Origin of the sequence: Pantoea sp. GABEPS69 (assembly GCF_045780835.1) — a bacterium.
Classification (GTDB): Bacteria; Pseudomonadota; Gammaproteobacteria; order Enterobacterales; family Enterobacteriaceae; genus Pantoea; species Pantoea septica.
Genome location: NZ_CP118618.1, coordinates 2,150,967 through 2,207,393, shown reverse-complemented (window position 1 = coordinate 2,207,393; position 56,427 = coordinate 2,150,967). Strand labels below are relative to the sequence as shown.

Here is a 56,427-nt window from a genome sequence, read left to right as displayed (position 1 = left end):
CCGAAACTGCCAAGCTGCGGTTTCTCTGCGCAGGCGGTGCAGGCGCTCTCTGCCTGCGGTGAGCGCTTTGCTTACGTGGATATTCTGCAGAACCCTGATATTCGCGCCGAGCTGCCGAAATACGCCAACTGGCCGACCTTCCCGCAGCTGTGGGTAGACGGCGAGCTGGTCGGCGGCTGCGATATTATCGTCGAAATGTTTCAGCGCGGCGAACTGCAGTCGCTGATCAAAGAGACGGCGGAAAAGCACAAAGAAGCGGAATAAAAGCAGCGCAATAAAAAAGGCCGACGCAAGTCGGCCTTTTTTTACGCCTGTTCCGGCGTCGCTTCCGCGTCGTCGTCGCTCGCCGCCATCGGCAGCGGCCAGCCGCCCAGCCGTTTCCAGCGGTTCACCAGTTCGCAGAACAGCGTTGCCGTCTGCTCGGTATCGTAGAGCGCAGAGTGCGCCTGGGTGCTGTCAAAATCCATGCCTGCCGCTTTACAGGCTTTCGCCAGTACCGTTTGCCCCAGCACCAGCCCGCTCAGCGCAGCGGTGTCGAAGGTGGCAAACGGATGGAAAGGGTTGCGCTTCAGCCCGGCGCGCCCGGCGGCGGCCATCATAAAATTAAGGTCGAAGGTTGCGTTGTGCGCCACCATGATGGCGCGATTACAGTGGTGATCCTTGATGCCTTTGCGCACCATCTTGAAAATGGCGTGCAGCGCCTCATATTCGCTGATCGCGCCGCGCAGCGGGTTGCTGGGATCGATGCCGGTAAACGCCAGCGCCTCCGGATGAAGCAGCGCGCCTTCGAAAGGCTCGACGTGGAAATGCAGCGTCTGGTCGCGGTGCAGCCAGCCGTCTTCGTCCATTTTCAGCGTGGTGGCGGCGATCTCCAGCAGCGCATCGGTCTGCGCGTTAAAGCCTGCGGTCTCGACATCGATCACCACAGGATAGAAACCTCGGAAACGTTGATTCAGCGCGTTCAGGGAGTTCGTTTCAGACATCAGCATCTCATAGCAGAAAATAGGCAGCGCGCATTATGGCAAAAAAAAGAGGAGGGTGCAGCAGAAGGGAAAGCTTCAGCCTGCCGCAGCGTGCAGACTGAAGCGGCAAACTTAGTTGCCCAGGCCGTGACCGGCATGTTTATTTTCGATCAGCTCGATCTTGTAGCCGTCTGGATCTTCGACGAAGGCGATAATGGTGGAACCGCCTTTCACCGGACCCGCTTCGCGCGTGACCTTGCCGCCCGCGTTGCGGATGCGGTCGCAGGTGGCTGCCACGTCATCCACGCCCAGCGCGATATGGCCGTAGGCGTTGCCGAGATCGTAGCTGTCCACGCCCCAGTTGTAGGTCAGCTCGATGACTGCGCCTTCGCTCTCTTCGGTATAGCCAACGAATGCCAGCGTATATTTATACTCCGTGTTTTCGCTCTGACGCAGCACGCGCATGCCGAGAACGCGGGTGTAGAAGTCGATGGAACGTTGCAGATCGCCAACGCGCAGCATGGTGTGAAGTAAACGCATAACATCCTCTTTTATTAAATCGTCATCTTCTGATGACTCAAACGCTAAGTATAGCGGTGAAAATAGCAAAAAACGGCCGCTGGCGTAACCGTTGTCACGCCAGCGTCACGCTTAAAGCGTCGGGTAGTCGGTATAGCCTTCCGCGCCGCCGCCGTAGAAGCTCTCGGGGCGCTGCGGGTTGAGCGGGGCGTCCTGCTGCAGACGCGCCACCAGATCGGGGTTGGCGATAAAGTCGCGGCCAAAGGCCACGGCGTCGATCAGGCCGCGCGCAATCAGATCGTCCGCTTTCTCCACGGTATAGGCGCCCGCGCCGATAATCACGCCGGGGAAGATCGCGCGCACTTTTTCGCGGAAGGCGTCGCTGTAAGGCTTGCCGCCCGCCCAGTCCGGCTCGGAAAGGTGCAAATAGGCGATATTGCGTTTCGCCAGCTCGCCGATATACCACAGCGCGGCTTTCTCTTCTTCAGGGCCATTATCCAGGTTCTGGAAGCTGCCGATCGGCGAAACGCGAATGCCGACGCGATCGGCAGACCAGTTGGCGATGGCGGCGTCGACCACTTCGAGCGCGAAGCGGCCGCGTTTTTCAATGCTGCCGCCATATTCATCGGTACGACGGTTGGAGTCTGGCGCCAAAAACTGATGCATCAGATAGCCGTGCGCCGAGTGCAGCTCCAGCAGATCGAAGTCCGCCTCGCGCGCGTTGGCGGCCGCCTGGCCGAAGTCGGCCACAATCTGTTTGATCTCGGCGATGGTGAGCTCGCGCGGCGTCGAGGTCTCTTCGCGGTAGACGCTGCCGTCTTCCGCGCGCAGCGAGGTACGCGTGCCGGCGGCGATGGCGGAGGGCGCGACAGGCGCCTTGCCTTCCGGCTGCACGCTGTTATGCGAAATACGGCCGGTGTGCCACAGCTGAACGGCGCTGTGGCCGCCCGCCTCGTGAATGCCTGCGTTAATCGCTTTCCAGGCGGCAATCTGCGGCTGGGTATGCAGACCCGGCGCGCCGGCGTAGCCTTTCGCCTGGAAGGAGACCTGCGTCGCCTCGGTGATAATCAGGCCGGCGCTGGCGCGCTGACGATAATATTCGCCCATCAGCGGCGTCGGAATGTCGCCTGGCTCGATGCTGCGCAGACGCGTCAGCGGCGCCATAAATACGCGGTTCGGTACGGTAATCGCACCTACTTTAAGCGGGCTAAACAGCTGGGTACTTGCCATAACAACTCCTGTAGTAGACCGGTCTGCTATAAAACAACGTTTTTAAAATCAGTGGGTTTGCAGCCACTGTTCGAGAGTGCTCAATGCGAGGCGCAGCGGCTGCGGCTCGCGGGACAGCTTGCTCTGCAGGCTGGCGCCCAGCCACAGAATATAGATCACTTCCGCCATCTCGCGCGGCGCGTAGGGCAGCTTCATCGTCTCCTGCCGCAGCGCTGCTTCCAGCGTTTGCGTATAAGCCGCGATAATGCGGCTGGCGCCGCGCTGCAGGGCGTCGCGCATCGGCTCGGAGAGATCGCAGACTTCCGCGGAGAGCTTCACCGCCAGGCAGCCGACGATATGTCCCTGTTCGCTGAACAGCTGCTCGGCCTGGCGAAAGTGCGCCAGCAGACGCTCGCGCGGCGTGCCTTCGCCGTGCTGCAGCCGCGCCTCGACCTGCTGGTGCAGATGGAGAAAGTAGCGCTCCAGCAGCGCCACGCCAAACGCCTCTTTCGAGCGGAAATAGTAGTAGAAAGAGCCTTTCGGCACCTCCGCCAGCGTCAGCAGCTCGCTGAGTCCCATTCCGGTGAAACCGCGCTGCAGGCAGAGCTGCTCGCCGGTAGCGAGCAGATGTTCACGGGTTTCGGTACGTTGCAGCGTCTTGTTCATGGCGCTTAAGGTAGTAGACCGATCGGTCGGATGCAACCGCTAGCCCGCCTTACGGCACGTTCTGATCATGTCGAGCTGCGGCTGGTATTCGCGGGTCTGCACGTTGAACATCCCCAGCAGCGTATGGAACAGATTGTCCTGCGACACCTCCGCCGTCGGCGCCTGCTGGCGCAGGCAGGCCTGATTGATGCCGTAGGTCCTGGCGTAATCATCCGACATCCACAGCAGCAGGGGGATATGCGTCTGCTGAGACGGCGCAAACAGATAGGGCGCACCGTGCAGATACATGCCGTGTTCGCCGAGCGATTCGCCATGGTCGGAGAGATAGACCAGCGCCACGTTAAAGCGGTCGCTCAATCCCTTCAGCATATCGATGGTGCGGGCGATCATATCGTCGCTGTAAAGCAGCGTATTGTCGTAGGTATTCATCAGCGCCTGATGGTCGCAGTCCTGAATCTGATTGCTGTCGCAGGTCGGCTTAAACTGGCGGAACTGCGGCGGATAGCGACGATAGTAGGCGGGGCCGTGGCTGCCCATCTGATGCAGCACGATAATGCCGTCGTTATTCAGGCTGTGGGTATAGTTGTCCAGCCGATGCAGCAGCACGTCGTCGAGGCAAGATCCCGCCTGACACCAGGCGTCCAGCTTCCACAGCGTCATATCGGTATGCGGCACGCGATCGCAGGCGCCTTTGCAGCCGCCGTCGTTTTCACGCCACAGCACGCTGATGCCCGCATGGCCGAGGATATCCAGCACGCCATCCTGATGATGCGCCAGATCAGCGTCGTAGTGAGCGCGCGGCATATTAGAGAACATGCAGGGCACGGAGATGGCGGTTTCCGTGCCGCAGGAGGTCGCCTGCGGATAGTAAATGACATTCTGCTTTTTCAGCTGCGGGTTGGTTTCTCGCGGGTAACCGCCCAGCGAAAAGTTTTCTGCGCGCGCGGTTTCGCCGACGACCAGCACCACCAGCGTTTTTTTCTGCTCCGCGGCGATGGTGGGGCCTTTATGCGCATCCTGTCCGATATGCACCCAGGCCTGGCTGCCTTTCATCCAGCGATTATTAACGTAGTGGCCGGCGCCGCTGACGATGTTGGCTGGCGTGACCATTTTGACCAGCCCTTTGTTATTGCGGATCAGCGAGGCGTAATCTTTATAAAAAAGCAGCGCCATCAGCAGAATAACGCCCAGCGACGCCGCCATAAACAGCGCGCGCCACGCGAGATTCATCCACCAGCATTCGCGGCGTTTGAAGCGCGTCAGAAGTATGACGATGGTCGGCGCCACGCCCATCAGCAGCAGCCAGATAACGGCGTTACGGCTGAGCAGCGCGGTGGACTCCTGCAGATCGGTTTCAAAGACGTTCTGCACCATATTGGTATCGATAACGGTGCCGAAGCTAAACATAACGTAATTTGCCGCCGCGCTCGTCAGGATCAGCACCGCCAGCAGCGGCTTGCGCAGGTAAGGCCAGGCGATCAGATTAAAGATCAGGCCGAACGCCGCCGTCAGCACAAGGGGCAGGCTGGCGGCAAAGAAGTAGTCGTGCAGAGATGTATAAGGAATGCGTTCCCAGGCGCGGAACAGAAACAAACCGTTCAGGACCAGCGCGAAGAACAGGGAAACCGCCAGATTAAAGGTGTTTTCGTGACAGCGTAACTTTTTCAACTGCATGAGTATCCAGTAAAAAAACAAATGATAGCCAAAAGAGAATAAAGGTAATAACTTGGGAAAACCTTAACAAAGGCTCAACACTATGCGCGGAATTATCTGTTTAGCCAAACTAATTAGTTACATTTAGTGACGAGACGCGCGGGCCGCAGCGAGAAAGGCACGCACCTTAAGCTATCTTTAAAAGAGATAATCAGCGAGGTGGAGAGCCTGTGGCGGAGCAACTTGAGTTTTTCCCGGTACCCAGTCCCTGTCGTGGCATCTGCCAGGTGGATGCGCGCGGCTACTGCCTCGGCTGCCTGCGCAGCCGGGAAGAGCGCTTCAACTGGATGAAGTTCAGCGACGCGCAGAAGCGCGACGTGCTGCGTCTGTGCCATCAGCGCCGCCTGCGTCTGCTGCGCCAGCAGAAACCGGAAGACGATGCCGAACCGCAACAGCCATCCCTGTTCTGAGCGCTTTTCGTTATACTCCCTGACACTGACTGAAAGAGCAAACACAGGGATATCACTATGCTACAAGCGCAACAGATCTCGCCGCAGGGGCCCGCTTTCTCTCCGCTGATCATGGGTTACTGGCGCCTGATGGAGTGGGGAATGACCCCGCAGCAGCGCATCAGCTTTATCGAACATCATCTCTCGCTAGGCATCACCACGGTCGATCACGCCGATATCTATGGTGACTACCGCTGCGAAGCCGCCTTTGGCGAGGCGCTGAAGCTGTCGCCCGGCTTGCGCGATCGCCTGCAGATCGTCACCAAATGCGGCATCGCCACGCGCGCGAAGCCTGAACATCGCATTGGACATTACATCACCGACAAAGCGCATATCGTGCAGAGCGCGGAAAACTCGCTGCGCCATTTCGCCACCGACCGGCTCGACCTGCTGCTGATCCATCGTCCCGATCCGCTGATGAACGCCGATGCGGTGGCCGAGGCGTTTCTGGCGCTGCATCAGAGCGGTAAAGTGCTGCATTTCGGCGTGTCGAACTTCACGCCGTCGCAGTTCGCGCTGCTGCAGTCGCGTCTGCCCTTTACGCTGACCACCAATCAGGTAGAGATCTCGCCGATTCAGCAAAATGTTTTGCTGGACGGCACCCTCGACCAGTGTCAGCAGCTGCGCCTGCGGCCTATGGCGTGGTCCTGCCTGGGCGGCGGCGAGCTGCTTCAGGATCCGCATTATCAGCCGCTGCGCGACGAACTGGAGCAGGTGCGCCTCGAAACCGGCGCCGCCAGCCTGGCGCAGGTAGTCTACGCCTGGGTGCTGGCGCTGCCGAGCCAGCCGCTGCCGATCATCGGCTCCGGCAATCCTGAACGCGTCAGCGAAGCGGTGGCGGCGCTTGAGGTGACGCTGGATCGCCAGCAGTGGTTCCGCATTCGCAAAGCGGCGCTGGGTTACGATGTGCCCTGAAGCGTAAAGCTGTGTCAAGCAGCGGCGCAGATCGGAAATTGCGGCCAGGCTTATCACACCCTGTGGGAGATAAGAGGCAAGCGATAATGAAAAAATCGGTCTTAGCATGTCTGTTCGCGATAAGCGGCGGCCTGGCCGGCAACGCGCTGGCGCAAGAGGTCACACTGCATAAAGTGAGCGCCGAGGGCATCGGCGAGGCGATCGGCACGGTCGATATCGAACAGACGAATTACGGTCTGCTGTTTACACCGAAGCTGAACGGCCTGACGCCCGGCGTGCACGGCTTTCATGTTCACGCCAACGGCAGCTGCGAACCCGGCGTCTCTGAAGGCAAAACGGTGGCGGCGGGCGCGGCGGGCGGCCATCTCGATCCGCAAAAAACCGGCAAGCACCTCGGTCCCTACGGCGAGGGCCACCTCGGCGATCTGCCAGCGATCTACGTCAATGAGAAAGGCAGCGCCGACTATCCGGTGCTGGCGCCGCGGCTAAAATCTCTGGATGAGATCAAGGGCAAGGCGTTAATGGTGCATATCGGCGGCGACAACCACGCCGATCATCCGCAGCCGCTCGGCGGCGGCGGCGGGCGCTACGCCTGCGGCGTGATTTGATGGTTCGTTCACCGACGGCTCCTTATGGAGCCGTTTTATTATCGTTTAGTTTAGTTTCCAGCTATGTTCTCCTGATGATTTACCGCCTATGATACTGATTCTGGACACTTTCATCTGGTGCGATCAAAGGAGAAAAGGAATGAGGAAAACGGGCGCACTGCTGCTCTGTCTGCTGCTGGCGGGCTGCGATCAACCCAATGAAACCCAGCTCAGGACTGAAGCAGGACGTCAGCTACAGCGCACCATTGACGCCAGCCCGGCGCGCGCCGAGTGCGAGTCCATCGCGAAAGGGCGCGAGTGGCTGAGCCACAGCGCGCGCAAACGGCTTGAAGAGAAGGGCTGCCAGTATATCTTGCGCAGCGCCACCGAAACCAACTTCGAGCAAACGGCGATCTACCGCACCAGCATGACCATGGTGTGCGGCAGCATTATCGGCAAGAGCTTTACCGGCAGCGAAATTCGGCGGCGTTTCATCTACTCGCCGGAAGAGCGCGAGCTGGTGATTGAGCCGATGTCCGCCAACGATAAAACCCGTTTCGAGCAGCGTAAGACCCTGGCGCAGCTGCAGGCCGATTTCGACCGCCAGCAGCTGCAGTACTGCAAATAGCTATTCCGGCACCGCCTGTTTCAGCTGCGCCAGCGAACAGTGCAGCCGCCATAAAATACCCGCCAGCGTATTCGCCTCCGTATCGCCCTCCGCCACCAGCTGGCGGATGGTCTCCTCCAGCGTCGTCAGGGTCTGATCGAGCGAGCTGTGGCGCACGCCGCGCGCGCTGATGATGCGCTGCAAATCCTGCAGGCTCGCCTCGCGCATCTGCGCCAGCGCGGCTGACGCAGGCTGCCAGTCGCGCAGCTGCCAGACAATATGCGAACAGTTGAGCAGCACCACGCCCCAGCGCAGCAGCCAGACGCGCGCCTGCTCGTCGCGGCTGCTGCTCAGCTGGCTGATGCGATGGTAGATCTGCGATTCAAAGCGGCTTTCGCTCAGGCGCGGACGGCGGCGCAGCTGGTCGAGAAACGCCATGCGCAGCGCGCGGATATGGCGGCGGCTGCGGCGCGCGTCGGAGCTGGGACGCAGGACCTGAAACGCCAGCCAGGCGAGCATTACGCCGCACACTTTGGCGATATTGTCGTTGAGGAAATCGGCGTAATCCCAGCTCGGCGGGTTGGTCACCGCGATAAACGAGCCCATAAAGACAATAAACTGGCCCCAGAGGGCGGCGCGCTGCTTTTGCTGCAGCTTAAACAGCTGCAGCGTCAGCAGTAGCGGAAACAAAAACAGCAGAAACTGCCACAGCTGGGAGATCTGCACCATCAGGCCGAACTTCATCACAAAGCTGAACAGCGACAGCCAGAGCAGGGTTTTCAGCAGCAGCGTGACGCTGCCGCTGGGCGAGGGCGCAGACGAGTAGAGTACGCAGGCGATGGCGGTCAGGGTCAGCGCCGCCGCGCCGGCCGACCATTGCGTCGTGATCCAGAAGGCGCAGCCTCCCACGACGGCGCAAAAGGTGCGCAGCGCGCTCCAGCCCGCTTCGGCGCTGTCGGTTTCCCGCGCCAGCGCGGGCACGGGCGGCGGCTGAAAGCGGGTATCGGCGTCGGCGCGGGCCAACAGGCGGATCCAGCGGCTGACGTTGAGATACATCCAGCAGAAATAGCGCAGGCGCTGGCAAAAGGCGCGCTGGCGGTAATCGCCGTCGGCGGCGGGGGTGACGCTGCGCAGGATCTGCGCCAGCCGGTACTTGTCGCACTGCGCGCTCGCCAGCTCCTGCATTAGAGCGTCGATGGCGTGGTAGAGCGGCTGCGGCGCGTCGGGCCAGTTAAGCAGCATACGGCGCAGGCTGGAGAGCACGCTGGTCAGGCGCAGCTGCTGGTGCAGCACGTAGTTGAGCACGTTGTTCTGGCGGCGAAAGCGATAGTGGCTCCAGAACGCCTGAATCCGCAGCAGGTTCATGGTGAGAATCTGGCTGATCACCGCTTCATGGGCGGCGCGCACCTTATCGACCTCGGTAGGCTGCAGCAGCAGACCGGCGTGCTCCAGCAGGCGTGCATGCATCTTCTGCAACGAGGCGATCAGCGCCTCGCCGTCCGAGGTGCTCGGCAGCACCATCATCATAAACCCGGCGCACAGAATGCCTGAAATCACCTCGCAGACGCGCGCCTGCGTCAGATTCCAGAGATCCGTCGCATCGGTCAGGTCGACGCTGCTGAAAACGATAATCGCCGCGGTGTAGCCCGCCAGCGAAAAGGCGTAGGCCACATTGTTCTGATAGTGGTTGGCGATGCCGGTGCAGAACGCCAGCCAGCCGGCGATAAAAAAGGTGAATAGCCAGGGTTCGTTGAGGGTATGGCCGGCGATCAGCAGCGCGGCGCCTGCGCCCATCAGACTGCCGACGATGCGTCCGAGGCTTTTGCTTATCGCGCCGCCGACGGTGGGAAAGCTGATCACTGCTGCCGAGGTCATCGCCCAGTAGGGCTCATCCAGGTCGAGCGCATAGGCGATGCTGAGCGCCAGGCACATGGCGATGGCGTTGCGTAGCGCGTAACGCCACTGACTCGCGTCTGCCTTCACCCAGGGAAGCTGGTCCCACGCCAGCCAGTGCAGATTCATCGCGCGCTCACGGCTGAATGGCGATAGAGCAGGTGGTGCCCGCCACCAGCGGCACATTATCCGGTATCTGCGCCAGGCGAATGCGCACCGGCACGCGCTGCGCCAGCCGCACCCAGGGCACGTTCGGCTTGATATCGGGCACCAGGCCGCTGTCGCTGTCGATACTCTGGTCGTAGATGGCGCGGCCGATACTTTCCACCTCGCCCTGCAGGCGCGCGCCGTTGCTGTAGAGCACAATCTGCGCCGGCGCGCCAGGCCGAATATGGCGCAGCTTGGTCTCTTCGAAATAGCCCATCACGTAATACGAGTGACTGTCGACCAGCGCGAAGAGCGGCGTGCCCGCCGTGGCGTAGTCGCCGACGCGTAGCGTCAGGTTGCTGACCCAGCCGTCGGTCGGCGCCGTCACGGTGGTCTGCTGCAGGTTCCAGCGCGCCTGATCCAGCGCGGCCTGCGCCGCTTTGGCGCTGGCCGCCATCGACGCGGCGTTCAGCTGCGCGGCGTCGAGATCTTCGGCCGAAATCACGTTGCGCGGCAGGCTGGCGCGGCGTCTCGCTTCATGCTGCGCCTTCGCCAGGTCGGCCTGCGCCTTCGCCAGCTGTGCCTCGGCGTTGTCCAGCGCAATCTGCCAGGGCACGGTATCCAGCGTCAGCAGCGTCTGGCCCTGATGCACAAACTGATTATCTTTTACCGCCAGCGAGACGATGCGCGCCGAGATCTGGGGCGTAACCTGTGCCAGCTCGGCGCGGACTTTGCCGTCGCGCGTCCAGGGCGACTGCATGTAGTAGTTCCACATCCACCAGCCCGCCAGCAGGGCGGCCGCGAAGACGATCAGCGTGGAAAAATATTTCACTGCATTGAATTTCATGTTGAGTATCCCTGTCCCAGCAGAAAAAGCGCGGCGGCGACGCAAAGTACGAAAAGAGAGAGATCCAGCAGCGTCGGATGCCAGATATCCCCCGAATAGATCCAGCCGCGCAGCAGCGGATGAAGAATAAGCCAGAAGAAGAAGCCGAGCAGGACCGCTTTAAACAGCGGCGGAAAAAACAGCGAGGCGCCGAACACCAGGTCGGTTAGGGGTCCCGCCGCATGAAAGGGAAAAATAGCCACGCATCGTCCTTCTGATATCACCCTGGCACCGGTCTCAAAAAGCGTAGATGAACCGCTGGGGCTTCGCCCGGGGTTTGTAATTTGTCCTTTAAACTCGCAGAATAGTGTAAAATCTGGCTTGATAGCTAGCAAGCTAATTATAAGGAGATGAAATGGATACGCCCCTTGGAACGGATTTGTCTCGCCTGGTGCGCATCTGGCGCGCGTTGATCGATCAGCGACTGAAGCCGCTTGAGCTGACGCAGACGCACTGGGTCACGCTGCACAACATTCATCAGCTGCCGCCGGAACAGTCGCAGATTCAGCTGGCGAAGGCCATCGGCATTGAGCAACCGTCGCTGGTGCGCACGCTGGATCAGCTGGAAGAGAAAGGATTGATTACCCGCTCGACCTGCGCGAACGATCGCCGCGCGAAGCGCATCAAGCTGACGCGTCAGGCGGAGCCGATTATTGAACAGGTTGAAAGCGTTATCGACGCGACGCGCGACGATATTCTCGCCGGCATCAGCCGCGAAGAGATCAACCAGATGGTGACCCTTATCGCCCGTCTGGAGAAAAACATTCTCGAGCTGCAGCATCGGGAAAAATAAAAAAACCGACGCCGCGGCGTCGGTTTTTTTTTGGCTAAGGCGATCAGCGCGGCGAAACGGTGATCTGGCTGCCGTTGGAGGCCAGCGCGACGCGCTGCCCGACAGAGTAACGGCTGGCCGCCTGCTTCTGCACCACCATGATGGTATTGCCGTCATCCTTACGGATTTCCAGCTCGACGCCGTCGGTTTTATTCACTGCGCCCTGAACGCCCTGGCCTGCCAGGCCGCCAGCGATCGCGCCGCCTGCGGTGGCCAGGCTGCGTCCGGTGCCGCCGCCGATGGTATTGCCGAGGAAGCCGCCCAGCACCGCGCCGCCGATAGCGCCGATCACGTTGTTGTCATCGCCGCCCTGAATCTTAACCGGACGGACCGAGACCAGCGTGCCGTAAGACACGCTCTGAACCTGTTTGGCCTCACTGGCACTGTAGGTATCGCCTGACAGAGTACTGGTATTTGTGCAGCCAGCCAGCGTAATGCCAGCCAGTGCGACAGCAACGAAACGCTTGATCATTTGTAACTCCTTTCTTAAGCAATGCGCCATGTGTATCGCGAAATCCTGCAAACAGTATAAGACACAAAGCAAATTAATCTTAGTCTGAGTAAAACATGGTGAAGCCAAGCATAGACTATTGGCGATCAACAAAAATTCAACCAGGCGAGAAAAAAAGTTGCGCAATGTTATTTGTTGCATAAAGTCGGGGAAAACATCAGGTAATCGTCGAATCAGGCGCGAGAATTTGCCAGACTGAAGGGCGTTGAATTGCACTTTCGCCACCCAGTAAGGAACAGGAATGAAATCAGGACGTTATATCGGCGTTATGTCAGGCACCAGTCTGGACGGCGTTGACGTGGTGCTGGCCGCCATCGATGAGCATATGGTGGCACAGCAGGCGAGCTACTGCCATCCGATGCCGGGCGAGCTGCGTCAGCAGATCCTGGCGGTCAGCCAGGGCCAGCAGCTGACGCTTTCGCAGCTCGGCCAGCTCGATACGCGCCTTGGCCGGCTGTTCGCCGACGCGGTCAATACCCTGATGCGGCGCGAGGCGCTGGAGCCGAGCGATATCGTCGCCATCGGCTGTCACGGGCAGACCGTCTGGCACGAACCGCAAAGCGACGCGCCGAACACACTGCAAATCGGCGATAATAATCAGATTGTCGCCGCCACCGGCATCACCGTGGTCGGCGACTTCCGCCGCCGCGATATGGCGCTGGGCGGGCAGGGCGCGCCGCTGGTGCCCGCTTTTCATCAGGCGCTGCTGATGGATGCGGTCGAGCGCCGTATGGTGCTCAATATCGGCGGCATCGCCAATCTTTCGCTGCTGATCCCCGGCCAGCCGGTGCGCGGCTTCGATACCGGTCCCGGCAATATGCTGATCGACGCGTGGATCTGGCGCCACCAGGGCAAGCCCTTTGACCAGGATGCCAGCTGGGCGCGCAGCGGCAGCGTGGTGCCCGCGCTGCTGGAGCAGATGTTGCGCGATCCCTGGTTCGCGCTGCCGCCGCCGAAAAGCACCGGTCGCGAATATTTCAATCTGGGCTGGGTGGAGCGTCAGCTGCAAACTTTCCCCGGCCTGACGCCGCAGGACGTGCAGGCGACGCTGACCGAACTGAGCGCCGTCACCATCGCCCATCAGGTGCGGCTCAACGACGGTTGCGACCGGCTGCTGGTGTGCGGCGGCGGCGGCCGCAATCCGCTGCTGATGGCGCGCCTCGCCGCGCTGCTGGCGGGAACCGAAGTGACCACCACCGACGCCGCTGGCATTCGCGGCGACGACATGGAGGCGCTGGCGTTCGCCTGGCTTGCCAGCCGCACGCTCTCCGGTTTGCCCGGCAATCTGCCCGCGGTGACCGGCGCGGCGGCAAAAAGCGTGCTCGGCGCTATCTATCCAGCTAATCCGCTCTACTGACAGTAAGGAGAATCACGATGAAACAGGGGTTAACGCTTGCCGCCGCGCTGCTGCTGAGCGGCTGCGGTCTGCTGCACAAACAGGCTGAAGCGCCGCAAACGCTGCACTACCGCTGCGGCACCCTGCCGCTGACCGTCACGCTCGACAACGCCAGAGAGCAGGTCAGCTTTATCATGGACGGTCAGCCGTTAACGCTGAAGCGGGCGATCTCCGCCTCAGGCGCGCGCTACAGCGACGGAAAATATGTATTCTGGAGCAAAGGTGACACCGCCTTTATCGAACGCGACGATAAAATCGTCGTTAACGACTGTGAATTGCAGCCTGCCAGCCAGCCTGTTCATTTCGAGTAACCCGTATGAGCACGAATTTCACTCTGCAAGATATCGCCAGCCTGCGCCGCGAATATACGCGCGGCGGGCTGCGTCGCAAGGATCTGCCGGACCAGCCGCTGGCGCTGTTTGAAACCTGGCTGCGGCAGGCGTGCGAGGCGCAGCTGCCCGATCCTACCGCCATGACCGTGGCGACGGTGGACGATCAGGGTCAGCCTTACCAGCGCATCGTGCTGCTCAAGCACTATGACGACAGCGGCCTGGTGTTCTATACCAATCTCGGCAGCCGCAAGGCGCAGCAGCTGGCCAACAATCCGCGCATTTCGCTGCACTTTCCCTGGCACTTTCTGGAGCGCCAGGTGATGGTGCTCGGCGACGTCGAGAAGCTGTCGCCGCTCGAGGTGCTGAAATATTTCCATAGCCGCCCGCGCGACAGCCAAATCGGCGCCTGGGTATCGCGTCAGTCGAGCCGGATATCGGCGCGCGGCGTGCTGGAGGGAAAATTCCTCGAGCTGAAGCAGAAGTTTCAGCAGGGCGAGGTGCCGCTGCCGAGCTTCTGGGGCGGATACCGCGTCAAATTTCACACCATGGAGTTCTGGCAGGGCGGCGAACATCGCCTGCATGACCGTTTCCTCTACCAGCGCGACGACAACGGCTGGAAAATCGACCGCTTAGCCCCGTAAAACAGCGTTTTTCTCCTCTCTCAGCGCTGGCACAGAAGTCGCCAGCGCTTTATGCTATAGCCCTCTTTTTTTTCTTCCGCACTCAGCGGAAAGCTGTGTACCAGCATAGGTGCAGTCTGATCAATTTGGAGTCAGTGATGACCAGCAGTAACCTGATACAACAATTGCAGGAACGAGGCTTAATCGCCCAGGTAACGGACGAGGAAGCGTTAGCAGAGCGACTGGCGCAAGGGCCGATTGCCCTCTATTGCGGCTTCGATCCGACCGCTGACAGCTTGCATTTGGGCCATCTGGTGCCGCTGCTCTGCCTGAAACGTTTTCAGGATGCCGGACACAAGCCGGTCGCGCTGGTGGGCGGTGCCACCGGTCTGATCGGCGATCCCAGCTTTAAAGCAGCAGAACGTAAACTTAACACCAGCGAAACCGTAGGCGAGTGGGTGGAGAAGATCCGCCGTCAGGTCGCGCCGTTCCTCGATTTCGACTGCGGCGACAACAGCGCTATCGCCGCCAACAACTACGACTGGTTCGGCGGCATGAACGTGCTGACCTTCCTGCGCGATATCGGCAAGCACTTCTCTGTGAATCAGATGATTAACAAAGAAGCGGTGAAACAGCGCCTGAACCGCGACGATCAGGGGATCTCCTTTACCGAGTTCTCCTACAATCTGCTGCAGGGCTACGACTTCGCCGAGCTGAACAACCGTCACGGCGTGTCGCTGCAGATTGGCGGCTCCGATCAGTGGGGCAACATTACCTCCGGCATCGACCTGACGCGTCGTCTCTATCAGAACCAGGTCTTTGGCCTGACGGTGCCGCTGATCACTAAATCGGACGGCACCAAATTCGGTAAAACCGAAGGCGGCGCGGTGTGGCTCGATGCGAAGAAAACCAGCCCCTATAAGTTCTACCAGTTCTGGATCAATACCGCGGACGCTGACGTCTACCGCTTCCTGAAGTTCTTCACCTTCCTCAGCCTTGACGAGATCAATGCGCTGGAAGAGGAAGACAAAAACAGCGGCAAGGCGCCGCGCGCGCAGTACGTGCTCGCCGAGAGCGTCACGCGGCTGGTGCACGGCGAAGCGGGCCTGGCGGCGGCGAAGCGCATTACCGAGAGCCTTTTCTCCGGCGCGCTGAGCGACATGACCGAAGCGGACTTCGAACAGCTGGCGCAGGACGGTATGCCGACCGTGCAGCTCGGTGCGGAAGACGATCTGCAGCAGGCGCTGGTAAATGCCGAGCTGGTGCCGTCACGCGGTCAGGCGCGCACCATGATCGGCTCCAACGCCGTCGCTATCAACGGCGAGAAGCAGTCAGACGCGGAGTACCGCTTCAGCGAGAGCGATAAGCTGTTTGGCCGCTACACGCTGCTGCGTCGCGGAAAAAAACATTACTGCCTGATCGTCTGGCAGTAAGCGTTCAGGGCCGGTTTCCGGCCCTTTTTTATGGCAGGCAAGGGCAAGGCAGTTCACAACATAATGAAAAATATTCTCGCAATTCAGTCGCATGTGGTATTCGGCCACGCCGGCAACGCCGCCGCCGAATTTCCGATGCGGCGCATGGGGGCCAACGTCTGGCCGCTCAACACCGTACAGTTCTCTAACCACACGCAGTACGGCCACTGGACGGGCACGGTCATGCCCGCGACGCACCTGACGGAGATCGTCAAAGGCATCAGCGATATCGACCGGCTGAAAACCTGCGATGCGGTGCTGAGCGGCTATCTGGGCTCGGCTGAACAGGGCGAACAGATCCTGGAGATCGTGCGCATGGTGAAAGCCGCCAACCCGGACGCCTGGTTCTTTTGCGATCCGGTAATGGGGCATCCGGAAAAAGGGTGCATCGTGGCGCCTGGCGTGGCGGAATACCACTGCAAATACGCCATGCCCGCCAGCGACATTATCGCGCCGAATCTGCTGGAGCTAGAGATGCTCAGCGAGCGCAGCGTCACCAGCGTAGAAGAGGCGACCGCGGCGGCGCGCGCGCTGATTGCCCAGGGTCCGCGCGTGGTGCTGGTGAAACATCTGGCGCGCGCCGGGCGCCGCAGCGATCGTTTCGAGATGCTGCTGGTCACAGCGGAAGAGGCCTGGCATATCAGCCGTCCGCTGGTGGATTTCGGCGTGCGCCAGCCGGTCGGCGTGGGCGACCTCACCAGCGGCCTGCTGCTGGTCAATCTGCTGCACGGCAAGGATCTGAAGCAGGCGCTGGAGCACGTTACCGCCGCCGTGTACGAAGTGATGCTGACGACGCACGCTATGGGCGAATATGAGCTGCAGCTGGTAGCGGCGCAGGACGCTATCGCCCAGCCGACCCAGCACTTCGCCGCCGAAGCGCTGTAAACCTGCAGGGTCGGTATCGCACCGGCCCCGCTCGTCAGGCGGCGCCTTCCGCCTTCAGCGCCGCCTGCACCGCAGGCCGCTGCGACGTTCGCTGAAACCAGGCGTCCAGCGCCGACAGCCCTTCTAGCTCCAGCTTCAGCGCATGCGCCCAGCGCACCATCACATAAAGATAAGCATCCGCCACGCTGAAGCGCAGCCCCATCAACCACTGCTTGTCCTGCAGCGCCTTGTCGACGAAGCGAAACTGCTGCTCCAGCCGGGCGCGCAGCAGAGGCTTGTAGCTGTCGGGCGTATCGGACTTAAACAGCGGCGTGAAGGTTTTATGCAGTTCGCTGCTGATAAAGCTGAGCCACTCCAGCGTATGGTAGCGCGTCAGGCTGCCGACCGGCGCCAGCAGCTGGCGATCGGGCTTCAGATCCGCCAGATACTGCACAATCGCCACCCCTTCGGTCAGGAGAGTACCGTCATCCAGCTCCAGCGCCGGCACCTGGCCTTTTGGATTGATTTGCCAGTAATCTTCGCTGCATTCGGTGACTTTTTTCATCAGATCGACATTAACCTGCGTGAAGTCGAGCCCGCACTCACGCAGCACGATATGCGGCGAAAGCGAGCAGGCGCCAGCCTTACAGAACAGTTTCATCACGAACCTCCGGATTGCGACAGGATCATTGCAGCTTAATGCCTCGTCGCCGAATTGCCAGTGACCGCGATCATGCGTTGCCCCTGGTCCGGAAAAGGATAAAAAAAAGCCGGGCGCATGGCCCGGCTGCATGTCACCTGACTTATCAGGCCTGCGCTTTTTTCAGCTCTTCTTGCGGCGTCTGCGCCATGCGGTTCAGCAGCGGCGCGGTCAGCAGCATCAGCACGGCGATCACGCCGGTGACGATGCCTATCTGCTGGAAGACGCTGCTATAGACGTTCAGCGAGGCGAGCGGATCGGTCACGTTCTCCGGCACGGCCATCAGGCCCGCCACTTTACCGGCGATCATCGCCGCGCCAGCGGTGGTGAGGAACCAGGAGCCCATAATAAAGCCCATCAGGCGTTGCGGCACCAGCTGCGCCACCATCGCCAGACCGAGACCGGAGATCATCAGCTCGCCGATGCTCTGCAGCGCATAGCTGAGGATCAGCCAGTTAACCGATACGATACCGGCATCCGAGGCGAACTTCGCGCCCAGCGGCAGCACCAGGAAGGCGGCCGAGCAGAGCACCATGCCGATAGCAAATTTAAACGGCATCGGCAGACGGTCGCCCAGCTTGTTATAGACCGCCGCCAGCAGCGGGCTCGCCAGCATAATCCAGAACGGGTTGAGCGCCTGGAACTGCTCGGGTTCGAAGGTAATCCCCAGAATGGTGTGCTCGACGTTGCGAATCGCAAAGAAGTTAAGCGAGGTCGGCATCTGCATATAAAGCACGAAGAAGACAATCGCTTCGACCATCAGCAGAAACGCCACGATCATTTTGCGACGCGCCGTGCCGTGCAGCGAGAAGGCCTCTTTGGCGAAGATCAAGATAATGCCCAGCGCGACCACGCCCAGGGTAATGCGCGCGATAGTCTGGTTATGCAGCAGCCAGGTTGCGATAGCGACCAGCACCACCACGCCCACCAGCGTCATCAGCAGCTTGCTGACGTTAAGCGGCGCGAAGTCCGGCTTCGAACCGTAGTTTTTCACCAGGCCTTTGCAGAACAGGAAGTTGAGCAGGGTGATCACCAGGCCGACGACCGACAGAGAAAACGCTACGCTCCAGCCATATTTCGCCGCCAGCCAGGGGGTCAGCATCATTGAGAAGAGCGAGCCGACGTTGATTGACATGTAGAACATGGTGAAGGCGCCGTCGAGACGCGGGTCATCTTTCTCGTAGCAGGTAGAGAGCAGCGAAGAGGGGTTCGCTTTAAACAGCCCGCTGCCTACCGCGATGGTCGCCATGCCGACATAGACCATGCCGACGTCGTGGCCGGAGAAGGCCACCAGCGCGTAACCCAGCGCCAGCACGATGACGCCCAGCACGATAACGCGCTTGGTGCCCAGCACTTTATCACCCAGCCAGCCGCCGATAGCCACCAGGCCATAAACCAGCGCGCTAAAAGAGGCGAACAGAGTAATAGAAGCCGCTTCCGACATGCCCAGCTGTTTAACCAGGTAAACAGCCATAATGGCCTGCAGGCCGTAGAAACCGAAGCGCTCCCACAACTCGATCGAGAAGATCAGGTAGAAGGCCTTCGGCTGTTTGAACGCATTGAGGCTAACGGCCTCATCGGTGTGTTTGTTTGCAGTTGACACGTGTACCTCAGTTTTTCGCGTACCCTGTTTTACGACAGGAAATAAGTCCGCGTCATGTCAGGATTCCATGCGCGACATTGTTATTAGTAGGGAAAAGCGGCGCCTAATGTGGCTGATAACGCGCATCAGGGCAAGAATTTTTTGAATGCTGAAAAGCCCAGGCTATGTAAGGGATAAAAACCGAACTGACTTTGTTAAATGGGTTTTAATTTCAGCAGAGATAATTCTACCAGAATAAACGTTTGTTTTTCACGGTGAGAGGATAACAATAACCATATAAGCTGCTTGCGGATAATTTAACAGGCAAAGGTATCGCCGTTCGATAATTAACCGGTTTATTATGCCAGAGACGGCGTATTTATCAGCTAATTTGAACAACAAATCAGCAAAATAGCTTCCAGTAATGAGAACGAATGGATAAAAGTTGATCCTTCGCACAGAATCGCCAATTAATTCATCAAGTAAAAGAAGAAAGCGTTTGCGTAGGGAGTCAGAGACAGAAAAATGCGATTTTTACCGTCTCGACATCAAAATAGCGATCGGCTAACCTCGGCATTTCCATTTACAGGACGTATTCATGGCAGCTTTAGTAAACCTGGCGCTGGTGGGCGATTACCGCGCCAGCGCCGTTGCGCATCAGGCTATTCCTCTGGCTATCGATCGTGCCGCCGCGCATCTGGGCGTCGCCGTCAGCTTTCGCTGGCTCTCTACTGACCAGCTCGGCGATCTGGGCGCCGTGAAAGAGAGCGACGCCATCTGGGTCGTGCCGGGCAGCCCCTATAAAAACGATGAGGCGGTGTTTGAAACCATTCGCTGGGCGCGAGAACAGCAGCACCCGTTTCTCGGCTCCTGCGGCGGTTTTCAGTATGCGGTGATTGAGTATGCCCGCAACGTGCTGGGCTGGCAGGATGCGAATCACGCCGAGACCGACGAGGGCGGCCGCATGGTTATCGCGCCGCTCAGCTGTTCGCTGGTGGAGCAGCGGGGCGAAGTCAGGTTCGCGCCAGGTTCGCGCATCGCCGAGGCCTATGGCGCGCAGTCAAGCGATGAGGGCTACCACTGTAATTTCGGCGTCAATCCCGCCTTTAGCGAGGCGCTGGAAGGGGAGAATTTACGTATCACCTCCTGGGACGCCGCAGGAGATGTGCGCGGCATTGAACTGACCGATCACCCTTTCTTCGTCGCGACCCTGTTCCAGTCGGAACGGGCGGCGCTGCAGGGGAAAGTTTCGCCGCTGGCGATTGCCTGGCTACAGGCAGCGCTGGCAGGACGCTGAGGCACGACGGGCGCGGCGCGCCCGTCAGATTTCCGTCTTGTCGGGAAACTCGCACAGATCTTCAATCAGGCAGGCGCCGCAGCGCGGCTTGCGCGCGACGCAGGTGTAGCGGCCATGCAAGATCAGCCAGTGGTGGCAATCCACCTTAAACTCGGCGGGCACCACTTTCAGCAGCTTCGCCTCGACCTCTTCCACGTTCTTGCCGGGCGCGAAGCGAGTGCGATTGCTGACGCGGAAAATATGGGTATCCACGGCGATAGTCGGCCAGCCGAAAGCGGTGTTCAGCACCACATTAGCGGTTTTGCGCCCGACGCCTGGCAGCGCCTCCAGCGCGGCGCGATCTTCCGGCACCTCGCCGCCGTGCTGCTCCAGCAGAATACGGCAGGTCTTGATCACATTCTCAGCTTTGCTGTTATACAGGCCGATCGTCTTGATATGCTCCTTCACGCCCTCTACGCCCAGCGCCAGCATTGCGGCGGGAGTATTGGCCACCGGATAGAGTTTCGCGGTCGCCTTATTGACGCTGACGTCGGTCGCCTGCGCCGACAGCAGCACGGCGATCAGCAGCTCGAACGGCGAAGTAAAATTGAGTTCGGTGGTGGGATGCGGGTTGTTATCCCGCAGCCGGGTAAGGATTTCTCTGCGTTTCGCCTGATTCACACCGCTTTCCCTGCAGGCGCGTGCGGTTCGGCCGCCGCGGCTTCAGCGTCGCGGCGAGCGGCGCGCTGTTTCAGTTTCTGATCGATCAGATATTTCGCGGCCAGCAGCATGCCGAGGCCGATAAAAGCGCCTGGCGGCAGCATCGCCAGCAGCATCGGCGAGTCGAAGTGCACCACCTCGATGCGCAGCGCCCTGGCCCAGGGGCCGAGCAGCTGATCCGCGCCGTTAAACAGCGTGCCGCTGCCGATCAGCTCGCGAATCGAGCCGAGGGTGACCATGGCGCAGGTGGCGCCCATGCCGATGGCGAAGCCATCCAGCGCGGCGAGGGGGATGCTGCTCTTCGAGGCGACCGCTTCGGCGCGGCCGACCACGATGCAGTTGGTGACGATCAGCGGAATAAAGATGCCGAGCGACTCATAAAGGCCATAGGCGTAGGCGTTGATCAGCATCTGCACGCAGCTCACCACCGAGGCGATGATCATCACGTAGATGGGGATGCGGATTTCCGACGGCACCCAGCGGCGCGAGGCGGAAATGGCGCTGTTGGTTATGGTCAGCACCAGCGTGGTCGCCAGACCGAGTCCCAGCGCGTTGGTCGCCGTCGAGGTGACGGCTAGCAGCGGGCAGAGCCCCAGCAGCTGCACCAGCGCCGAGTTGTTTTTCCACAGGCCGCCTACCAGCAGGTTTTTGGCTTCACTCATTTGCGTCTCCACATTCGGGCAGCGACGAGACGTTGCCGCTCAGCGTTTCAATCAGTAGCGCGGCGCGCTTAGTGGCGTTAACCACGGCGCGCGGCGTAATGGTGGCGCCGGTAAACTGGTCGAACTCGCCGCCATCTTTCTTTACCGCAAAGGCTTTGTCATCGGCGCCGTGCACCACTTTGCCGTTAAAGCTGTTAATCCAGTCTGAAATCCTTAGCTCGATCTTGTCGCCAAGGCCGGGGGTTTCGTGATGTTCGATAACGCGTACGCCCAGCACCTTGCCGTGAAAATCGGCACCGACCAGCATCTGTATCGCACCAGAATAGCCATCCGGCGCGGTGGTCTCAAGCGCGGCCGCCACCGGCGCATCCCCTTTGCGCGCCAGATAGAGGTGGTGCGGCGCGGCGTTGCCCAGCGCGGCATTGGTGACAAGGTAACATTCGCGCTGAATCTGATTATCGTACAGATCAACCGGCACCACCTGATCCAGCAGGTTTTTCTGATTCAGCGCCGTCTGATGGGCAATGGTCGGTTTGGTTACGTAGTTCACCACGGCGGTCAAACCGGTAGTGAACACCGCGAACAGCGCCAGGGTAACGGCGTTTTTACGGATAGTCTCAAGCATCGATCACTCCTTGCGATGGCCGTAGACGCGCGGCTGCGTGTAGTAATCGATGAGCGGCACGCAGATATTCGCCAGCAGCACGGCAAAGGCGACGCCGTCGGGATAGCCGCCGAAGCTGCGGATCAGCCATACCAGCAGACCAATCAGCGCGCCGTAAAGCAGACGCCCGCGGTTGGTGGTAGAGGCGGTCACCGGATCGGTGGCGATGAAAAACGCGCCGAGCATGGTGGCGCCGGAAAAGAGGTGGATCAGCGGGGTGTTAAGGCTCTCCGGCGAGATCAGCCAGCCCAGCGTGGCGCAGAACGCCAGCGACAGCAGCATCGCCGCCGGAATATGCCAGCGAATAGCGTTTTTCCACAGCAGGAACAGGCCGCCCGCCAGATAGCCGAGGTTGATCCACTGCCAGCCGAGTCCGGCCAGCACGCCGGTATAGATCGGCTGCGCCAGCAGCTGCTCCGCGCTGTGACCGGCGCGCAGGCCGGTTTTAAACGTATCCAGCGGCGTCGCCTGGCTGACGCCGTCGACGCCGAGCTGCAGCTGCTGCATGGTATCGCCCGCCAGCGTATGGCCGGTAAAGATCATGCTCAGCGAATCGAGCAGGCCCGGTTTCACCGCCTGCAGCGCATCGGGCGGTAGCCAGCTGGTCATCTGCACCGGGAAGGAGATCAGCAGCACCACGTAGCCGACCATCGCCGGATTGAAAGGGTTTTGTCCGAGACCGCCATAGAGCTGCTTGGCGATCACGATAGCGAACAGGGTGCCGATCACCACCAGCCACCAGGGCGCAAGCGGCGGCAGGCTGATGCCGATAAGCACGGCGGTCAGCAGCGCGGAGTTATCCGCCAGGCTGGGAGCGATCGGCGCCTTGCGCAGCCGCAGAATGGCCGCTTCCGCCAGCCACGCGGTCAGGACCGCCAGCAGCACCTGCAGCACGCTGCCGTAGCCAAAGAAATACCACTGCGCGGCGAAGCCGGGGACGGCCGCCAGCACCACCAGCAACATAATGTTGCCGGTGCTGCGACGGTTATGGGTATAAGGGGAGCTTGCGATACGAAAAGCCATTTATTCCTCAAACGTCGACGGCGGCTGCGCTTTACGCGCTTTCGCCCGGGCGATAGCGGCAGCGACGGCTGCCTTGCGCGCGTCTTCCGACGGACGCGCATCACTGTTTGCAACGTCGAGGGTCACGACGTCCTTTTCTGATGCCTGCGCGGCAGCGGCTTTCTTCGCTTTGGCGCGGGCGATAGCGGCTTCAACTGCCGCCTTGCGCGGATCGACCGGCGGCACATCCTCGACCGGCTGCACCTCTTCGGTCAGCGTGCCGGCGGCGGCCTGGGCCGCTTCAGCTTTTTTCGCTTTGGCGCGGGCAATAGCGGCTTCAACTGCCGCCTTGCGCGGATCGACCGGCGGCACATCCTCGACCGGCTGCACCTCTTCGGTCAGCGTACCGGCCGCGGCCTGGGCCGCTTCAGCTTTTTTCGCTTTGGCGCGGGCGATAGCGGCTTCGACCGCCGCCTTGCGCGGATCGACCGCTGGCACGTCGTCGACCGGCTGCTGCGCCTCGTCGGTCGGCGTGCCGGCGGCGGCCTGGGCCGCTTCAGCTTTCTTCGCTTCGGCGCGGGCGATGGCGGCTTCGACCGCCGCCTTGCGCGGATCGACCGCTGGCGCATCGTCGACCGGCTGCTGCACCTTATCGGTCGACGTACCAGCGGCGGCCTGGGCCGCTTCAGCTTTCTTCGCTTTGGCGCGGGCGATAGCGGCTTCGACCGCCGCCTTGCGCGGATCGACCGCCTCAGTCTGGGGTTCTTCCGCCGCTTCCGGCTGCGCGACTTTCTTCGCTTTGGCGCGGGCGATGGCGGCTTCCACCGCCGCCTTGCGCGGATCTTCCGTCTGGCGGGTCACCGGCTGGGTTTCCGCCTGCGCTTCCGCCTGACGCAGATGCGCCTGCGCATGACGCGCCTGACGCTGCGCTTCCTCTACCGCCGGATCGACGACGCCCGCCGCCTGGCGTTTCGCCATCACGCGTTCGCGGGCGGCAGCCAGTTCGCCTTCGTCGCTGCGCGCTACGCGCTGCTTCGCCTGTTCATGCTTCGCTTCGCGCGCCAGCTTCTCACGCTCCAGACGCGCCTGACGCGCCTCGAAGCGCGCTTTCGCCTCGGCGGTGCGCTTCGCCTCAAGATCGATAGCGCGCAGTTCCGCCTTCTCCTGGCGGTAGTACTGCACCAGCGGAATATTGCTCGGGCAGACATAGGCGCAGGCGCCGCACTCGATGCAGTCGTCGATATGGTGGGCGCGCGCTTTATCGTGATCGCCGCCCTGGCTGTACCAGTAAAGCTGCTGCGGCAGCAGTTTCGCCGGGCAGGCGTCGGCGCAGGCGGAGCAGCGAATACAGGATTGCTCTTCGTCGTTGTTACCCATTTCGCTGGCGGAGGGCGCGAGAATGCAGTTGGTGATCTTTACCACCGGTACGTCGAGCGACGGCAGGGTAAAGCCCATCAGCGGGCCGCCCATAATCACCATCTGACGCGGCGCGGGCGTAAAGCCGACCTGATGCAGCAGATGGCTGATGGGGGTGCCGATGCGGCTCCAGACGTTGCGCGGCTGCGCAATCGCCTCGCCGGTCAGCGTCACTACGCGCTCGGTGAGCGGCTCGCCGTCGATCACCGCGCGCTTCACCGCCCAGGCGGTGCCGATGTTCTGCATCAGCACGCCGATATCGGTAGAGCGTCCGCCGTGCGGCACTTCCAGCCCGGTCAGAATTTTGGTGAGCTGCTTCGCGCCGCCGGAAGGATATTTGGTGGGAATCACGCGGATCTGCAGATCGCGTTCGCCGCCCAGCGCCTGCTTCAGCGCGGCAATCGCTTCCGGCTTGTTGTCTTCGATGCCGATCAGCACGCGCTCGGCCTGCAGCACCCAGGCGAGGATACGGCTGCCTTCCAGCACTTCGGCGGCATAATCCTGCATCAGGCGATCGTCGGCGGTGATGTAAGGCTCGCACTCGGCGGCGTTAATAATCAGGGTTTTCACCCCGCGCAGGCCGCCGCGCAGCTTGGTGCCGGTGGGAAAGCCTGCGCCACCGAGACCGGCGACGCCCGCGTCGTGAATGCGCTGCACGATGGCGGCGCGCTCGCGCTGGCGGTAGTCCGCCATCGGCTCAAGCAGCGTCCAGCGATCTTCGCCGTCCGGCGACATAAAAATGCACAGCTCCGACAGCCCGGAGGGGTGCGCGGTCATATGCTGGCCAATGGCGTCGATGGTGCCGGAGGTCGGCGCGTGCACCGGCAGCATCCGGCCGCTGCCGAAAGTCAGCGGCTGGCCGCGCAGCACGCGATCGCCCGGCGCGACGCAAATCTCGCCCTCATGGCCGATATGCTGCTTCAGCGGGATAATAAAGCGGTCCGGCAGCGGCAGCTGGCTCAGCGGCGTGCCGTTCGACTGGGTTTTCATTTCCGGCGGATGAATGCCGCCCTCGAAATCCCACAGCTTCTCTTTACGAAAGATATTCAACAGATTAAGCATGACTTTCTACCGGGATCACCCGTACAGGAATGGTTTCAAGATCCCACTTCCAGTTAGCGGTGGTGGTCGCCACAGGACGCATCTCGATGCAGTCGGTGGGACAGGGGGCAACGCAGAGGTCGCAGCCGGTGCAGACGTCGCTCAGCACGGTATGCATGGCGCGCGTTGCGCCGACAATGGCGTCGACCGGGCAGGCCTGGATGCATTTGGTGCAGCCGATGCAGTTCGCTTCATCGATCCAGGCGACGGTACGCACCGGCTCTTTCGCCGTTTCGTCGCCGTCAATCGGCTGCGGGTCGACGTTCAGCAGCGCCGCCAGCTTGAGCATGGTCTGCTCGCCGCCCGGCGCGCATTTATTGATCGCCTCGCCGTTATTGCCCACTGCGTCGGCATAGGGACGGCAGCCGGGATAGCCGCACTGGCCGCACTGGCTTTGCGGCAGCAGTTCGTCGATCTGCTCGACGATAGGATCTTCCTCGACTTCGAAGCGGCGCGAGGCGTAGCCCAGCAGGGCGCCGAACACCAGGCTCAGCGCGCTCAGAACGATAATGGCAATCCAGATCGCGCTCATCAGAATTTCACCAGACCGGTAAAGCCCATAAACGCCAGCGCCATCAGGCCGGCGGTCACCAGCGCGATAGAGGAGCCTTTAAAGGGCGCAGGCACGTTCGCCAGCACCAGGCGTTCGCGCATGCCGGCGAACAGCACCATCACCAGTGAAAAGCCGAGCGAGGCGCTGAAGCCGTAAAGCGCCGCCTGCAGAAAGGTATGATTAAGGTTGACGCTGAGCAGCGGCACGCCGAGCACCGCGCAGTTGGTGGTAATCAGCGGCAGAAAGATGCCGAGCAGCCGGTAGAGCGACGGGCTGGTTTTACGCACCACCATTTCGGTGAACTGCACTACGACGGCGATCACCAGGATATAGGCCATAGTGCGCAAGTAGACGAGGTCGAGCGGCACCAGTATCAGGTGGTTCACCAGCCAGGCGCAAATCGACGCCAGGGTAATGACGAACGTGGTCGCCAGGCCCATGCCGATCGCCGTTTCCAGTTTTTTGGAAACGCCCATAAAGGGGCAGAGGCCAAGAAATTTCACCAGAACGAAGTTGTTCACCAGCACAGTGCCTACAAACAGCAGCAGATAATCGGTCATTTTTTCGCCATTGATTCGGAAAGCGGCCCATTATCTGTGATCTGTGACGCTATCTCAACCACTGCGCGAAACGCAGCGCGCTGTTTCGCACTCAGAATTAAATTGTTGACGAAACTCACGGCGTTACGGCTGGATAAAGGTCGATTTCACCCGCTGAGAGCGTTTGAAATAGGGCACAAACACCGCCGCGGCCAGCAGCGCCAGCAGCAGAGTCTGGGCGGCCTTGCCGTCGGAAACCGGCGTAAACGCGAAGGTCTTCAGCGCCAGCAGCAGCGTGACCAGTAGCCAGATAATGTAGTGGCGCGGCAGACGGCGCGAGCGTTTGCAGAAAATCCAGCAGACCCACAGGCTGTAGAGCCAGACGGCAAGCGCGGTCAGCAGGGAGATCGCCCAGTTGGTCACCAGCATGCCGCCGTGCGAAAACAGCGTGGCGCGCCATACCGGATTAAACAGCGGGCTAAGGTACATCGCCAGCACCATCGCGCTGGTGAGCATCATCATAATCAGCCAGGCGAGCGGCACAAGCAGCCAGCCGCCCAGACGCGGCGCGGTTACCGATTCATTCATGGAGGAGATCCTGTTGCGACAAGGAAAGCGAGGAGAATAACACGTTCAGACAGGGCCTGCCTGCGCAGAGGTGGCGTCTCGCCGGCAGGCCTGATACCTCTTAATCAGACCACGTAGCGCCACACCGTTTTCGGCACGCGGCCCAGGTCGTAGAGTCGCCCGCCGGACGCCAGCTCAGCGCGACGGTGATCCGCCGCGCGGTACATGCTGATAATCTCGTTGTCATCGGTAAGCGAGTAGTTAAGGTGATCGTAGAGTTTTTCCAGACTTTCCAGATTATTCACTTTGCGGAATTTGAGCAGGTAATCTTGCGCAGTCATGATTGCCATAATTAGAGAGAACAGAGAAGCGGTCAGTATAGGGGGCAGGCGCGGGCTGTCCAGCGACTTATTCTGGAAAAAAGACAAATTCTTAATTTTTGTTTATCAATGCGCTAAAAAAGCCACTTTTTATCATCCGCGCATCAGTAAAGCGAAACGGTAAAAACCCGGGAGGCCGCTTTTGGCGCCGCGTTGCTGTGCTAACCGGCGTCTGAGCAGGGCGCGCGCGTTACTGCCGCTTTCTCAGGTAAAAACCGCTTCGCTTAGGGCGTGAAAGCATCATGAATTACGCGCCCTGACGCGCTGGCTGGATTAAGGCAGATAATTGAGACAGGGTTCTCTTTATCCGCTGCGCTAAGCCGCTTAACGCGCGCCACTGTGCGGGAAATCACAAAATTGTTATCTCGCCTGCACGACAGGCGGTGACCAAAGTTTACGTATTATTGTAATCGTTTTCAGAGGAAGATTTCATAAGCGATTCTGTTTATTACATTTATTTAACCAGCACGTTTAAATAACTCAGTCGTTTTGTCCATGAACGCTAGCGCGCCAGACTGCCATACCTGCACGTAACCCCTTTAATTTGAACTGATTTGTGAGGCGCGTCGCCCTTATTCACGCCGATTTACGCCAGGCTAAACGGGCTCTTTACCCTTACTCGCAAAAGCCCTTCAGAGGAATGCAAACTATGTGGAAACGTTTACTTTTGACCAGTCTGGTCAGCGCCGCACTCGCTGCGCCGGTAATGGCGGCAGACCTGACGGTCGGCTTCTCTCAGGTCGGCTCCGAATCGGGCTGGCGCGCAGCAGAAACCAGCGTGGCGAAAAGCGAAGCGGCGAAACGCGGCATCACGCTGAAAATTGCCGACGGTCAGCAGAAACAAGAGAACCAGATCAAGGCGGTACGTTCGTTCATCGCTCAGGGCGTCGACGCGATTTTTATCGCGCCGGTGGTGCAGACCGGCTGGGAGCCGGTGCTGGAAGAAGCTAAAGACGCCAAAATCCCGGTCTTCCTGCTCGACCGTGCCATCGTGGTGAAAGATAAATCGCTCTATATGACGGTGGTTACCGCCGACAACGTGCTGGAAGGCAAGCTGATTGGCGACTGGCTGGCGAAAACCGTCGGCGACAAGCCGTGCAACGTGGTCGAACTGCAGGGCACCGTGGGCGCCAGCGTCGCCATCGACCGCAAGAAAGGCTTTGCCGAGGCGATCGCCGGGCATCCCAATATCAAGGTGGTGCGCTCGCAGTCGGGCGACTTTACCCGCAGCAAGGGTAAAGAGGTCATGGAGAGCTTTATCAAGGCGGAAAACAACGGCAAGAACATCTGCATGGTTTACGCCCATAACGACGATATGGCGATCGGCGCGATTCAGGCGATCAAAGAGGCCGGGCTCAAGCCTGGCAAAGACATCCTCACCGGCTCAATCGACGGCGTACCCGATATCTATAAGGCGATGCTGGCGGGCGAGGCCAATGCCAACGTCGAGCTGACGCCAAATATGGCAGGCCCGGCGTTCGACGCGCTGGAGAAGTTCAAAAAAGACGGCACGCTGCCGCCGAAGATCACCAAAACCGAAACCCGGCTCTTTTTGCCAGCCGATGCGCAGGCGCAGCTGGATTTGAAAAAAGGCATGGGTTACTGAGCCGCGAGCCGCTCTCCGGAGCGGCTTTTTATCTGTTGAGGCGGGGCTGACAAGATGATTAGGCACAATGACGATGCGCTGCTCACCATCAGCGGCGTCAGCAAAGGGTTTCCCGGCGTGAAGGCGCTGGATAACGTGTCGTTTAGCGTGCGCAAAGGCGAGATCATGGCGCTGCTGGGCGAAAACGGCGCAGGCAAGTCGACGCTGATTAAGGTGCTGACCGGGGTCTACAGCCGCGACGCGGGCACGCTGACGCTGAACGGGCAGACCATTGCGCCGCGCAGCACCGCCGATGCGCAAAAGATGGGCATCGGCACCGTTTACCAGGAGGTCAATCTGCTGCCGAATATGTCGGTGGCCGACAACCTGTTTATCGGGCGCGAGCCGCGCCGCTTCGGCATGGTGGACCGCCGCAGGATGGTGCGCGATGCCGACGCGCTGATGCGCAATTACGGTTTTATTCTCGACGTAACGCGTCCGCTGGGGCACTACTCGGTGGCGATGCAGCAGATTATCGCCATCTGCCGCGCGGTCGATCTCTCGGCGCAGGTGCTGATCCTCGACGAGCCGACCGCCAGCCTCGACGCCAGCGAAGTGGAGATGCTTTTTACCCTGATGGCGCAGCTGCGCGCCAAAGGGATGAGCCTGATCTTCGTCACTCACTTTCTCGATCAGGTCTACCGCATCACCGACCGCATTACGGTGCTGCGCAACGGCCAGTTTATCGCCACGCGCGATACCGCGACGCTGCCGCAGATTGAGCTGATCAAGCTGATGCTGGGGCGCGATCTGCTGGAGACCGCGCTGCAGCGCCAGGGCAGCACGCTGCGCAGCAATCAGCCGGTGGCGTCGTTCCGCGACTACGGCAAGAAGGGCACCATCGAGCCTTTCGACCTTGAGGTGCGTCCAGGGGAAGTGGTGGGCCTGGCTGGGCTGCTCGGCTCCGGCCGCACCGAGACCGCCGAGGTGCTGTTCGGCATTCGCCGGCCCGATCGCGGCACCGCGACTATTAAAGGCAAACCTCAGACGATCCGCTCGCCAGCGCAGGCGTCGCGGCTCGGCATCGGGTTTTGTCCAGAGGATCGCAAGACCGACGGCATTATCGGCGCCGCCTCGGTGCGCGAAAATATTATCCTGGCGCTGCAGGCGCAGCGCGGCTGGCTGCGGCCGATCAAGCGGCGCGAGCAGCAAGAGATTGCCGAGCGCTTTATCAAGAGCCTCGGCATCCGCACGCCGCATGCCGATCAGCCGGTGGAGCTGCTTTCCGGCGGCAATCAGCAGAAGGTGCTGCTGTCGCGCTGGCTGGTGACCAAACCGCAGTTTCTGATCCTGGACGAACCCACGCGCGGCATCGACGTCGGCGCCCACGCCGAGATTATTCGCCTGATCGAATCTCTGTGCGCCGATGGCCTGGCTCTGCTGGTGATCTCTTCCGAGCTGGAGGAGCTGGTGGGCTACGCCGATCGCGTGGTGATTATGCGCGACCTGAAACAGGTGGCGGAGATCCCGCTTGAGCAGCTTTCGGTGACGTCGATTGTTAACGCCATCGCGGACGGAGGGGCACAACATGCTTGAATCCCATATGACGAAGCCAGAACGCCGTAAGTTTCGCCTGCCGCCGGGTCTGCCGCAGATCGCCGCGCTAATTCTGGTGCTGCTGGTGGATAGCCTGGTAGCGAATAATTTTTTTGCCGTGCATCTGCAGGACGGCCGTCTGTTCGGCAGCCCGATCGATATTCTTAACCGCGCCGCGCCGGTGGCGCTGCTGGCGATCGGCATGACGCTGGTGATCGCTACCGGCGGTATCGATCTGTCGGTCGGCGCGGTGATGGCGATTGCGGGCGCGACCGCCGCTACCCTGACGGTTTCGGGCCATGGCCTCACGACGGTGATTTTTTCCGCGCTGGGCGCCGGGCTGCTGTGCGGGCTCTGGAACGGTGTGCTGGTGGCGCTGCTGCGCATCCAGCCTTTTGTCGCCACGCTGATTTTGATGGTGGCGGGGCGCGGCATCGCGCAGCTGATTACCCAAGGTCAGATCGTGACTTTCGACAGCGCGACGCTCGGGTGGCTGGGCAGCGGGTCGCTGTGGCTGCTGCCGGTGCCGGTGTGGATTACCCTCGCGGCGGCAGTGCTGGTCTGGCTGCTGACGCGTAAGACCGCGCTCGGGCTGTTTATCGAGGCGGTGGGGATTAATCTGCGCGCCGCGCGCAACGCGGGCGTGACCGGCTGGATGGTGGTGATGTCTACCTATGTGATCAGCGGGCTGTGCGCGGCGGTAGCGGGCCTGATCGTGACCGCCGATATTCGCGGCGCGGACGCCAATAACGCCGGCCTGTGGCTGGAGCTGGATGCGATTCTCGCGGTGGTGATTGGCGGCGCCTCGCTGATGGGCGGCCGTTTTAGTTTGGTGCTGTCGCTGATCGGCGCGCTGATTATTCAGGCGATGAATACCGGCATTTTGCTTTCCGGTTTTCCGCCGGAGCTGAATCAGGTGGTGAAGGCGGTGGTGGTGATGGGCGTGCTGCTGCTGCAGTCGCCGCGCTTTCTGGCGATGTTGAAACGGAGACGGCCTCAATGATTAAACGTCATCTTCCCCTGATGATTACCCTGCTGGTGTTCGTCGCCGGCTATCTGTTCTGTCTGAGCCAGTTTCCCGGCTTCGCCTCGACGCGCGTGATCTGCAATATTCTGACCGATAACGCTTTTTTGGGCATTATCGCCGTCGGCATGACGTTTGTGATCCTCTCCGGCGGCATCGATCTGTCGGTGGGCGCGGTGATCGCTTTTACCGGCGTGTTTCTGGCGCGCGCCATCGGCGATTTGCATATTCATCCGCTGCTGGCGTTCGCCATTATTCTGGCGGCCGGCGCGCTGTTCGGCGCCATGATGGGCTGGCTGATCGACGCGCTGAAGATCCCGGCGTTTATTATTACCCTGGCGGGGATGTTTTTTCTGCGCGGCTGTAGCTATCTGGTGTCGGAGAATTCGATTCCCATCGATCATCCGCTGTACGCCACGCTCTCCAGCCTGGCGTGGAAGGTGCCGGGCGGCGGTCGTCTGAGTTTGCTGGCGCTGGTGATGCTGCTGGTAGTGGCGGGCGGCATTTTGCTGGCGCACCGTACGCGCTTCGGCAATCAGGTTTATGCGGTCGGCGGCAACGTGACCTCGGCGCAGCTGATGGGTATCTCCACGCGTGCTACTACGATTCGCATTTATATGCTGTCGACCACGCTGGCGACGCTGGCGGGTATCGTTTTCTCGATTTATACCTCAGCGGGCTATGCGCTGGCGGGGCTGGGCGTCGAGCTGGATGCTATCGCCTCGGTGGTGATCGGCGGCACGCTGCTCTCCGGCGGCGTCGGGACGGTGCTGGGCACGCTGTTTGGCGTGCTGATTCAGGGGCTGATTCAGACCTGGATTAATTTCGACGGCACATTGAGCTCCTGGTGGACCAAGATCGCCATCGGTATTTTGCTGTTCGCCTTTATCGCGCTGCAGCGTCTGCTGACGGTGATGTGGGATCGGCAGAAGAATGCGCCGGTGAAGCGCATAGCGACCTGACTGGTCGGAATCGAGTTAAGCCGCCTGCGGGCGGCTTTTTCTTTGGTTGTGATTGGGGCGGAGGATGAGGCGGCGTGGCGGCGAGAATGTCATGCGGTGAAGTGGTGAAGAGGTGAGGTAAGGCGATAAGACGGTGTGGCTGTGAGAACGTGCGGCGTGAAAGGGGGTTCTGCCCGATCGCAAAGGATTCCCGCATCCATGCGGATCGGCCTGGCCATCCTGGCTCGGACGCTTTGCTCTCCGGGCAGAACCCCCTTCCACGTAAGGACATTTTTATGGCTGTTTAAACCACCGTATTCATGCCGGTCGGGCTCGCCCACAAATGGGTCAATGCTACGCGCTGTTGAAAACGCTCCCGGCGTTTTTGTCCATGTCTCGGACGCTTTGCTCCTGGAACTGAATTTACCTACAGGAATTAGCCTTTTCATGGCTATTTAAACAAACCGCACAGAGTTTCATAAAGGAGGGAGGATGGGCAGTGGAGTGAAGCGTCCGAGCCAGGGATGGCGAGGCCGAGGCTCCAGGGATGGATTTACGCCGTCTTCACGGAACTGCCCATCTTCCCGACTGGGCAGCACGGTCTTTCTTAAACAACAGCGCCGACTTTAAAAAGTCGGCGCTGATTTCTATCAAACCACAACCTACGGCCTAGCGCTTCGAACGGTAATACACCTCATTCCAGCGCAGCGCGTCTTTAAAGGCCGGCAGTCGCGTATGCTCATCGATCACCAGCACTTCGATGTCGTTCATCTCGCCGTAGAGATACATATCCTCCAGCGTCAGCGCCTGGCTGAACACCGTATGATGCGCGCCGCCGCCCAGAATCCAGGCCTCCGACGCGGTGGCCAGCGACGGCTGGACACGCCACAGCGCGCGCGCGACCGGCAGCTTCGGCAGCGGCTTTGGCTGCTCAATCGCGTCTACCACGTTCACCAGCAGGCGGAAACGGTCACCCATATCGATCACGCTGGCGTTGACCGCGCGGCCGGCCGGGGTAGAGAAGATCAGGCGCGCCGGATCGGCTTTGCCGCCGATGCCGAGGAACTGCACGTCGATCAGCGGCTTCTCCTCTTTGGCGATAGAGGGGCAGACTTCCAGCATATGCGAGCCTAATACCAGATCGTTGCCGGGCGAGAAGTGATAGGTGTAATCCTCCATAAAGGAGGTGCCGCCGGGACGGTCGCCCGCCAGCACTTTGAAAATGCGCAGCAGCGCGGCGGTTTTCCAGTCGCCTTCGCCAGCGAAACCGTAGCCCTGGCCCATCAGGCGCTGCACCGCCAGACCGGGAAGCTGCGTCATGCCGTGCAGCGTCTGGAAATTGGTGGTGAAGGCTTTGCAGCCCTCGTCGTCGAGGAAGCGCTTGATGCCGATCTCGATACGCGCCGCGTCAAGCACGTTCTGGCGCTTCTCGCCGCCGCTGGCCGCCACGTCGCTGAAGCGATAGAGGCTTTCATACTCGTCGATCAGCGCGTTGACCTCGCCGTCGCTTACCTGATTAATCACCTCGACCAGATCGCCGACACCCCAGCCGTTGACCGCGTAGCCGAACTGGATCTGCGCCGCGACTTTATCCCCTTCGGTAACCGCCACTTCGCGCATATTGTCGCCAAAGCGCGCCACTTTCAGCTGCTGGCTGCTCTGCTTCGCAAAGGCGGCGCGCATCCAGTTGCCGATGCGCTGTTGGCTCGCCGCATCCTGCCAGTGGCCGGTGATCACGCTGTGCTGCAGCCCCATGCGCGCGCCGATAAAGCCGAACTCGCGGCCGCCGTGCGCGGTCTGGTTCAGGTTCATAAAGTCCATATCCATGCTGTCCCACGGGATCTCCGCGTTGAACTGGGTATGGAACTGCAGCAGCGGCTTGTTCAGCACGCTGAGCCCGCCGATCCACATTTTGGCGGGCGAGAAGGTGTGCAGCCAGGTGATGATGCCGACGCAGCTGTCGTCGTGGCAGGCGTCGCGGCAGAGCGCCAGCGCTTCATCCGGCGATTTTACCAGTGGCTTAATCACCAGCTTCAGCGGCAAGGCGGAAGAGGCGTTGAGGCCGTCGACCACCTGGCGCGCGTGCTCTTCTACCTGACGGAGGGTTTCCGCGCCGTAAAGATGCTGGGTGCCAATCACAAACCATACGCTGTGCGCGTTGTACTGATCCATAAAACCACTCCTTAATTAGCGTTGGCGGGGCGCGACGCATACTGCGGCTCAGCCGCCGCGCACCAGAGTTGATAACGTTCGTAAAGCTGCTGATAGCGCGCGACTCGCGCGGCGTCGGGCTGTAGCGTGACGGCAATCGGGCTGGCCATCGCTTTCTGCGCCTCGGGCACCGAGGCGTAAACGCCCGCGGCGACGGCGGCGAAGATCGCCGCGCCCAGCGCACAGCACTCGTCGGAGGCGACGATATCCAGCGGACGGTTCATTACGTCGCAGCACGCCTGCATGATGGCGGGGGATTTGCGCGCGATGCCGCCCAGCGTCAGGATGTTCTCGACCGGGATCTGCTGCTGTTCGAAGCACTCCATAATGGCGCGCGCGCCGAAGGCGGTGGCGGCGATCAGGCCGCCGAACAGCGCGGGTGCGTCGGTGCCGAGATTCAGATCGGTGATGACCCCTTTCAGGCGCTGGTTGGCGTTGGGGGTGCGGCGACCGTTGAACCAGTCGAGCACCACCGGCAGATGATCCAGCTGCGGATCGGCAGCCCAAGCTTCGGTCAGCTGGCGGATCAGGTTGCGCTGCAGCTCAGCCAGCTGCGGCTGAAGTTCAGGGTGCTGCGCCGCCGCCTGCTGCAGCGGCCAGCCGAGCAGGCGGCTGAACCAGGCGTAAATATCGCCGAACGCCGACTGGCCCGCTTCGCAGCCGATGGCGCCCGGCATGACGCTGCCGTCGACCTGGCCGCAGATGCCTCTAATGGCGCGATCGCCGACCTGTTCTGCATCGGCGATCAGGATGTCGCAGGTAGAGGTGCCGATCACTTTCACCAGCGTATAGGGCTGCGCGCCTGCGCCGACGGCGCCCATATGGCAGTCGAACGCGCCGCCGGCGATGGTGACGGTCTGCTTCAGGCCGAGCCGCTGCGCCCAGTCGGCGCTCAGCGTGCCGACCGGAACATCGGCGGTCCAGGTGTCGTGGAACAGCGGCGAGTCGAGCTGCTGGGTCAGCAGCGGGTCGAGCGCGTTAAGAAAGTCGGGGTCGGGCAGTCCCTGCCAGTCGGGATGCCACAGCGCCTTATGTCCGGCGGCGCAGCGGCTGCGGCGCAGGCTGGCCGGGGCGGTGGTGCCGCTCAGCAGCGCCGGCACCCAGTCGCACAGCTCAACCCATGACACGGCGGCATCGCGCACTGCGGCGTCGGCGCGCGAGACGTGCAGAATTTTCGCCCAGAACCACTCAGACGAGTAGATGCCGCCAATATAGCGGCTGTAGTCGGTAAAGCGCCCGCTGCGGCAGAGCTGGTTAATCGCTTCCGCCTCTTCAATCGCCGTGTGGTCTTTCCACAGCACAAACATGGCGTTGGGGTTATCGGCAAAGTCGGGACGCAGCGCCAGCACGTTGCCGTCGCGGTCGATGGGAGCAGGCGTCGAACCGGTGGTATCGACGCCGATTCCCGTGACGCTGTCACGTTGCGCAGGCGTCAGCGCGTCAAGCACGCCCAGCAGCGCCTTTTCCATCGCCTCGATGTAGTCCAGCGGATGGTGGCGGAAGCGGTTGGTATGAGGATCGCTGTACAGTCCCTGCTGCCAGCGCGAGTAGTTTACGACGGCGGTTTTCAGCTCGCTGCCGCTGTCGCAGTCTACCGCCAGCGCACGCACCGAATCACTGCCAAAGTCGAGGCCCAGAGTGATGGCTCCAGCACGCATCGGAAATCTCCTGTTATGAATAATCGACTCTTATCCTGTGGCGGCGGCGCAGGAAACGTTATTCCCCAATCGCTGAGAATATGCACTTTTCTGTCATGGGCAGCAGTTTTGTGATCGCCGACAAAAGTTACCGGTCGGTTAAAATTGCTGAATATATGGAACATTTTGTCGTGATTTCAGGGTGTGATACCGCTCTACATTTTTCATCGCCTTTCCCGCTACAACTAGCCCAGCGTTTGCACAGGCTTTACTCATTCGCCCGTCTAACGCGCTGATTTTCATCTGTACCCAAAAAAGAAAATTGACTGGTAGCGTTTACACCGATTCGTTAACAGCAGGGAAAAACACCCTGGCTCCGGAGAGCATCATGCATAAATTCACTAAAGCGTTCGCGGCCATCGGCCTGGCAGCGGTTATGTCACATTCCGCTATCGCCGAAACCATGAAGCTGGGTTTTCTCGTTAAGCAGCCTGAAGAACCCTGGTTCCAGACCGAATGGAAATTCGCGGACAAAGCCGGTAAGGATTTAGGCTTTGAAGTGATCAAAATCGCCATTCCCGACGGCGAGAAGACCCTGAACGCCATCGACAGCCTGGCCGCCAGCGGCGCGAAGGGCTTCGTCATCTGTACCCCCGATCCTAAACTCGGCTCCGCTATCGTCGCCAAGGCGCGCGGCTACGATCTGAAGGTGATCGCCGTCGACGACCAGTTCGTCAACGCCAAAGGCAAGCCGATGGACAGCGTGCCGCTGGTGATGATGGCCGCCACCAAAATCGGCGAGCGTCAGGGGCAGGAACTCTATAAAGAGATGCAGAAGCGCGGCTGGAACGCCAAAGAAACTGGCGTGATGGCGATTACCGCCAACGAGCTCGATACCGCGCGCCGCCGCACCGGCGGATCGATGGATGCGCTGAAAGCGGCCGGCTTCCCGGCGGCGCAGATCTATCAGGTGCCGACCAAATCCAACGATATTCCTGGCGCGTTTGACGCCGGCAACTCGCTGCTGGTGCAGCATCCGGAAGTGAAACACTGGCTGATCGTCGGCATGAACGACAACACCGTGCTGGGCGGCGTGCGCGCCACCGAAGGCCAGGGCTTTAAGGCGGCGGACGTGATTGGCATCGGCATCAACGGCGTCGACGCCATCAGCGAACTGTCGAAAGACAAAGCGACCGGCTTCTACGGCTCGCTGCTGCCCAGCCCGGACGTACACGGCTACAAGAGCAGCCAGATGCTTTATGAGTGGGTGAGCAAAGGGGCGGAGCCGCCGAAATTCACCGAAGTCACCGACGTGGTGCTGATTACCCGCGACAACTTCAAAAACGAACTGGCGAAGAAAGGGTTGATGTAAACCCGCGTACCGTGCCGCCGCCTGCGCGGCGGCACCTTTACGGTAAACCAGAGGAGTTACCATGAATAGCGAGCCAACCTTTCTGTCGTTTCATGGCATCAGCAAGACGTTTCCCGGCGTTAAGGCGCTGCAGGATATCTCGTTCGACTGTCGCGGCGGCGAAGTGCACGCCCTGATGGGCGAGAACGGCGCGGGCAAATCGACGCTGCTGAAAATTCTCAGCGGCAGCTATCAGCCCAGCGGCGGCGAAATCCGCATTAAAGGCGAGCCGGTTAGTTTTCAACATACCAGCGAGGCGCTGGATGCCGGCGTCGCCATTATCTACCAGGAGCTGCATCTGGTGCCGGAGATGAGCGTGGCGGAGAACATCTACCTCGGTCAGATCCCGCACAAGCGCGGCCTGGTGAACCGCAAGGTGCTGCGCTACGAAGCGGGCCTGCAGCTGAAAAACCTCGGCATGGATATCGATCCCGATATGCCGCTGAAATATCTCTCCCTCGGCCAGTGGCAGATGGTGGAGATTGCCAAGGCGCTGGCGCGCAACGCGCGCATTATCGCCTTTGACGAGCCAACCAGCTCGCTGTCGGCGCGCGAAATCGAAAACCTGTTCCGCGTGATCCGCCAGCTGCGCGCGGAAGGGCGCGTGGTGCTCTACGTCTCGCACCGCATGGAGGAGATCTTTGCCCTCAGCGACGCCATTACCGTATTTAAAGATGGCCGCTACGTGCGCACCTTTACCGATATGGCCAACACCCATCATGACGATCTGGTGCAGGCGATGGTGGGACGCAACCTTGGCGATATCTACGGCTATACGCCGCGTCCGCACGGGCCGGTGCGCCTGGTGCTGGAGAAGGTCGAGGCGAAGGGCGTGCGCGAGCCTGTCTCGCTTGAAGTGCGCGCCGGTGAAATCGTCGGCCTGTTCGGGCTGGTGGGCGCCGGACGCAGCGAACTGATGAAGGGCATCTTCGGCGCGACCCGGCTGCGCGGCGGCCGCATTCTGCTGGACGGCGAGGTGCTGAAGCTGCGCGAGCCGATCGACGCGATCCGCGCCGGCGTAATGCTTTGTCCCGAAGATCGCAAAGCCGAAGGGATCATCCCGGTGCACTCGGTGCGCGACAACATCAATATCAGCGCGCGACGTCACAACCTGACCGCCGGCTGCCTGATTAAAAATCAGTGGGAGACCCGCAACGCCGACAGCCATATTCGCTCGCTCAATATCAAAACGCCTCACGCCGAGCAGCTGATCATGAATCTCTCCGGCGGCAACCAGCAGAAGGCGATTCTCGGCCGCTGGCTGTCGGAAGAGATGAAGGTGATCCTGCTGGACGAGCCGACGCGCGGCATCGACGTCGGCGCCAAGCATGAGATCTATAACCTGATCTATCAGCTGGCGAGCAAAGGCATCGCGGTGCTGTTCGCCTCCAGCGATCTGCCGGAAGTGATGGGCCTGGCCGACCGCATCGTGGTGATGCGCGAAGGCGCCATCGCCGGCGAACTGCTGCATGACGCCGCCACGGAGCAGCAGACGCTGAGCCTGGCGATGCCTAAAACCACCCAAGCGGCCGCTGTGGCCTGACAGAGGAAAATATTATGTCTTCATCCACAACTTCAGGTACGCCGCCGGTGCAGCAGCGCAGCGGCATGCGCTTCGGGCGTATCTGGGATAACTTCGGCATGCTGGTGGTGTTCGCGCTGCTGTTCGTCGCCTGCGCCGTGTTCGTGCCTAACTTCGGCTCCTTTATCAATATGAAAGGGCTGGGCCTGGCGATGTCGATGTCGGGCATGGTGGCGTGCGGCATGCTGTTCTGCCTCGCCTCCGGCGATTTCGACCTGTCGGTCGCCTCGGTGATCGCCTGCGCGGGCGTGGTCGCCGCGGTGGTGATCAACATGACAGAGAGCCTGTGGATCGGCGTCTTCGCCGGTCTGCTGATCGGCGTCGCCACCGGCTTTGTTAACGGCTTTGTGATTGCGCGTCTGAAAATCAACGCCCTGATCACCACGCTGGCGACCATGCAGATCGTGCGCGGCCTGGCCTATATCTTCTCCGACGGCAAGGCGGTCGGCATCGAAGATGAACGTTTCTTTACCCTCGGCTTCGCCAACTGGCTCGGCGTGCCTGCGCCGATCTGGCTCACCATCGCCACCATGCTGATTTTCGGCTTCCTGCTCAACAAAACCACCTTTGGCCGCAACACGCTGGCGATCGGCGGCAATGAAGAGGCGGCGCGGCTGGCGGGCGTGCCGGTGGTGCGCACCCGCATCATCATCTTTATTCTCTCCGGGCTGGTGTCGGCGGCGGCGGGCATTATTCTCGCCTCGCGCATGACCAGCGGCCAGCCGATGACCTCGCTGGGCTATGAGCTGGTGGTGATCTCCGCCTGCGTGCTGGGCGGCGTCTCGCTGAAGGGCGGCATCGGCAAAATCTCCTATGTGGTGGCGGGCGTGCTGATCCTCGGCACCGTTGAAAATGCGATGAATTTACTGAATATCTCGCCATTCTCACAGTACGTGGTGCGTGGTCTGATACTGTTAGCGGCGGTGATTTTCGACCGCTACAAACAAAAGCATAAAGCCTGACGGCATAAAGAGGCGGCGCCCCGGCGCCGCGCTCTGTTTAACCCTGACTGAGTGAGGACGTTATGTACCACCGTGAATCCACAGCGGCGCAGCAAAATCCTCTGTTGCCCGGTTATCCCTTCAATGCCTGGCTGGTCGCCGGGCTGACGCCGATTGCGGCCGACGGTCCGCTCGATTTTTTTATTGACCGTCCGCACGGCATGAAAGGCTTCATTCTTAACCTCACGATTAAAGGCAAGGGCCGGGTGTTCGACGGCGAAAACGGCTTTGACTGCCTGCCGGGCGATATGCTGCTGTTTCAGCCGAAAACGCCGCACTACTACGGGCGCGCCTCGGACAGCCCGGAGTGGCATCACCGCTGGGTCTACTTCCGCCCGCGCGCCTACTGGAACGACTGGCTGCAGTGGCAGGACGCGCGTGAAGGCGTCGGGCGACTGCATCTTAATGAAACGCTGCGCACCGAGTTCGACCGCCTGTTCGCCAGCATCGAGCAAACCCACAACTCCGGCCGCCGCTTCGCCGAAGAGCTGGCGATGAATCTGCTGGAGCGCCTGCTGCTGCGTGCGGTAGAGGAAGATCCGCGCAGCCATCAGCAGGTGCGCGACCCGCGCATCATCGAAGCCTGCCAGTACGTCACCAACCATCTTGCCAGCGAGGTGAAGATAGAAGAGGTAGCGCGCCACGTCTGCCTGTCCCCGTCGCGCCTGGCGCACCTGTTCCGCGAACAGATGGGCGTTAATCTGCTGCGCTGGCGCGAAGACCAGCGCGTCATCCGCGCCAAGCTGCTGCTGCAAACCACGCAGGAGCCGATCGCCAGCGTCGGGCGCGAAGTAGGCTATGACGACCAGCTCTACTTTTCACGCGTGTTCCGCAAACGGGTCGGCGTCAGCCCCAGCGATTTTCGTCGTCGCAATCAGGATGCGCAGGATACCTTGCTCGCGGAAACGCCCTGGCCGATGGCGCAGAGTGCTATCTCCTGATTTTTCGGGGGATTCCTGCTTGTTCTAACCGACGCTATGGTCTTAAATCAGTCGGGTATGCGAATAAGAGGAGTGATAATGAGCGACAAACTTCGTGTTGGACTGATAGGGTACGGCTTCGCGAGCAAGACGTTTCACGCGCCGCTGATTGCGGGCACGCCGGACGTCGAGCTGGCCGCCATCTCCAGTAGCGACGAAGGGAAAGTGCACGCTGACTGGCAGCAGGTAAAAGTGGTGGCCGATCCTCAGGCGCTGTTAGAGGACCCGTCGCTGCAGCTGATCGTGATCCCGACGCCCAACGATACCCACTTTCCGCTGGCCAAAGCTGCGCTGAACGCCGGCAAGCATGTGGTCGTAGATAAGCCCTTTACCGTGACGTTGTCACAGGCGCGCGAGCTGGAAGCGCTGGCCAAGGCCAAAGGCCTGCTGCTTTCCGTGTTCCATAACCGCCGCTGGGACAGCGATTTCCTGACGCTGAAACAGCTGCTGAAAGAGGGCACGCTGGGCGAAGTGCGCTATTTTGAATCGCATTTCGACCGCTTCCGCCCGGAAGTGCGTCAGCGCTGGCGCGAGATGAAAGGCGCCGGCAGCGGCATCTGGTACGATTTGGGGCCGCATCTGCTCGATCAGGCGCTACAGCTGTTCGGCGCGCCGGTTGCCATCAACGTCGATATGGCGGAGATGCGTCCTGGCGCGCAGACCACCGACTACTTCCACGCCACGCTGACCTATCCGCAGCGTCGCGTGGTGCTGCATGCCAGCATGCTGGTGGCGGCCGAGTCGCCACGTTACGTGGTGCACGGCACGCGCGGCAGCTACGTGAAATATGGTCTGGATCCGCAGGAAGATCGGCTGAAGGCGGGCGATTTTCCGCCGGCCGAGGACTGGGGCTACGATATGCGCGACGGCGTGCTGACGCTGGCCGAGGGCGAAGGCGTCAAGGAAGAGACGCTGATGACGCAGCCGGGCAACTATCCTGCCTACTATGCGGCGGTGCGCGACGCGATTAGCGGGCGCGGCAACAATCCGGTGACGGCGGAAGAGGCGATCCAGGTGATGGAGCTGATCGAGCTGGGCCTGCAATCGGCGGAGAAGCGCCAGACGCTCTCGCTGAAGTAACGAGAAAAGGTTTACTGCGATATATAAAGCCGTCGCCCGCCCGCAGACGACTGGAAACTCAAAACGCGGGTGACATAGCCCGAAGAGCAAAGCGTCCCGCGCAAGGGACTGCGCGGGCCGAGCCGCCAGGGATGGCGTTTTTGCGTCTTTGCGATCGGGCTATGTCACCTGCGTCAGCACATTACTAACAAGCTAAGGCCGCCTGCGCGGCCTTTTTTACGCCTGCACTTTATTGCGGATAGCGGTTTTCTCGGCGTCGCTCAGGAAGGCGATGGTCAAACCGTTCTCCTGCGCCTGGCGGATCTGCGCGGCGCTCAGCCCGGCGGCGGGCGCGGCGTGCTGATACTCGTGCGCCAGCTCAATGCCCTGAACCGCCGGATCGTCGGTGTTGATAGTCGCCAGAATGCCGTGCTCCAGGAACTGTTTCAGCGGATGGTGCGCCAGCGAGGAGACGGTGCTGGTCTGGATATTGGAGGTCAGGCAGGATTCGATGCCGATGCGGTGCTCGGCAAGGAAATCCATCAGCGCGCGGTCTTCAATCGCCTTCACGCCGTGGCCGATACGCTCGGCGCCCAGCTCGCGGATCGCCTGCCAGATGCTCTCCGGACCGGCCGCTTCGCCCGCATGCACCGTGACGCGGAAACCGGCGTCGCGCGCCTGAGTAAAGTGGCTCAGGAACTCGCTGCCGGGAAAGCCCAGCTCGTCGCCCGCCAGATCGACGGCGGTGATATGATCGCGGTGCGCCAGCAAGCCTTCCAGCTCGCGCAGACAGGCTTCGTCGCCGAAGGTGCGGCTCATAATACCGATCAGGCGCACGTCGACGTTATATTTCTGACAGCCCGCTTTAATCCCGTCGATAACGGCTTCCACCACGCCCGCCACCGGCAGGTTATGGTTCATCGCCATATAGCCCGGGGAGAAGCGCAGCTCGGCGTAGTGGATGCCGGCGCGCGCCGCATCTTCCACATTTTCCAGCGCGATGCGGCGGCAGGCGTCGAGATCGCCCAGCACCTTAACGCCCCAGTCGAGCTTATTCAGGAAGCTCACCAGATCGGGCTGGTTTTCCACGACCTGAACGTGGGGACGCAGCGCTTCCAGCGTAGCGGCGGGCAGGGCGAGATTAAACTGGCGGCCTAAATCCAGAATGGTTTGCGCGCGGATGTTGCCGTCAAGATGGCGATGGATATCGGTAACGGGAAGGCTGGAATCGAACATGCTGCACTCTCTGACAGGAATAAAAGTGCAGACCATTATAGAAACAACTTGCGCAACATAGCGAGCCCTTTGCGCAACCCGCGCCGCAACTGCTGGCATAGTAAGCGAAAGGGCGGCTTCAGCCGCCCGTTGTCACGCCCCGAGCGCGTGCAGCGCCGCGATTAGGCGGCCCACGCCATCCTCCAGCTTGCTGCGCGGACAGCCGGCGTTAAGACGCAGAAAGCCCCGGCTTGCGTCGCCGTAGGTAGATCCAGGCATCATCGCCACTTTTTGCCGCTGGATAAGCTGCTGCTGTAGCGCCGCCTCGTCGACGCCGAGCGGGTTGAGATCGATCCACGCCAGATAGGTCGCCTGCGGCGGCTGCCAGCCAAGCTGCGGAAAGGCGCCGTTGAGCTGCTGCGCTATCCACTGCATATTCGCCCGCAGATAGTCGCGCAGCGCGTCGAGCCAGGGCGCGCCGTGGCGATAGGCGGCGATGTGCGCCGCGACGGCGAGAACCGCAGGGGAAGAGAGGCCGTCCGCCGCTTTCATCTGGCGTAGCAACGCCTGGCGATCGCCAGGGTCAGGAATCATTCCCCACGCGCCGGTCAGCGCCGGCACGTTAAAACTCTTCGATGCCGAGGTAAACAGCACCCAGTCGCTGCGCGCCACTTCACTCCAGGGCAAATGCACAACATCAGCCATGACCATATCCATATGGATTTCATCGCTGATCACGCGGACCTGATAACGCTCGCACAGGGCCGCCATCTGCGTCAGCTCGTCGCGCGTCCAGACCTTGCCGGTAGGGTTGTGCGGGCTGCAGAGCAGCATCACTTTGCAGCGCGGCCGGGCGAGCTGCTGCTCCAGCGCCTGCATATCGCAGCGCCAGGCGTGGACGTCGCGCTGCAGCGGCTGCGTCAGAATCTGTCGTTGACTGGAAGTCAACAAGGCATAAAAGGCGTCGTAGGCGGGCGTATGGATCAGCACTTCGTCGCCTGGCGCGGTCCAGCGGCGTACCATCTGCGCCACCATATAGATCACCGACGGGGCGTAGACCAGCGTGCTCTCATCAGGCGTTGTATGGAATCGCGTCTGCATCCAGTGGCAAACCGCCGAGAGAAAGTCGCTATGCTGCCAGCGGCTGTAGCCGAACACGCCGTGGTCGAGCCGTTGCTGCAGCGCCGCGCGAATAGCGGGCGCGACGGCGAAATCCATATCCGAAATAGTGAAGGGCAGCAGATCCGGCGCGCCAAAGCGATCGGCGACAAAATCCCACTGGGTGCAGTAGCTGCCGCGCCGGTCGATAACCTGATCGAAATCGAACTGTTCTCTCATATGCGTTACACCGTCACGTTCATCAGCGACGCCAGCTCTTCCTTAACGGACTGCACCTGGGGTCCGATCACCACCTGCAGCGTAACCGGGCTGAGGTGCACCACGCCGATGGCGCCATTGGCCTTGAGCGCGGCGTCATCGACCTTGCTCATATCGACGATGCGCAGGCGCAGGCGGGTCAGGCAGTTATCCAGCGAACTGATATTCTCCACGCCGCCCAGCGCCTCGAGGATAGCGGGCGCGTTATAGCCCGATTTGCCCGCGCCGGCGCGGCTCACCTGCCGCTCGACGCCGCTCTCTTTTTCACGCCCTGGCGTGGCGATATTGAAGCGAATGATGGCGAAACGGAACAGTGCATAGTAGCCGGCGAACCACAGCGCGGCGGCGACCGGCACCCAGTACCATTTGGTGGCGAGGCCGTGCAGGATGCCGAACACCACAAAATCGATGATATTGCCGTCAGTATTGCCGATGGTGACGCCGAGCACCGCCATCAGCGTAAAGCCGAGCCCGGTGAGCAGCGCGTGCAGCAGGTAGAGCGCCGGCGCGACAAACAGAAACAGGAACTCGATCGGCTCGGTGGTGCCGCCGACCACGCAGGCCACCACGCCGGAAATCAGCAGGCCTTTAATCTTGTGGCGATTCTCCGGCCGGGCGCAGTGGTAGATGGCGAGCGCCGCGCCCGGCAGGCCGCCGAGAAACGCGGGCATTTTTCCCTGCGAGAGAAAGCGGGTGGCGCTTTCCGAAAAGCCTTGCACTTCCGGGCAGGCGAGCTGCGCCTGGAAAATGGTCAGCGCGCCGCTGACGCTTTTGCCGCATACCTCCATGGTGCCGCCCGCGTCGGTAAAGCGAATAATCGCCACCAGAATATGCTGCAACCCAAACGGCAGCAGCAGGCGTTCGCCGGTGCCGAACAGCATCGGGCCAAAGTCGCCTGCGCCGTTAATCATCCAGCCGAGCCCGGCGATGCCGCGCGCGAAGAAAGGCCAGATCAGCGGCACCGCCAGGCCGAGCAGGCCGGTGACCAGCAAAGTAATAATGGGAACGAAGCGCGTGCCGCCGAAAAAAGCCAGCGCGTCCGGCAGCCGGATAGTGTGGAAGCGCTCATGCAGCCAGAACACCACCACGCCGACAATCACCGCGCCAAGGATGCCGGTGTCGATCGCCTGGATGCCCAGCACCGACTGCACATTGTTGGCCTTCAGCAGCGCAGCATCGCTGGTGGGTAAAATGCCTTTCATCGTGAGCCAGAAGTTGGTGCTGAGGTTCATCACCGTATAGCCGACAAACCCGGCGAAGGCGGCAACGCCTTTATTCTCGCGCGCCATGCCGAGCGGGATGGCAATGGCGAACATCACCGGAAGAAAGCGGAAGGCGAAGGCGCCGGTGGCCGCCATCCAGACAAACAGATGCTGCAGCAGCGGCTGGTCCAGCAGCGGGATCAGCGTCAGCACGTCGCGGCTGCTGAGCGAGCTGCCGATGCCGAGCATAATGCCGCAAAACGACAGCAGGGCGACGGGCAGCATAAAGGTCTTGCCCAGACTTTGAAAAAACTCCCAGAGCGACAGGCGCGGAAGTGGAGCGAACATATTTTCTCCTGGAAAGAAAGTAACGGCAAATCGAGGTGAAAAGATGATAAAACGTTTTACCATGCCGTTTTGCGCGGCCTGTCACATTGTGAACGGGTGCGATAAAGTTAAGTTTATCCGACGGGTTTAACGTTTTACCTATATGATACCGCCATGTAAGAGCTTTCCCCGGGCGTGCAACATGTCGCAGCAAAAAATCACCATTAACGACGTCGCCGAGGCGGCCGGCGTCTCCGTCACCACCGTTTCGCTGGTGCTTTCCGGCAAAGGCCGCATCTCGCCCGCCACGGCGGCGCGGGTCAATGAGGCGATCGAGCAGTCAGGCTATGTGCGTAACCGCACGGCGGCGGCGCTGCGCGGCGGCGCCAGCGGCGTAATCGGCCTGATCGTCAGGGATTTGAGCCAGCGCTTTTATGCTGAAATGACCGCCGGCCTCAGCGAGGCGCTGGAGGCGCAGGACAAGATGCTGGTGCTGACCCAGAGCGGCGCGCAGGGCCAGCATCTGGCGCGCTGCTTCGAGTCGCTGGTGGCGCAGGGCGTCGACGGCGTGGTATTGGGCGGCGATGCGGGCAACGGCGCGGCGCTGGCGACGCGCGCCGCCGAGCTCGGGCTGCCGCTGATCTGCGCCTCGCGCGCCAGCTATCTGGAGGGGACGGACAGCCTGCGGCCCGACAACGCGCTGGGCGCGCGCATGGCGACGGAATATCTCATCCGTCAGGGACATCAGCATATCGCCTGGCTGGGCGGCAGCGGCGCGTCGCTGACGCGCGCCGAGCGTATCGGCGGCTACTGCGCCACGCTGCTGCAGTACGGCCTGCCTTTTAAGCCGGAGTGGATTATCGAGTGCGAAGAGAGCCAGAAGGCGGCGGCCGAGGCGACCACGCAGCTGCTGCAGCGCCATCAACGGCTGACGGCCATTATCGCCGCCAACGCCACCACCGCGCTGGGCGGCTACTTCGCCTTGCTGCGCAGCGGGCGCACGCTGGGCCAGGGCGCGGTTGACAGCTATTACGCGCAGCAGATGGCGCTGGTGGGCTTCAGCGACGAACCGCAGGCGAACCTGAGCGATCCGCCGCTCACCTTTATCTGCAGTCCGGCGCGGGAGATGGGCCGCGCCGCGGCGGCGCGCATCCTGCTGCGGCTTAGCGCGCCTGAGACCGCCAGCCAGCATATGATTTTGACGCCGAGCCTTATCGGCGGCGACAGAGTGCGATAAGCGCGCCAGCGCCTTTAATCGTGATAGACCTGGCTACGGCCGCCGTCGATCACAATGTCGGTCGCATTGATAAAACGCGCTTCGTCAGAGGCTAAAAACAGCGCGGTGTAGGCGACCTCGTCCGGTTCGCCGATCCTTTTGCAGGGCAGCAGATTTTGCTGCCTTTGTCGTTCCGCGGCCGGGTCCGGGCAACTGGCCAGCCAGGCTTCCGCCGCAGGCGTCATGATCAGCCCGGGCGAAATGCTGTTAATGCGAATGCCCTGGCTGGCGTACTCCACGCCCAGTGAGCGGGTCAGGCCGATCAGGCCATGTTTCGCCACCGGATAGGGAAAGGCGCCGGGAATGATTTTATGTCCGTGCACCGACGCAACGTTGACGATATTGCCGTACTGGCGCTTTAGCATGCCGGGCAGCACGCTGCGTATCAGGTTGTAGGGTCCCTGTAAATTGACATTGATACAGCGCTGCCACTCGTCGTCCGTCAGGGCGAGCGCGTCGCGAAAGACATTTACGCCCGCGCAGTTGATCAGGATATCGATATGGCCGAAGGCGTCCTCAACCTGGCGGACGCCCGCCGCAACCTGCTCCGGCTGCGTCACATCCGCCACGCAGGCGATGCACGGCTGGCCCGTCTGCTGCTGCAGCTGCGCCGCCAGCGGCTCCGTCGTTTCCGTCGTCAAATCAAGCAGCGCGACGCGCGCGCCTTGCCGGGCGAAGAGCGAGGCGATGGCGCTGCCGATGCCGCTGCCCGCGCCCGTGACGACGGCGGTCTTCTGTTTTAAACGTTCTGACATTTTCGCTTCCTTATGATGACAACGGTAAAATCAGCCAGTCGGCAAGCTGCCAGCGCTGGCCGTCGCGGGACACCTCGATCAAGGGCCAGTCGCCGCTGCGGGTCAGCCATTCGACGCCTTCTTCAGTGACCAGCAGCGTATCTTCGCTCTTGACGCCGCTCAGCGTAGGATTCCAGGCATGCGCGGTATCGGCCGCAATGGCGCCTGCGGTGTCCGGCGTGACAATCCAGTCGCGGCAGCCGTAGCCTGCCGGACCGCCCTGATGGTGCTCGCGCCAGCTCTCCGGCCAGCCGTGGCGTCGGTAAGCCTGTTGGATCTGCGCAAAGAGATCCTGCCAGCGCCGGTTAATCGCGATAGCCTGCAGCATATCGGCATGGATGCTGGCCAGCGTGCCGATACGCTGCTTCAGCGCCTTATCAGGTTCGCCGAGATGCACCATTCGGGTCAGGCTGACGTTAAGGCCCAGCCGCTCCGCGCCCAGGGTGATCAGCATCTTTCTGGCCAGCCGTTTCGTGCCTGGCAACGGGTGTTTATACAGAGCGATGCGCTCGTCAGCCGCTACCAGGGTACAGACCGGGCGAATGCCGCACGCCAGGCAGCGTCCGACGAGCGCCGCTTCGACCTCGCGCTCGCTGATGCCTGGACGAAGCGTGCGCGCCACCTCTTCGACGATGCAGGCGGCTTCCCGGCCCAGCTGGCGGAAGCGCTGTTTTTCATTCTCATTCAATCCCTGGCGCAGCCGGGGAAGCTGAGATTCCATATTCACCGTCGAGGCGAGCGGCGCGTCGCTGCCCAGCCGCGCCGGCCGGCAAGAGGCCAGCGCCATTTCCAGCGACCCATACCAGGGATAGCGGCTGATTTCGCAGGCGAACGGCAGCGGCTCTTCCGCCAGAATGCGGGGCATTTCGTTCTCTGGCGCCAGCAGCCGTACCCGGTCGGGGAAGATCAGCAGGCTGGCGACGCCGGTCTCTGCTCGCTCCACCACGTAATAGCTGGCGCCCTGGGTGAGCCAGGCGATGTTGTCCCGCCGGGTGAGCAGCAGCGCATCCAGCCGCCATTCGGCAAGGGCGCGCTGCAGGGTGTGTAGCCTTTCGCTCATGACAATACCTCCACGCAGCGCGTCTCTTCAACGACGCGTTCGCGCCCTGCAATCAGGTCGGCGGCGCGGTGAGCCACCGCCATAACGGCCGCATTGGTATTGCCGCTAATGATATTCGGCATCATTGAGGCATCGACCACCCGAAGCTTCCCTAAGCCCCGCACCCGCAAGTCAGCAGTCACCACGGCCATGGGATCCTGTTCGTGGCCCATGCGGCAGGTGCCGACCGGATGGTAGCCCGTTTTCACCATGCGTTTGCAGTGCGCGGCGATCGCCTCATCGCCTGTGACCTCGGCACCGGGAAATATTTCCTGCTCGATCATGTCGGCGATCGGCGATGCCGCTATCACGCCGCGCGCAAAATGGAAGCCGGCCAGCGTGCGGGCCAGATCGTCGGGATGACCGAAGATTTGCGTATCGATAACCGGCAGGGAGGCGGGATGCGCGTCGCGCAGCGTGACGCGGCCGGTCGCTTTCGGCCGCAGCAGCAGCGAGTTGATCGTCACGCCATGGCCAGGATCCCGGCCCATGACGTCGCGATCGAGATAAACGGTCGGCACGCAGAACATCTGAATGGTCGGCGTCGCGCTAAAATCGAGCGGATCGAAAAAGGCGCAGGTTTCCACGCCGGTGGTCGTTACCGGGCCGGTTTTAAACAGCAGATACTCGATGCCCGCTTTGATCATCGGCCAGCCGCGATCCTGACCGTAATAGCCGAAGGCGCCGCGCGTGGTGGCCACTACCGGCACCTCATAATGATCCTGCAGGTTGCGGCCGACGCCGGGCAGGTGGTGACGCAGGGCAATGCCCCGTTCCGCCAGGTGATCCTGCGGCCCGACGCCCGACAGCATCAGCAGCTTCGGCGTCTGATAGGCGCCCGCCGCCAGAATCGTCTCTTTGCTCGCCTCGGCATGGTGGGTGACGCCGTGACGCCGGTAGCGTACGCCTCTGGCCTCCGTTCCCTCGAACAGAATCTCCTCAACCTGCGCCTCGGTTTCAATCACCAGACGGCTGTCGTCGCGCAGCGGCGCGATAAACGCGTCGACCACGCTGCAGCGCTTGCGGGTGCGCCAGTCGATGGTGTGCTGCATAAAGCCGACGCCGAACGGGTCGCCGGTGTTGAAGTCGGGCGTATAGGGGATGCCCAGCGCCTGCATCGTTTTCACCCAGGCCCGGCTGAGCGGACTGAAATGGCCGAGATGCGATACTTTCAGCGGGCCGCCGACGCCGTGATCGGGCGCGCCGAGATGGTCGTTGTCTTCAATGGCGGTGAAGTGGGGCAGCAGCGCTTCCCAGGACCAGTCGACGCCGGTATGGCGCAGCGCGCGGTTCCACTCCGCGTAGTCCTGCCGGTGTCCGCGCATATAGACCATGGCGTTCACCGTCGAACCGCCGCCTAATACTTTCGCCTGCGGCACGATGACGCCGCGGCCGTCGAGCTGCGGCTGCGGCTGGGTCTGATGCATTGTGAGGTATTTATCGCTGGCGAGATATTTCATATAGCCTGCCGGCATCTTCAGCACCGGATGATAGTCGCCGCTGCCGGCCTCTAACAGCAGCACCCGGGCGTTGCTCTCTTTTACCAGGCGCGCCGCCACGATACAGCCTGCGCTGCCGCCGCCTACCACGATGTAGTCAAAACCTTTCATCTTGTTACCTTTATTCCGTAAGCGCCGAGTTCAGCTTGCGTAGCCGCCTGGCGGCGGGGTTGTTCTGCTCGCCTGGGTCGAGCGGAGTGAGTAAAAAACACCAGGAGGTGACCGCGCTGATGAGATAAAGCAGCGCGTAGCACCAGATGACGCCTTCGGTGCCGAACAGGGCGTTCAGGCCGCTATAGAGCGCGGGGCCAAAGAAGGTGGAGAGCCCGGCGGCGAAACAGTAAATCGCCATGGCGTTGCCTTTGTCTTTCTTTTCGCACAGCGAGGAGAAGAGCGCGGCGGCGGGCACGTAGCCGCACAGCGTGATGCCGTACAGGCAGGCGAAGAGCACGCTGAGCGCGAAGCTGCCGCCGCTCCACTGCGGCACGAAGTACATCAGCAGCATCGAGATGCAGGAGCCCAGGCCGCCGAAGAAGGTCAGCACCTTACGCCAGCCGATGCGGTCGCTCAGTTTGCCTACGACAGGATTAAAGCTCATGCCAACCAGACCCATGATGGTGATCAGGCTGAGATATTCCGTTTGCGAGAAGCCGATGCGCTCGGTAAAGAAGCCCGGCAGAAAGATAAAAAAGCCAAAGTAGGGCGTGGTATTGATAATGCGCACTACCGCGGCGGCGGCGATGCGCGGTTCACGCCAGAGAATATCGATGCCGCCCATCAGCGTTCGCCAGACGCCCTGACGACGCTGATCCTCATCCAGCAGCGGGCCATAGCCGGTGCGCTCTTTAACGGCGACCAGCATCACCACGATGCCTGACGCCACCAGCACCAGCGAGAGCCAGAAGGTCGCGTATTCACCGATCACCCTGATGGAAAAAATCGCCACCAGCAAACCGAGCGTCGGCAGACCGCCGGTAAAGGCAAGCCAGAACCAGCCGGTAGCGGAACCGCGCATCTCCAGCGGCGCGGCGGACTGGATCCAGACCAGAAACGCATAGGCGAACATCGGGTAGGCGATGCCGCGCAGGCCGTAGGTCAGCGCGATGCCCACCACGCTTTGCGCAGGCAGCGCAAAGGCGAGAAACAGCAGCTCAAACACCACCCAAATCACGCCGCCAAGCAGCATGACCCGACGCGGCCCAATCAGGGTCGAAAGCGAACCGGCCAGCCAGGAGCCCAGCGTGACCGTTACGCCATAAAAGGCGATCACCGCGGCGGCGATATCGAGGGTAAAGCCGTGGTGGCTCAGGTAGGGCGCCAGATAGTTAGATTCCACGCCGTCGCCGATCATAAAAAGCAGCACCGCAATATAGCCCCAGGCGAGCGCCGGCGGGATGCCGAGGCGGCGCAGCAAAGGCGAGGGCACCGCAGATGTTATTTTTGTCATAGCAGGTGATTCCATGAGTAGGGTGTGGTTTCAGGCGAGATAGAGGAAGCGCTCGCCTGGCATCAGCAAATGAAATTTCTCGCCGGGATAGCGGGTCAGCAGGTCATCGACAAACCAGGCGGGGTTGTCGCTGTTGCAGCTAAAGAGATCGTAATGACAGGGCAGCAGCAGATCGCCGCCGATGGCGTGGTGCAGATCCGCCGCATCGCGAAAACTCATATTCGGCATAATGCCGCGTCGGCCGCGGGCAACATCGCCGCCGTTGATGGGCAGCACGCAAATGTGCGGCCTGAGCTGCGCCATCTGGCTCTGCAGCGCCTCGGTCACCAAGGTATCGCCGCTGTGCCACAGGCTGAGCGCGCCGCAGCGGAGGTAATAGCCTAAATAACGGTCGTTGCCCTCGTCATCGCGTTCGTAGTCGCTGTGCGCCGCGGCCACCGGCAAAATTTGAAACTCGCCCGCCTCAATCAGGCTGCCGGTTTTCGCCAGCCGCACCTGACCGCCGAGGCGACGATTTTCCGCCTGCAAAAGTCGGCCGTCCGGCGCCGGGATCCAGATCGGCAGCTGCGGCGCCTTCTCCGCCAGCGGCTCAAGCGTCGCCAGATCGAGATGGTCATCGTGAAAATGGGTAATCAACACCGCGTCGCACACCGCCAGCGCCTCAGGGGGCAATACCGGCGGGAAGCGGCGCACGAACTCCGTGTCGGGATGTCGCCGTTCGATGGCGTCGCTTAAGTAGGGATCGATCGCCACCAGATCGCCGGCGTGATTTTTAATAATCATGCCGGCCTGTCCCAGACTCCAGACGGCCAGCGCATGACAGGGCACCTGCGTGGTGGTGAGTTCTGCCGCCAGCTGATGCGGGTCGCGAAGAGCAAATGCCATGGTTTCTCCTCCGGGCTTAATGAAGCCGCACTCTAAAACAAGCGGATAACGGAGGCTGGAGGAGGCGTCACAGAAGTTAGTTAACGCTGTTTACTAACATAAGCGATACTGCATTTCTCACCTTATGGGGCTCAAACGCAATGAAGCAGATCGGCTTAAACAACTTTCAGGTGCGCAAACACAATAAAACGCTGTTTATGACCCTGATGTGGCGGCATAAACAGGTCAGCAAATCGCAGCTGGCGCAGCTAAGCGGGCTAACCATCCCGGCCACCACCAAAATCCTGAACGAACTTATCGACGAGGGGAAAATCGTTCATTCCGACGTGGCGCTGAGCCATCGCGGCGTCAACGGCGGCAGCTATCAACTGCCCTCCACCGGCCCCTGGACGCTCTGCATGTGCATTACGCCGACGCGTATCGAATATCAGCTGGCGGACGCGCAGCTGGTCGCGCAGGGGGAGTGTCAGCAGCGTGCGATCGACGCCGCGACCCCCGACGCGCTGCTGAAGGAGACAGAAGCGTTGTGGCGGCAGGTTTGCCAGCAGTGGCCAAAGAAAAAAATCAATCTGGCGCTGGCGGTGCATGGCCAGGTCGATCCCGTCACCGGCGTCTCGCAGCATATGCCCCAGGCCGCCTGGAAGGCGCCGGTCGAGCTGAAATATTTGCTGGAAGAGCGTCTGGGCATCGAGGTCAGAGTAGACAATGACTGCATCATGCTGGCGCTGGCGGAAAAGTGGCTGAACCGCAATCAGCAGAGCGAGTTCTGCGTCATCAACGTCGACTACGGCATCGGCTCCTCTTTCGTCATCAACGGCGAGATCTTTCGCGGCAACCTCTATGGCAGCGGGCAGATCGGCCACACCATCGTCGATCCGCAGGGCAGGCGCTGCAGCTGCGGTCGTCGGGGCTGTCTGGAAACGGTGGCGTCGCTGAGCGCCATGAAACAGGCGGCCCGCGCTATCGACAGCGCGGCGCCGCTGACGAATCGCGAACTCTTCGCGCTCTGGCAGCGCGGTGACGCCTGGATTATCCACTGGGTAAATCAGGCGGCCGAAGCGATCGGTATGAGCTTGTATAATTTCCTTAATACGCTGAATATTAATCAGATATGGCTCTACGGCCGCAGTTGCGCCTTCGGCGAAAGCTGGCGGCAAACCATTGTGCGGCAGATCGATTTCAATCCTTTCGATCCGCGCGACAGCGTGAAAAACAGGGCGACCAATATCCATTTCGGCCAGCTGGATCGAGGAAGCCAGCTGCTGGGCATCGGATACCTCTACGTTGAAAACACCGCGACCGGCTGACTTAGTAAACTCCTTTAACTAAAATCTGTGAGCCTCTGAACTTTCACTCTGCGTGAAGGGTGGTCATATAGCCGCACCTTGACCCTCCTGCGGAGTAGCAACGTGAAACAACAACAACAGCTCTTTATGCGTTATGTGTGGGGAATCTGCCTCGTGGCGGCGTGCGGCGGCTTGCTCTTCGGCTATGACTGGGTGGTAATCGGCGGCGCCAAACCCTTCTATGAAGCCTGGTTCGGCATTACCGACCCGGCCACCTCAGGCTGGGCGATGAGCTCGGCGCTGGTCGGCTGCGTGGCCGGCGCCGTGGTTTCTGGCTGGTCAGCGGACCGGTTCGGCCGCAAAATCCCGCTGATGATCGCTGCGCTACTCTTCGTTACCACCTCGATCGGCACCGCGCTGGCTACCAGTTTCGAACTCTTTGTCTGGTGCCGCATTCTGGGCGGCGTCGGCATCGGCATCGCCTCGGCGCTCAGCCCTATGTATATTGCGGAGATCAGCCCGGCGGACAAACGCGGCAAGTTCGTTGCGGTTAATCAGCTGACGATTGTCATCGGGGTGCTGGCGGCACAGCTGGTGAACCTGCTGATCGCTGAGCCGGTCGCCAGTGAGGCTACCCAGGAGACGCTGCGTCAAAGCTGGAACGGCGAATATGGCTGGCGCTGGATGTTCGCCTCCGCCGCGATCCCCTCGACGCTCTTCCTGGTGCTGATGTTTTTTGTGCCCGAATCGCCGCGCTGGCTGGTGATGGCGGGCAAAAAAGAACGCGCCCATGCCATGCTGCGAAAAATCGGCCCCGAGCCCTATGCGCAGCAAACCCTGACGGAAATTTCGCTGGCGGTTGAAAAAGATAAAACCGCGAAGCGCGCTTCCCTCGGCACGCTTTTCGAACCCCGTATCGCGCCGGTGATGGCGATCGGCATCGTACTGGCGGTGTTCCAGCAGTGGTGCGGCATCAACGTCATTTTCAACTATGCGCAGGAGATTTTCGCCTCCGCAGGCTTCGATATTAACGGGACGTTGAAATCGATCGTCGCTACCGGCCTGATCAATCTGTTGGCGACGCTGCTCGCGCTGCCGCTGGTGGATCGCTTGGGACGACGCAGGCTGATGCTGCTGGGCGCGGGCGGCTTAACGCTCTGTTACGGCCTTATCGCCGCCGCCTATATGCTGGGCATGCTGGGATGGCCGGTGCTGATTCTGGTGCTGGCCGCTATCGCCATCTACGCGCTC

54 protein-coding genes (2 of these 54 running past the window's edge) are annotated in these 56,427 nt (G+C 61.1%); 24 read left to right on the top strand and 30 right to left on the bottom strand.

From position 1 onward, the window contains the following. Positions 1-264, top strand: the 3' portion of a protein-coding gene (locus PVE98_RS10845; protein ID WP_407568596.1) for a Grx4 family monothiol glutaredoxin. The gene continues 72 nt to the left of window position 1, outside the view; the window shows 264 of its 336 coding nt (coding positions 73-336); its start codon lies off the left edge, out of view; the stop codon is at positions 262-264. Positions 265-305: 41 nt separating this feature from the next. Here PVE98_RS10845 and rnt read toward each other — a convergent pair whose 3' ends face one another. The 5 genes from rnt to eptA form a co-directional block, all read right to left on the bottom strand. Next, entirely contained in the window at positions 306-983 is a 678-nt protein-coding gene (rnt, locus tag PVE98_RS10840) for a ribonuclease T (protein WP_033748016.1), read from the bottom strand. 111 nt (positions 984-1,094) lie between these two features. Further along, a complete protein-coding gene (gene gloA / locus PVE98_RS10835; RefSeq protein ID WP_033747448.1) occupies positions 1,095-1,502 on the bottom strand; it encodes a lactoylglutathione lyase in 408 nt (135 codons plus the stop codon). A gap of 111 nt (positions 1,503-1,613) precedes the next feature. Continuing rightward, positions 1,614-2,711 carry an alkene reductase gene (locus PVE98_RS10830; RefSeq protein ID WP_096073071.1) on the bottom strand — a complete coding sequence of 366 codons (1,098 nt, stop codon included), beginning with the start codon at positions 2,709-2,711 and terminating at the stop codon, positions 1,614-1,616. Positions 2,712-2,759: 48 nt separating this feature from the next. Continuing rightward, entirely contained in the window at positions 2,760-3,356 is a 597-nt protein-coding gene (locus PVE98_RS10825) for a TetR/AcrR family transcriptional regulator (protein WP_033748012.1), read from the bottom strand. Between the two features lie 39 nt (positions 3,357-3,395). Further along, entirely contained in the window at positions 3,396-5,030 is a 1,635-nt protein-coding gene (gene eptA / locus PVE98_RS10820; protein WP_096073072.1) for a phosphoethanolamine transferase EptA, read from the bottom strand. Between the two features lie 209 nt (positions 5,031-5,239). Between eptA and PVE98_RS10815 the strand changes: the two genes are divergently transcribed. The 4 genes from PVE98_RS10815 to PVE98_RS10800 all read left to right on the top strand — a co-directional run bounded on the left by PVE98_RS10815 (position 5,240) and on the right by PVE98_RS10800 (position 7,648). After that, positions 5,240-5,479 carry a DUF1289 domain-containing protein gene (locus PVE98_RS10815; RefSeq protein ID WP_033747441.1) on the top strand — a complete coding sequence of 80 codons (240 nt, stop codon included), beginning with the start codon at positions 5,240-5,242 and terminating at the stop codon, positions 5,477-5,479. Between the two features lie 57 nt (positions 5,480-5,536). Next, on the top strand, positions 5,537-6,433 hold the full coding sequence (locus PVE98_RS10810; RefSeq protein ID WP_333620461.1) for an aldo/keto reductase family oxidoreductase: 897 nt from the start codon (positions 5,537-5,539) through the stop codon (positions 6,431-6,433). A gap of 86 nt (positions 6,434-6,519) precedes the next feature. Beyond that, positions 6,520-7,041, top strand: coding sequence for a superoxide dismutase family protein (gene sodC / locus PVE98_RS10805; RefSeq protein WP_033747437.1), 522 nt, complete (start codon positions 6,520-6,522; stop codon positions 7,039-7,041). 139 nt (positions 7,042-7,180) lie between these two features. Then, complete coding sequence (locus tag PVE98_RS10800) at positions 7,181-7,648, top strand: hypothetical protein (protein ID WP_096073073.1); 468 nt, start codon at positions 7,181-7,183, stop codon at positions 7,646-7,648. On the opposite strand, the gene PVE98_RS10795 is transcribed toward PVE98_RS10800, so the two are convergent. From PVE98_RS10795 to PVE98_RS10785, 3 genes are read right to left on the bottom strand one after another with little or no spacing between them, the layout of a single operon-like run. Then, complete coding sequence (locus PVE98_RS10795; RefSeq protein WP_096073074.1) at positions 7,649-9,649, bottom strand: FUSC family protein; 2,001 nt, start codon at positions 9,647-9,649, stop codon at positions 7,649-7,651. A 7-nt stretch (positions 9,650-9,656) separates the two neighbouring features. Next, complete coding sequence (locus tag PVE98_RS10790; RefSeq protein WP_033747430.1) at positions 9,657-10,514, bottom strand: HlyD family secretion protein; 858 nt, start codon at positions 10,512-10,514, stop codon at positions 9,657-9,659. Beyond that, entirely contained in the window at positions 10,511-10,756 is a 246-nt protein-coding gene (locus PVE98_RS10785; RefSeq protein WP_033747427.1) for a DUF1656 domain-containing protein, read from the bottom strand. Before PVE98_RS10785 ends, PVE98_RS10790 begins: the two co-directional genes overlap by 4 nt. 152 nt (positions 10,757-10,908) lie before the next feature. Between PVE98_RS10785 and slyA the strand changes: the two genes are divergently transcribed. Continuing rightward, positions 10,909-11,346, top strand: coding sequence for a transcriptional regulator SlyA (slyA, locus tag PVE98_RS10780; RefSeq protein ID WP_033747426.1), 438 nt, complete (start codon positions 10,909-10,911; stop codon positions 11,344-11,346). A gap of 43 nt (positions 11,347-11,389) precedes the next feature. Here the strand turns inward: slyA and slyB are convergent, their stop codons facing one another. After that, the gene (slyB, locus tag PVE98_RS10775) at positions 11,390-11,857 is read right to left on the bottom strand and encodes an outer membrane lipoprotein SlyB (protein ID WP_033747425.1); all 468 of its coding nucleotides are present in this window, start codon (positions 11,855-11,857) and stop codon (positions 11,390-11,392) included. A gap of 280 nt (positions 11,858-12,137) precedes the next feature. Here slyB and anmK point away from each other — a divergent pair, with 280 nt between their 5' ends. The 5 genes from anmK (at position 12,138) to pdxY (ending at position 16,601) form a co-directional block, all read left to right on the top strand. After that, the gene (anmK, locus tag PVE98_RS10770; RefSeq protein ID WP_096073075.1) at positions 12,138-13,253 is read left to right on the top strand and encodes an anhydro-N-acetylmuramic acid kinase; all 1,116 of its coding nucleotides are present in this window, start codon (positions 12,138-12,140) and stop codon (positions 13,251-13,253) included. 17 nt (positions 13,254-13,270) lie between these two features. Beyond that, on the top strand, positions 13,271-13,603 hold the full coding sequence (locus tag PVE98_RS10765) for an MliC family protein (RefSeq protein ID WP_096073076.1): 333 nt from the start codon (positions 13,271-13,273) through the stop codon (positions 13,601-13,603). Between the two features lie 5 nt (positions 13,604-13,608). Beyond that, positions 13,609-14,265, top strand: a complete 657-nt coding sequence (gene pdxH, locus PVE98_RS10760) for a pyridoxamine 5'-phosphate oxidase (RefSeq protein WP_033747417.1) — start codon at positions 13,609-13,611, stop codon at positions 14,263-14,265. Positions 14,266-14,402: 137 nt separating this feature from the next. Continuing rightward, entirely contained in the window at positions 14,403-15,677 is a 1,275-nt protein-coding gene (gene tyrS, locus PVE98_RS10755; protein WP_033747414.1) for a tyrosine--tRNA ligase, read from the top strand. 63 nt (positions 15,678-15,740) lie between these two features. Next, positions 15,741-16,601: a pyridoxal kinase PdxY gene (gene pdxY / locus PVE98_RS10750; RefSeq protein WP_048781192.1), complete on the top strand. Its 861-nt coding sequence runs from the start codon at positions 15,741-15,743 to the stop codon at positions 16,599-16,601. Positions 16,602-16,635: 34 nt separating this feature from the next. Here the strand turns inward: pdxY and gstA are convergent, their stop codons facing one another. Both gstA and dtpA read right to left on the bottom strand, forming a co-directional pair. Further along, positions 16,636-17,241, bottom strand: coding sequence for a glutathione transferase GstA (gene gstA, locus PVE98_RS10745; protein ID WP_048781191.1), 606 nt, complete (start codon positions 17,239-17,241; stop codon positions 16,636-16,638). A 145-nt stretch (positions 17,242-17,386) separates the two neighbouring features. Further along, positions 17,387-18,883, bottom strand: a complete 1,497-nt coding sequence (gene dtpA / locus PVE98_RS10740) for a dipeptide/tripeptide permease DtpA (RefSeq protein ID WP_096073077.1) — start codon at positions 18,881-18,883, stop codon at positions 17,387-17,389. A 577-nt stretch (positions 18,884-19,460) separates the two neighbouring features. Here dtpA and PVE98_RS10735 point away from each other — a divergent pair. Then, the gene (locus PVE98_RS10735) at positions 19,461-20,159 is read left to right on the top strand and encodes a CTP synthase (protein ID WP_096073078.1); all 699 of its coding nucleotides are present in this window, start codon (positions 19,461-19,463) and stop codon (positions 20,157-20,159) included. Between the two features lie 24 nt (positions 20,160-20,183). Here PVE98_RS10735 and nth read toward each other — a convergent pair whose 3' ends face one another. The 9 genes from nth to ydgT form a co-directional block, all read right to left on the bottom strand. After that, on the bottom strand, positions 20,184-20,819 hold the full coding sequence (nth, locus tag PVE98_RS10730) for an endonuclease III (protein ID WP_033747404.1): 636 nt from the start codon (positions 20,817-20,819) through the stop codon (positions 20,184-20,186). After that, positions 20,816-21,520, bottom strand: a complete 705-nt coding sequence (locus tag PVE98_RS10725; protein ID WP_033747402.1) for an electron transport complex subunit E — start codon at positions 21,518-21,520, stop codon at positions 20,816-20,818. Before PVE98_RS10725 ends, nth begins: the two co-directional genes overlap by 4 nt. Next, positions 21,513-22,145: an electron transport complex subunit RsxG gene (rsxG, locus tag PVE98_RS10720; protein WP_096073079.1), complete on the bottom strand. Its 633-nt coding sequence runs from the start codon at positions 22,143-22,145 to the stop codon at positions 21,513-21,515. Before rsxG ends, PVE98_RS10725 begins: the two co-directional genes overlap by 8 nt. 3 nt (positions 22,146-22,148) lie before the next feature. Continuing rightward, positions 22,149-23,207, bottom strand: coding sequence for an electron transport complex subunit RsxD (gene rsxD, locus PVE98_RS10715; RefSeq protein WP_096073080.1), 1,059 nt, complete (start codon positions 23,205-23,207; stop codon positions 22,149-22,151). After that, on the bottom strand, positions 23,208-25,664 hold the full coding sequence (gene rsxC / locus PVE98_RS10710; protein ID WP_096073081.1) for an electron transport complex subunit RsxC: 2,457 nt from the start codon (positions 25,662-25,664) through the stop codon (positions 23,208-23,210). Next, positions 25,657-26,235, bottom strand: a complete 579-nt coding sequence (rsxB, locus tag PVE98_RS10705; RefSeq protein WP_033747391.1) for an electron transport complex subunit RsxB — start codon at positions 26,233-26,235, stop codon at positions 25,657-25,659. The genes rsxC and rsxB overlap by 8 nt, the downstream gene beginning before the upstream one ends. Beyond that, positions 26,235-26,816 carry an electron transport complex subunit RsxA gene (gene rsxA, locus PVE98_RS10700; RefSeq protein WP_033747388.1) on the bottom strand — a complete coding sequence of 194 codons (582 nt, stop codon included), beginning with the start codon at positions 26,814-26,816 and terminating at the stop codon, positions 26,235-26,237. Before rsxA ends, rsxB begins: the two co-directional genes overlap by 1 nt. A 123-nt stretch (positions 26,817-26,939) precedes the next feature. Continuing rightward, entirely contained in the window at positions 26,940-27,383 is a 444-nt protein-coding gene (locus PVE98_RS10695; protein ID WP_033747386.1) for a DUF2569 domain-containing protein, read from the bottom strand. Positions 27,384-27,487: 104 nt separating this feature from the next. Further along, a complete protein-coding gene (gene ydgT, locus PVE98_RS10690) occupies positions 27,488-27,703 on the bottom strand; it encodes a transcription modulator YdgT (RefSeq protein WP_033747384.1) in 216 nt (71 codons plus the stop codon). A gap of 688 nt (positions 27,704-28,391) precedes the next feature. Between ydgT and ytfQ the strand changes: the two genes are divergently transcribed. From ytfQ to yjfF, 4 genes are read left to right on the top strand one after another with little or no spacing between them, the layout of a single operon-like run. Then, a complete protein-coding gene (gene ytfQ / locus PVE98_RS10685) occupies positions 28,392-29,348 on the top strand; it encodes a galactofuranose ABC transporter, galactofuranose-binding protein YtfQ (protein ID WP_033747382.1) in 957 nt (318 codons plus the stop codon). Positions 29,349-29,402: 54 nt separating this feature from the next. Then, a complete protein-coding gene (ytfR, locus tag PVE98_RS10680; RefSeq protein WP_096073082.1) occupies positions 29,403-30,923 on the top strand; it encodes a galactofuranose ABC transporter, ATP-binding protein YtfR in 1,521 nt (506 codons plus the stop codon). Continuing rightward, positions 30,916-31,926, top strand: a complete 1,011-nt coding sequence (gene ytfT, locus PVE98_RS10675) for a galactofuranose ABC transporter, ATP-binding protein YtfT (RefSeq protein WP_096073083.1) — start codon at positions 30,916-30,918, stop codon at positions 31,924-31,926. Before ytfR ends, ytfT begins: the two co-directional genes overlap by 8 nt. After that, positions 31,923-32,909 carry a galactofuranose ABC transporter, permease protein YjfF gene (gene yjfF / locus PVE98_RS10670; RefSeq protein WP_033747374.1) on the top strand — a complete coding sequence of 329 codons (987 nt, stop codon included), beginning with the start codon at positions 31,923-31,925 and terminating at the stop codon, positions 32,907-32,909. Before ytfT ends, yjfF begins: the two co-directional genes overlap by 4 nt. Before the next feature lie 648 nt (positions 32,910-33,557). On the opposite strand, the gene araA is transcribed toward yjfF, so the two are convergent. Together araA and PVE98_RS10660 are read right to left on the bottom strand one after the other, a co-directional pair. Continuing rightward, positions 33,558-35,060 carry an L-arabinose isomerase gene (gene araA, locus PVE98_RS10665; protein WP_096073084.1) on the bottom strand — a complete coding sequence of 501 codons (1,503 nt, stop codon included), beginning with the start codon at positions 35,058-35,060 and terminating at the stop codon, positions 33,558-33,560. Between the two features lie 11 nt (positions 35,061-35,071). Next, positions 35,072-36,757 carry a ribulokinase gene (locus PVE98_RS10660; RefSeq protein ID WP_096073085.1) on the bottom strand — a complete coding sequence of 562 codons (1,686 nt, stop codon included), beginning with the start codon at positions 36,755-36,757 and terminating at the stop codon, positions 35,072-35,074. A gap of 367 nt (positions 36,758-37,124) precedes the next feature. On the opposite strand from PVE98_RS10660, the gene PVE98_RS10655 reads away from it, so the two are divergent. From PVE98_RS10655 to PVE98_RS10635, 5 genes are all read left to right on the top strand, one after another. Further along, the gene (locus tag PVE98_RS10655; RefSeq protein WP_096073086.1) at positions 37,125-38,108 is read left to right on the top strand and encodes an arabinose ABC transporter substrate-binding protein; all 984 of its coding nucleotides are present in this window, start codon (positions 37,125-37,127) and stop codon (positions 38,106-38,108) included. 61 nt (positions 38,109-38,169) lie between these two features. After that, positions 38,170-39,690 carry an L-arabinose ABC transporter ATP-binding protein AraG gene (gene araG / locus PVE98_RS10650; protein ID WP_033747363.1) on the top strand — a complete coding sequence of 507 codons (1,521 nt, stop codon included), beginning with the start codon at positions 38,170-38,172 and terminating at the stop codon, positions 39,688-39,690. A 14-nt stretch (positions 39,691-39,704) separates the two neighbouring features. Further along, positions 39,705-40,691 carry an L-arabinose ABC transporter permease AraH gene (gene araH, locus PVE98_RS10645; protein WP_033747362.1) on the top strand — a complete coding sequence of 329 codons (987 nt, stop codon included), beginning with the start codon at positions 39,705-39,707 and terminating at the stop codon, positions 40,689-40,691. A gap of 62 nt (positions 40,692-40,753) precedes the next feature. Continuing rightward, positions 40,754-41,671: an arabinose operon transcriptional regulator AraC gene (gene araC / locus PVE98_RS10640; RefSeq protein WP_033747360.1), complete on the top strand. Its 918-nt coding sequence runs from the start codon at positions 40,754-40,756 to the stop codon at positions 41,669-41,671. Positions 41,672-41,749: 78 nt separating this feature from the next. After that, positions 41,750-42,790 carry an oxidoreductase gene (locus PVE98_RS10635; protein WP_096073087.1) on the top strand — a complete coding sequence of 347 codons (1,041 nt, stop codon included), beginning with the start codon at positions 41,750-41,752 and terminating at the stop codon, positions 42,788-42,790. Positions 42,791-43,006: 216 nt separating this feature from the next. On the opposite strand, the gene add is transcribed toward PVE98_RS10635, so the two are convergent. The 3 genes from add to malX all read right to left on the bottom strand — a co-directional run bounded on the left by add (position 43,007) and on the right by malX (position 46,911). Continuing rightward, entirely contained in the window at positions 43,007-44,005 is a 999-nt protein-coding gene (gene add, locus PVE98_RS10630; RefSeq protein WP_033747357.1) for an adenosine deaminase, read from the bottom strand. 132 nt (positions 44,006-44,137) lie between these two features. Continuing rightward, on the bottom strand, positions 44,138-45,322 hold the full coding sequence (locus tag PVE98_RS10625) for a MalY/PatB family protein (RefSeq protein ID WP_096073088.1): 1,185 nt from the start codon (positions 45,320-45,322) through the stop codon (positions 44,138-44,140). A 5-nt stretch (positions 45,323-45,327) separates the two neighbouring features. Continuing rightward, positions 45,328-46,911, bottom strand: coding sequence for a maltose/glucose-specific PTS transporter subunit IIBC (gene malX, locus PVE98_RS10620; protein WP_313619995.1), 1,584 nt, complete (start codon positions 46,909-46,911; stop codon positions 45,328-45,330). A gap of 181 nt (positions 46,912-47,092) precedes the next feature. On the opposite strand from malX, the gene malI reads away from it, so the two are divergent. Next, the gene (malI, locus tag PVE98_RS10615; RefSeq protein ID WP_096073090.1) at positions 47,093-48,127 is read left to right on the top strand and encodes a Mal regulon transcriptional regulator MalI; all 1,035 of its coding nucleotides are present in this window, start codon (positions 47,093-47,095) and stop codon (positions 48,125-48,127) included. Between the two features lie 14 nt (positions 48,128-48,141). Here the strand turns inward: malI and PVE98_RS10610 are convergent, their stop codons facing one another. Genes PVE98_RS10610 through PVE98_RS10590 form a run of 5 tightly spaced genes read right to left on the bottom strand, consistent with a single transcriptional unit; the run spans position 48,142 to position 53,890 of the window. Further along, entirely contained in the window at positions 48,142-48,921 is a 780-nt protein-coding gene (locus PVE98_RS10610; protein WP_096073091.1) for an SDR family oxidoreductase, read from the bottom strand. 10 nt (positions 48,922-48,931) lie between these two features. Next, a complete protein-coding gene (locus PVE98_RS10605) occupies positions 48,932-50,020 on the bottom strand; it encodes a M24 family metallopeptidase (protein WP_313620525.1) in 1,089 nt (362 codons plus the stop codon). Next, positions 50,017-51,669, bottom strand: a complete 1,653-nt coding sequence (locus tag PVE98_RS10600; protein WP_096073093.1) for a GMC family oxidoreductase — start codon at positions 51,667-51,669, stop codon at positions 50,017-50,019. The genes PVE98_RS10605 and PVE98_RS10600 overlap by 4 nt, the downstream gene beginning before the upstream one ends. A gap of 10 nt (positions 51,670-51,679) precedes the next feature. Beyond that, a complete protein-coding gene (locus PVE98_RS10595; protein ID WP_407568482.1) occupies positions 51,680-53,005 on the bottom strand; it encodes an MFS transporter in 1,326 nt (441 codons plus the stop codon). A 30-nt stretch (positions 53,006-53,035) separates the two neighbouring features. After that, complete coding sequence (locus tag PVE98_RS10590; RefSeq protein ID WP_096073094.1) at positions 53,036-53,890, bottom strand: MBL fold metallo-hydrolase; 855 nt, start codon at positions 53,888-53,890, stop codon at positions 53,036-53,038. A 140-nt stretch (positions 53,891-54,030) separates the two neighbouring features. Between PVE98_RS10590 and PVE98_RS10585 the strand changes: the two genes are divergently transcribed. Together PVE98_RS10585 and PVE98_RS10580 are read left to right on the top strand one after the other, a co-directional pair. Further along, positions 54,031-55,197, top strand: coding sequence for an ROK family transcriptional regulator (locus PVE98_RS10585; protein WP_096073095.1), 1,167 nt, complete (start codon positions 54,031-54,033; stop codon positions 55,195-55,197). Between the two features lie 126 nt (positions 55,198-55,323). Then, positions 55,324-56,427, top strand: partial view of a sugar porter family MFS transporter gene (locus PVE98_RS10580; RefSeq protein WP_096073096.1) — the 5' portion only. The gene runs 309 nt beyond the window's last position; only the first 1,104 of its 1,413 coding nucleotides appear in the window; its start codon is at positions 55,324-55,326; its stop codon lies beyond the right edge, outside the window.

Bases quoted from the DNA above. Each gene is read 5' to 3' on its own strand.
- rnt (WP_033748016.1), bottom strand. From the start codon at position 983: ATGTCTGAAACGAACTCCCTGAACGCGCTGAATCAACGTTTCCGAGGT.
- gloA (WP_033747448.1), bottom strand. From the start codon at position 1,502: ATGCGTTTACTTCACACCATGCTGCGCGTTGGCGATCTGCAACGTTCC.
- PVE98_RS10830 (WP_096073071.1), bottom strand. From the start codon at position 2,711: ATGGCAAGTACCCAGCTGTTTAGCCCGCTTAAAGTAGGTGCGATTACC.
- PVE98_RS10825 (WP_033748012.1), bottom strand. From the start codon at position 3,356: ATGAACAAGACGCTGCAACGTACCGAAACCCGTGAACATCTGCTCGCT.
- eptA (WP_096073072.1), bottom strand. From the start codon at position 5,030: ATGCAGTTGAAAAAGTTACGCTGTCACGAAAACACCTTTAATCTGGCG.
- PVE98_RS10810 (WP_333620461.1), top strand. From the start codon at position 5,537: ATGCTACAAGCGCAACAGATCTCGCCGCAGGGGCCCGCTTTCTCTCCG.
- sodC (WP_033747437.1), top strand. From the start codon at position 6,520: ATGAAAAAATCGGTCTTAGCATGTCTGTTCGCGATAAGCGGCGGCCTG.
- PVE98_RS10800 (WP_096073073.1), top strand. From the start codon at position 7,181: ATGAGGAAAACGGGCGCACTGCTGCTCTGTCTGCTGCTGGCGGGCTGC.
- PVE98_RS10795 (WP_096073074.1), bottom strand. From the start codon at position 9,649: ATGAATCTGCACTGGCTGGCGTGGGACCAGCTTCCCTGGGTGAAGGCA.
- PVE98_RS10790 (WP_033747430.1), bottom strand. From the start codon at position 10,514: ATGAAATTCAATGCAGTGAAATATTTTTCCACGCTGATCGTCTTCGCG.
- slyA (WP_033747426.1), top strand. From the start codon at position 10,909: ATGGATACGCCCCTTGGAACGGATTTGTCTCGCCTGGTGCGCATCTGG.
- slyB (WP_033747425.1), bottom strand. From the start codon at position 11,857: ATGATCAAGCGTTTCGTTGCTGTCGCACTGGCTGGCATTACGCTGGCT.
- anmK (WP_096073075.1), top strand. From the start codon at position 12,138: ATGAAATCAGGACGTTATATCGGCGTTATGTCAGGCACCAGTCTGGAC.
- PVE98_RS10765 (WP_096073076.1), top strand. From the start codon at position 13,271: ATGAAACAGGGGTTAACGCTTGCCGCCGCGCTGCTGCTGAGCGGCTGC.
- pdxH (WP_033747417.1), top strand. From the start codon at position 13,609: ATGAGCACGAATTTCACTCTGCAAGATATCGCCAGCCTGCGCCGCGAA.
- tyrS (WP_033747414.1), top strand. From the start codon at position 14,403: ATGACCAGCAGTAACCTGATACAACAATTGCAGGAACGAGGCTTAATC.
- pdxY (WP_048781192.1), top strand. From the start codon at position 15,741: ATGAAAAATATTCTCGCAATTCAGTCGCATGTGGTATTCGGCCACGCC.
- gstA (WP_048781191.1), bottom strand. From the start codon at position 17,241: ATGAAACTGTTCTGTAAGGCTGGCGCCTGCTCGCTTTCGCCGCATATC.
- PVE98_RS10735 (WP_096073078.1), top strand. From the start codon at position 19,461: ATGGCAGCTTTAGTAAACCTGGCGCTGGTGGGCGATTACCGCGCCAGC.
- PVE98_RS10725 (WP_033747402.1), bottom strand. From the start codon at position 21,520: ATGAGTGAAGCCAAAAACCTGCTGGTAGGCGGCCTGTGGAAAAACAAC.
- rsxG (WP_096073079.1), bottom strand. From the start codon at position 22,145: ATGCTTGAGACTATCCGTAAAAACGCCGTTACCCTGGCGCTGTTCGCG.
- rsxD (WP_096073080.1), bottom strand. From the start codon at position 23,207: ATGGCTTTTCGTATCGCAAGCTCCCCTTATACCCATAACCGTCGCAGC.
- rsxC (WP_096073081.1), bottom strand. From the start codon at position 25,664: ATGCTTAATCTGTTGAATATCTTTCGTAAAGAGAAGCTGTGGGATTTC.
- rsxB (WP_033747391.1), bottom strand. From the start codon at position 26,235: ATGAGCGCGATCTGGATTGCCATTATCGTTCTGAGCGCGCTGAGCCTG.
- rsxA (WP_033747388.1), bottom strand. From the start codon at position 26,816: ATGACCGATTATCTGCTGCTGTTTGTAGGCACTGTGCTGGTGAACAAC.
- PVE98_RS10695 (WP_033747386.1), bottom strand. From the start codon at position 27,383: ATGAATGAATCGGTAACCGCGCCGCGTCTGGGCGGCTGGCTGCTTGTG.
- ydgT (WP_033747384.1), bottom strand. From the start codon at position 27,703: ATGACTGCGCAAGATTACCTGCTCAAATTCCGCAAAGTGAATAATCTG.
- ytfQ (WP_033747382.1), top strand. From the start codon at position 28,392: ATGTGGAAACGTTTACTTTTGACCAGTCTGGTCAGCGCCGCACTCGCT.
- ytfR (WP_096073082.1), top strand. From the start codon at position 29,403: ATGATTAGGCACAATGACGATGCGCTGCTCACCATCAGCGGCGTCAGC.
- ytfT (WP_096073083.1), top strand. From the start codon at position 30,916: ATGCTTGAATCCCATATGACGAAGCCAGAACGCCGTAAGTTTCGCCTG.
- yjfF (WP_033747374.1), top strand. From the start codon at position 31,923: ATGATTAAACGTCATCTTCCCCTGATGATTACCCTGCTGGTGTTCGTC.
- araA (WP_096073084.1), bottom strand. From the start codon at position 35,060: ATGGATCAGTACAACGCGCACAGCGTATGGTTTGTGATTGGCACCCAG.
- PVE98_RS10660 (WP_096073085.1), bottom strand. From the start codon at position 36,757: ATGCGTGCTGGAGCCATCACTCTGGGCCTCGACTTTGGCAGTGATTCG.
- PVE98_RS10655 (WP_096073086.1), top strand. From the start codon at position 37,125: ATGCATAAATTCACTAAAGCGTTCGCGGCCATCGGCCTGGCAGCGGTT.
- araG (WP_033747363.1), top strand. From the start codon at position 38,170: ATGAATAGCGAGCCAACCTTTCTGTCGTTTCATGGCATCAGCAAGACG.
- araH (WP_033747362.1), top strand. From the start codon at position 39,705: ATGTCTTCATCCACAACTTCAGGTACGCCGCCGGTGCAGCAGCGCAGC.
- araC (WP_033747360.1), top strand. From the start codon at position 40,754: ATGTACCACCGTGAATCCACAGCGGCGCAGCAAAATCCTCTGTTGCCC.
- PVE98_RS10635 (WP_096073087.1), top strand. From the start codon at position 41,750: ATGAGCGACAAACTTCGTGTTGGACTGATAGGGTACGGCTTCGCGAGC.
- add (WP_033747357.1), bottom strand. From the start codon at position 44,005: ATGTTCGATTCCAGCCTTCCCGTTACCGATATCCATCGCCATCTTGAC.
- PVE98_RS10625 (WP_096073088.1), bottom strand. From the start codon at position 45,322: ATGAGAGAACAGTTCGATTTCGATCAGGTTATCGACCGGCGCGGCAGC.
- malX (WP_313619995.1), bottom strand. From the start codon at position 46,911: ATGTTCGCTCCACTTCCGCGCCTGTCGCTCTGGGAGTTTTTTCAAAGT.
- malI (WP_096073090.1), top strand. From the start codon at position 47,093: ATGTCGCAGCAAAAAATCACCATTAACGACGTCGCCGAGGCGGCCGGC.
- PVE98_RS10610 (WP_096073091.1), bottom strand. From the start codon at position 48,921: ATGTCAGAACGTTTAAAACAGAAGACCGCCGTCGTCACGGGCGCGGGC.
- PVE98_RS10605 (WP_313620525.1), bottom strand. From the start codon at position 50,020: ATGAGCGAAAGGCTACACACCCTGCAGCGCGCCCTTGCCGAATGGCGG.
- PVE98_RS10600 (WP_096073093.1), bottom strand. From the start codon at position 51,669: ATGAAAGGTTTTGACTACATCGTGGTAGGCGGCGGCAGCGCAGGCTGT.
- PVE98_RS10595 (WP_407568482.1), bottom strand. From the start codon at position 53,005: ATGACAAAAATAACATCTGCGGTGCCCTCGCCTTTGCTGCGCCGCCTC.
- PVE98_RS10590 (WP_096073094.1), bottom strand. From the start codon at position 53,890: ATGGCATTTGCTCTTCGCGACCCGCATCAGCTGGCGGCAGAACTCACC.
- PVE98_RS10585 (WP_096073095.1), top strand. From the start codon at position 54,031: ATGAAGCAGATCGGCTTAAACAACTTTCAGGTGCGCAAACACAATAAA.